Genomic DNA, 54,903 nt, shown 5'->3' on the forward strand with positions numbered 1-54,903 from the left:
CACCGGGAGATGCCGCGCATCGAGGATGGGAATCTGAAGGAGGGGTGGATCCACATCGACGCGCGCCATGTGACGGGCAACCACCCCGCCGGGCATGGCGACCTCTACGCGCCGGGGACCACGCGCCAGCAGATCACCAAGGCCGCCGAGGATGTCGTCAAGTACGGGACCCGCCAGTCGCAGCCCGGCAGGCAATTGCAGACCTTCGAGATGAAGACGAAGGTCAACGACCAGAAGGATCTCATCCGTGTCATCGTGGACTCGGCCGACGGCAACCGGGTCATCTCGGCGTTCCCGGTTCGGGGAACGACCAACCATGTTCCCACTCCCACCGGCACCCCGCCGGCCACCCCGTGAGGCCCTGACATGTTCCGACTGGAGTGTGAATGGCTCGACGCACATGACCCCGGCCGGACGGGCTTCGACCTGGGGCACATGACGTTCACGAGCGACGCGGGGACCTGCACCTCCAAGGGCAGGTCTCCGGATCAGGCCATGATGCTCGCCATCTCCTTCACGGGGCTGCTCGACGGACTCAAGTCGCTGGTGACGGGCGGCGCGACAGACCACGTCTTCGACGGTGTTGATTCGTCGTTCAGCCTGCACTTCAAGCGGGCGAGAAAGGGCCGCATCGCCATCCAGTGCGGCACTGCGTCGTTGGGCGAGGTGGAGTCCGACGAGCTCTGCCGTGCCGTCCTGGAGGGAGTGGAGTCCTTCATGGCCCGGCCCGAAAGCGCCCTCCCCCCTGGAGATGCGGCGCGAGGGGACCTGGAGGCAAGCCTGAGGGAGTTCCGAGCGGCCCTCCCGGGGAGGTGAGCCGGCCCCGTGGCGCGCATCAGCAGCTAACATGCCCGCACCCGAACACGCCCATGCTGGAAAGAGGGGCTGCGTGGCATCCGTTGAAGGCATCAACCCGAAGTTGCAGGCCCTGGAGCTCGAGGCTCCCCTGTCAGGCGTGTTGGATGCCCTGGCGGTGCTCCCGCCGACCCAGAAGGCCCGCCGCTTCCGGAGCCGCGTGGGGCACCGGCTGGGCTCGCTGGCGAGGATCGGCGTCTTCCTCCTGCTCCTGTGGGTGGCCGGTACCTTCGACGGCCCCCTGTCCATCGTGGCGGGAGTCCTGGCGTTCGGTCTGGGGGCGGTGCTGTGGTTTCGCAGCCTGCTTCCCAGACGCTTCCACGCGGAGGGCCATCCTGGCGATGCGCTGGACCGCCGGCCGGAGCTGGTCCGCCGGGTGCTCCTGCGCCTCAAAGAGGACCTCGCCCCCCACACGCCCGTGCGCCTGCGGCTTCGTCCCGACCCTCGTCCGGAGGGCCCCGGTTCCAGCTTCTATGACCTGAAGCTCCTTTCGAAGACATCGTCGGATGTGCTGGATCCGTGGCTCACGCTGGAGACGCGGCTGGCGGATGGCGCGCACCTGAAGCTGAGCGCGGTGGAGCGCCGCAGGAACAAGATCAGCGACCGCGGACCCAACGGACCCCGGCGTCGCAAGAAGGCCAAGGAGTACGACACCCTGTTCCTGGACGTCCGGCTGCGCGTGAAGGCGAAGCGGCACCCGGACCTCGCGGCGCTGGCATTGAAGCGGGCCGGGCATGCGGTGCGCCTTCCGCCCGGTGCGAAGCTTCAGCGGCTGCGCATCACCGGGGAGTGACTCCAGCTGCGAATCCGGCTGGAGGAGTCCTGGCTTCCCTTTGTCCCGAAGGACGCGCCGGCTGACACAGCCCCTGCTCCGGATGCGTCCCGCGCGGTGACGATGATGCTGCTGAGCCTCTACCAGATGCTCCACTTCGCCCGGACGACGGAGACCCCCAAGGCCGTCAAGCGCCGCCGCTCCTCCGGTTGACCCTGCCCTCAACGCGGGCCACTCCGCCCTGAGGGTGGACCAGGTGTCACCCCCACGGCCTTCGCTGGCCCACCGGGCCGTGTTGTTCCGGAGGGCCGCCATCCCCACGTTCGGAACCCCGGGTGGGGGGTCGCGAATGATGGTGTTCCTCATGGATGGGCAGTGCGCGACCGCGAGGGTGGTGCGCCACTCGACCGCGGCGCGCAGGCTGCGCCTGGAGGTCCCCGACCTGCGGGGCCATCCTCGACCGGCCTCCGGCGCCACCGGGGATGCCGCTGCTCACGAGAAGACGGGCGGTACGGCGGGTGGCGCGGGGCTGTTCCTACCGGCCCTGGTGGGCGCGACGCCCGCGGGGGGCGCTCGGGTGGTGCGACGAGCGCGGCGGGTCACAAACACAACCTCTTCCCTGGAGACACCTTCATGAAGTTCGACCTTCCCTCCTTTCTCATGGGCTACGGCGCGGGCGCGAGCACCGTGCTGATGACCAAGCATCTGCGGCCGCTCCTCGTGGAGGTGGCCACCTCGGCCTACCACTTCGTCGACCTGGTGCTCGCGCGCGTCGCGATGAAGCACGAGGACGTCGAGGACCTGATGGCGGAGGCGAAAGCGAGGGCTCGCGGAGGCGGCCGCACGCGGCCCACGGACGAGGCCAGGGCCTAGGGAGCGCACATGACGAAGAGCATCCACGTCATCCACACGTCACCGGGACGCACCCGCCTGCGGCTGCCGTGGTTGCGGCGCGACGGGAAGGAGGCTGCGTCGCTGGCGGACGACCTGCTGCGGGTGGAGGGCATCAACGAAGTGCAGGTGCGGCCCTTCACCGGCAGCGTGCTGTGCATGCACGACCCCGAGGAAATGGGCGTCGAGCGCCTGATAGAGGAGGTGTGCCGGAGCACCGGAGTGGACACGGTGGTGCGCCCTGGAGAGGAACTGCCCGACGGGGACGCCCTGCTGCGGTCCCTCGAGAAGGGCAGCGGCGTGGCGCGAGCGGCCACCTTGTTCATCAAGGGACTCAACGTGGAGGTGCTACGCGCCACCGAGGGCCACGTGGACCTGGGCGCGCTGGCGGCGCTGGGCTTCGCGGCGGCGGGCGCGGTGGATATCGCCGTCAAAGGGAAGCTCGACTCCCCTCCGTGGTTCAGTCTGGGCTGGTGGGCCTTCCGCACCTTCGCCACCATGGAGGAGTTGGCCATCCGGAACACCTCGGCCCACGTGCGCCACCACAACGGCGACGCGCCCCCGCCTGGCAAGGTCGCCCACTGATGTCGGTCCGCGGTGGCGGCCTTTTGCAAGGCACCAGACAGCGCGGCGGTTGAACCGGTGAGCCTTTGAGCCCCACGGCCATGTCCCCAACGTCCTGGGGACTGGAGGGGTTCATGACAGACACAGGTAGCAGCGCGAGGTTGAGGAAGAGGTGGTGCGGGCCCCTGCTCGCCCTGCTCCTGGGGACAACACCCCTGCTCGCGGGCGCACAGCAGGAGCAGGCAACCGCCGAGCGCACCGAGTCCGATGCCAGGATCGATCCCCAGGCCCAGCGCATCCTGCGCCAGATGAGCGACTTCCTGGCCGAGCAGCGCGAGTTCTCCGTCCGCACCGAGGGGACGCTCGATGAAGTGCTCGACTCGGGGCAGAAAGTCCAACTGCAGCGCGCGGGCGACGTGCGCCTGCAGCGGCCCAACCGGCTCCGCGTGGACCGCGCTGGAGACCTGGCCAGACTCCACCTCTTCTATGACGGCCAGCGGCTCACGGTTCAAGGCGAGCAGGCCAACGTCTATGCGACGACGCCCGCCCCTTCCACCCTGGATGCCACGTTGGACATGGCTTCGCAGAAGCTCGGGTTGGATGCGCCCGGGGGTGACCTGCTCGTCAGCAATCCCTACACCGCGCTCACCGAGGACGTGCGCTCGGGGAAATACCTCGGCTGCGCCAAGGTGAACGGCGTGCCCGTGCACCACCTGGCGTTCCGCAACCGCGACGGCGTGGACTGGGAACTGTGGGTCGAGGACGGCCCGCGGCCCCTGCCGCTCAAGTACGTCATCACCTCGCGGGACCTGCCGGGAGCACCGCAGTACTCGGTGACCCTGTCCGAGTGGAACCTGTCGCCCAAGCTCACCCCGGACCAGTTCCAGTTCACGCCCCCACGTGATGCCGCGCGCGTGTCGTTCCTCGCACCGGACTCGAAGGGCGGATCGCAGCAAGGAGGCTCGAAATGACGACGCACACGCGCAAGCCCCGCCAGCGGGCGGCGGCGATGTTGCTGGGGCTCTTCTTCCTGGGAGAGGTGCTCCCGGAGGTGGCCCTGGCCCAGAACTACGGCACGTCGCGCCGGGTGGCGCGGCGCACCTCGCGACGCACGGCCACCCGGCAGGACGCCTACTCCGGCAACAACACGGCCGTGGTGGCGGCACCGGTGGGCGCGCAAACCGTCACGTCGCTCCCCGCGGGCTGCGCGGCCTCGACGGTGGGCGGCGTCGCCTACCAGCAGTGCGGCGGCGTCCGCTACCGTCCCTTCTACCAGGGGGACACCCTCGTGTACGTCGCCGAGTAGTCCCTGTCTGGCTATGACAGGAGCTCGACGTAGCCGTCCGTCCCATGCACACGGATCCGCTGCCCGTCCCGGATGAGCCGGGTGGCCTGCTGCACGCCCACGACGGCTGGCAAGCCGTACTCCCGTGCGATCACCGCGCCGTGGGTCATCAGGCCGCCGACCTCCGTCACCAGGCCCTTGATGGACACGAACAAGGGCGTCCAGCTCGGGTCCGTGAAGGAGGTGACCAGGATGTCGCCCGCTTCGAGCCTGGCCTCCGCCATGTCCAGGATGACGCGGGCCCGCCCCTCGATGGTCCCGGCGGAAACCGCAAGGCCAACCAGCGCGCCGGCCGGCAGGTCGTCGCGGCGGTATGCCCCGGCGATGACCTCGCCCTCCGACGTGAGCACCCGGGGCGGTGTGAGTGATTGATACGACCTGAACGCGTCCTTGCGCTGACGGATGAGCAGCTCATCCGCCTGGCTCGTGCGCACGACGTCGTGGAGTTCCTGGAGCGTGAGGTAGAAGATGTCTTCCTTCTCGCGAAGCACCTGGGCCTTCACGAGGCGCTCGGCTTCTTCCAGCAGGGCCTGCTTGTAGACGAGGTATCGGTTGACGATGCCGTACTTCGGATACTCCCGGTACCCCATGAAGGTCCGGACCCGGTCGATCATCCGCTTTGTCTCTTCGGCCTTCCCCTCTCCGTCCGGCAAGGCCCGCAGGCGCTCCAGCACCTCCTGTTCCTTCTTCCAGGCCTGCTGACGTCCCTGCTCGAAGCGCCGCGCGCCGGCCCCCGGCTCGAAGTTCTGGATGTTGCCCAGGAGGATGAGCACGAGCGTGGAGGGCCGTTCGCTCCAGCGCGGCTTCGTGATGTCGATTTCGCCGGCGCAGCGCATGCCGTACTTGTCGAGCCAGGCGCGGATGGCGTCTCGCGCTTCCCGGCCGCCAGCGAGCGTGTCCATCGCGTCCAGGAATCCCTCGTCCTCGACCTGGCGCAGGAAGGCCACCACGTCCGGATGCGGGCGGATCACGTCCGCGACCTCCAGGAGCGCCAGCCCCATCTCCGACGTGACGTTGTTGGGGACGGACTGCGTGAGCGTGTCGGCGGCGTTCTTCTCGCCCAGCCACGCCTGCAGCTGATCGTTGAGCCACCAGGTGGCCTCCATCCCGGCCATGATGACCTGATGGCTTCGCGGCTCGAACAGGAGCCGCTTCAGCTCCTGGATGTCCGTCAGGATGAAGTCGATCAGCGCCGCCCCGGACTTCGTCTGGATGTCGCGCTTCAAGGCGGCGATGGAGGCCTGATTGCGGCCAATCAGTTCGTCGACGATGGCCGGGTCGGTTTCAATCGGGGCGGGTGCGCCGCCAGCAGGAGGCCTGACGGGACTCGCGTCCGGGAGCGGCCGGATGAAGTCGCTGCGTCCGAGGAGGGTCTGCAGCGCATCCCTGATCAGCGGATCGGATTTCCCCAGGCCCTCCACGAGGACCGCGCGGCCCGCTGGCGATGCCAGGAGCTGGGTGACGTCGACGAACAACCTCCCGCCGGCCTCGAACATCGGCCGCAAGGCCGTCAGCTGGAACAGGGAGAGCCCCAGGGGCTTCATGGCGTCGGTCATCATCTGCTGATGACCGACGGAGACGTAGACGTGGTTCTCCGGGTCGCTGGCCACGGGGATGGGGAACAGCGTGGTGATGGGCCGGCTCTGGACGAAGAAGAACGCGTCATCGACCCGGCACCATTCGATGTCCTGGGGGCGGCCGAAGTGCGCTTCGATCCGCCGGCCCAACTGGGCGAGCCGCACGACCTGCTCATCCGTCAGCGCGGGCTGCTGCTGCAGGTCCGGCGCGATCGCTTGTTCCTGAGTCCCGTCTGTCGGCAATGCGTGGATGGCCAGCTGCTTGGTGGCGACCGTCTTTGCGATGACCTCGCCGTCCCGCACCTTGTAGGAGTCCGCGTTCACCAGTCCGGAGACCAGGGCCTCGCCGAGGCCGAAGCTGGCCTCCACCGAGGCGACCTTCCGGTGGGAGGTGATGGGGTCGGCGGTGAACAGGATGCCAGCCGCCTGCGGGAAGACCATCTGTTGCACGACCACCGCCATGCGGACCTTGCGGTGGTCGAAGCCATTCCGCATGCGGTAGATGACAGCCCGCTCGGTGAAGAGCGAGGCCCAGCACCGGCTGACGTGCTGGAGGATCGCCGCCGTCCCCACGATGTTCAGGTACGTGTCCTGCTGGCCCGCGAAGGAAGCCGTGGGCAGGTCCTCCGCCGTCGCGCTCGAACGGACGGCGTAGGCGGCGTGCTCGCCGAGCCGGGCGAGCGCGTGGGTGATCGCCGCCGCCACATCGTCAGGGATGGCGGTCCCTTCGAGGGTCTGGCGGATCTCAGCGCTGAGTGCGCGGATCCGCTCGCGGTCGTCCGGCTTCAGGCGCGACAGCTGCTGGAGCTGCTCGTCGATGGACGGCGCTTCTGCCATGAGGCGCTGGAAGGCGTCCGTCGTCACGCAGAAGCCAGCCGGCACGCGGATGCCGTCGATCCGCGAAAGTTCTCCCAGATGCGCGCCCTTGCCGCCCACGACCGCGACCTGCGTCTGGTCAATCTCCTGGAGACCCAACACGTAGCAGCCCATGCGCTCCCCTCCCTCTCGCGAAAGGGCGGCACTGTACTCCTTGGGTGCCCCCTGGAGGCCCGACCGGCGGCGTGAAACTCTCTGGCGGAGGACACTGAGGTCGCAATCAGGGAGGCAGGAGAGATGGGTTTTGGAAGTCGGTCCGCGCTGGGTTCGGTGTTCATCATGCTCCTGGGCGCGAGCGTTCCGCGGGCGGTCAGCGCCGAGCCCGCGGCACAGGAGCTCAAGCGCTTCAAGGCGAGCGAGACGACCGGGGCGATGTTCGTGCTGCGCGCGACGGGCTGCCACAAGGCGGGCGACACCTGCCAGCTCGAGCTCGAGTTGAGTGACGCTGCTGGCGGGAAGCGAAAGGCGAAGCTGCCCGCCGGCATGGCGTACGGGATTCAAGCCGAGTCCTCCGCGAGCTGGACCTCCGGCGAGGAGGAACAGAACATCACGACCTCCGTCCAACCGGTACGACTGGAGGCCGGGCAGTGGGGACTCCTCGTCACCCAGCAGGGCGGGTTCGAACACGTCCATCGTCACCACCGTCTCTACGTGGTCAAGGACGGCGGGGTGGCGGAAGCCTGGAACGGAGATGAGAACTTCGCGGGTCCGGAAAGCTCGCACGTCGGCCCGTATCCGCTGACGCCGGGCTCACCGGTCGAGGGCTTCTACAGGGAGTATGCGTTTCTCTCCGCCGAGCCCGACGAGTGGAAGCTCGATGCCTACCGCTGGGATGTCGCTGGCCGCAAAGTGGTGAAGGAGCTCCGGAACCGGCCCGCGCGCTACGCGGCCATCATCGGAAGCTTCAAGACGGTCCAGGAAGCCATCGCATCCCGCGACAGCGCACAGCTGGAGCAAGCCTGCGCGAGCGGCTTCCTGGTCCTCGAAAGCACGCCGCACAAGCGCCTGACGCCGGGGCTGTTCGTCGTGACGAGCATCCACTCGGAGAAGAAAGCAGCTGAAGCCGCGCTGAAAAAGGTCGGAGCCTGCAATCCGAAGGTCTCCGGTTACGTCAAAGCGCTCTGAAAAGACTCATCGGAGGCCCTGCCTCACCCAACGCTCCAGGGCACTGCGCGACAAGACCCAATCCCTCTCCCCGGGTTCTTCGTTCGCATTGATGCGTCTTCATACAGTCCAAGCCCACACGCACCGCGACTTCAGGTCAGGGGTGGGAGATGGGCCAACCCACAGGAAGTTTCGAGGTCTCCGAAGAATTGCTTCGCTTGGGCTCTTCGGGGTCTGCGGTAGCAAACCTCCAGAATCATCTCCGGTTGGCTGGGCTCTATAAAAGGCCCATCGATGGTTGCTTTGGGACAGACACAGCCTATGCCGTCAGACAGTTCCAGTTCGACAGGAAGCTGAGCCCGGACGGGATCGTGGGCCCCTCGACCTGGGCGGCCCTGAGCACCCTCTCCACTCCTGCCTCAACAATTGGCAACGCCAACAGCCCCAAGGGCTTTCCGTTCGAGATGGGTATAGGGGTCTACAGTGTCGGCCTGGTGTCCAACAGCGCTGGCGTGAACCTTCGAGCCCAGCCCGATCCGACCGGCACGTTCAAGAAGAAACTCGCTTTCAACACACGCGTTTTCGTAAGCCGTGAGCTTGCGGGCGACTGGTACTTCGTGACGCTCGCGGATGGAAACTCTGGCTTCGTCTACAAGAAATACATCAGCATCAACCCACCCGACCCCGGCTCCGTCTTTTACAAGATCAAGAAGAGCGAAGGCGCGCTGGCAATCGTCAAGCAGCATTACAAGGGGTCCGCCATCCAATGGGGGCAGGACGAGCGCTACTATGCCAATGTCCTTGTCGAGGCGAATCGGGGCCAGGGGCTCCGCGGAATCTACAACCCGACCGAGGACGCGGCCTGGGACAAGACCCAGACGCGTGAAGGCTACCTCATCTGGATTCCGAGCATGGAGTTCGCCAAGAGCCTGCGAGGCAAGGTGGGCTCAGGCTCCATCTCGTATGAACTGTGGCAGGACGTCAAAGCTGTCGCCACGAACGTTGGGAACGCCTACCTGGGGAATCTGGCCTTTTCCGCGGGCCTGATTCACGGCGCGCTCGAATCCGTCTGGGATCTCCTCACAGGGCTCATTGATCTGCTGGAGTTGGTATGGAAGCTCGTCTACAGCTTGCTGAGCGGCGAGGTCCTATCGGACTTGAAGGGCCTGTGGGATCTGGCGGCATCGTTGAACCTGAAGACGCTGACCGAGGCAGGCATCCAGGCTCTCTCCAACCGCTGGAACGATCCAAATCTCCTTCGCCGTGAGCATTTCCGGGGCTGGCTGATCGGGTACGTCATCGTCGAGATCGTGTTGGCGGTTGCTACTGCGGGAGCCGCCATCGTGAAGTGGGCAGGCAAGGCGGGAAAGCTTGGCAAGCTCCTCTCGAAATTCCCCAAGTTCGTGAAGCTCGCGGAGAAGGCGAAAGACCTCACGAAGCCCCTGGTGGCGAGGCCGCGACCCGAGCGGGCCTCGGTTGGATTTGGGTTCCGTTTCACGGCGGAGCGGTCCCGGCCCCTGAGCGGACCCAGGAGCTCAGGCAGGTGTTGCGCCAACTGAGCGCCATCGTCGAGGGTGGCGGCAAGCTGGTCATCCACTGCTCGGCGGGGATTCACCGCACGGGCATGTTCGGCTACGCGCTCTTGCGACAGCTCGGACTGAGCGCCGACGCTGCGCGCGCCAGGCTCGCAGAGTTGCGTCAGGTCACCGCGGAGGGCGTAGGCCCAGACCGCCTGGCCTGGGGGGATGCGATGGTAGAGCCCTGGTCCTGCACTTCTGGGTGAGGCCAGACTCGAGGAGCTGGAGTAGCGCGGAGCCGGCCACATCAGGCTCACAGATGGGGGAAGGCAGCGACGCTGGTGCCGCCCAACAGCACGGGAAGCTTCAGGCTCAGGACGACGGCCCCTTCGAAGCCATACCGGGGCCGTTGGTCCTCCGTGGCGAAAAGCGGGATGCCCAGGCGCAGGCCCAACGAGCCGTAGATGAAGGAGAAGTAGGGCGCGATCTGGAGCCCCGTGGTGGCCACGTGCGTCCGGGACTCCGTTTCGTGCATCACGCCCAGCTCCAGCCCCAGCAACATGAAGTTGCCCTGGATGCCCGCGCTCAGCCGGGTATGTGAATCCTCGATCCGCTGCGCCTGACCGAACACGCCCAGGGCATGGATGTCGTCCGCGATGTTGAGGGACGCCTCCAGCCCCAGCCCCGACCCCCGCGCAGAGCTGCTGAACAGGGGGCCGATCATGAGCCACGTCTCGCCTTTGGGGAACGAGGGATCCGCCCGGGCCACGGACGCGGTGAGGACGCAGAGAAGAATGAGGAGGTGTTTGGACATACGGCACACGGTAGCAACCGCCATGCCCGAGGCCGCGTCCTCCGGGAACCATGCCGTTCCGTGTGCAGCGAGCTGCACGGTGTGCACCGCGATGCCGAGCCGTCAGCCACGCTTCGGTGTGTACCGCCGCGCGGCCTCGTCCTCGGTCCGTCGTATGGACGCAGGTAGGAAGCGGCTTCGTCCGGTGGCAACCAACGTTGCAGGGGGAGCATCTGACCGGCCCCCTGCCCCTTCAGCCACGCAATGGCAACCCGGCGGAGACCGTCTCCAATCGCAAGCGCCCTTCCCGGAACTCCGCCACTGCGTGGCCATCCGGTGCATCCGGAAGGTTGACGTGGAAGGTGCCCCGGTACCAACGCGCCCTCCCCTCGCCCACCGCTGGAGCCGGAAGCCGCTGCCTCAGCTCCTCCGGAAACGCGGACGCGGCGGCGGCGAGGCGGGCCTCCGCTTCGGCGGGCTCGCGTATCGCGAAGTCATCCCATACACAGCCATAGGGCGACCCCATATGCCCTGACACCGTGAGGTCCACATCCAGGGCCTCCGCGAGCAATGACACCAGCGGCGCCTTTCCTGGGCTCACGTGCGTCACGAGCACCCGGACCTCTCCAGGCACCCTCGGCCGCGCCGAGTCCAGCAGCGCAGAGAGGTCGCGAGCCGTCGCGTGAATCTTCCCGCGGCCTCCGTCGATGGGCGCGTCAGCTCCCAGCAGATTGGGAAGCAGGTTCCCCCCGAGTCCGAAGAAACGGAACGGGCCATGCGTCGCTGTTCCCAGCAGCGTCAGGTTGGGGACGTGCTCGCGCCCTGCCAGGAGCGAGGCCACGAATCTGCTGACGCGGCTCGATTCGGACGTGAAGCGCGGAGCGTGAGGAAGCCCTCCAGCTCGCGCAACGCGCCTGTGAGCATGCAGGAGATGGCGGCTATGTGCGTCTGCGGGTGATGGGCCTGCGGATGGTCGCACGCATCCAGGGCGCTCCGGGCCGGGAGCGCACGCTGGCCCGGGCCGCCGCCATCGCGAATCGGCTGGAGGACCCCGAGCTGCGCATCCGCATCGACCGCGCGCGGGAGCGGGGCTAGGGCTTGTAACCCTTGGGCCAGCGGGTCTTCTCGTCGTACTTCGACTCTTTCGCGTTGCCAGGCATCTTCGCGCCGGTCAGGTCCGCGCCCCGGAAGTCCACGAAGTTCATCTTGGCGCCCGAGAAGTCCACGTCTCGCAGGTCCGCGCCATCGAAGCGGTTCCACGTCACATCCGCGCCGTCGAAGCGGGCTCCACGGAGCTTCGCCCCGGAGAAGACAGCCCGGTAGCAGGAGGCCCAGGTGAAGTTCGCTTCGCGCAGGTCCGCGCCCCGGAAGACGGTGTCGGTGAGGTCCGCCTTCGTGAAGTCCACCCCCTGGAGGCGAGCCTCGGTGAAGTCCAACACCTGGAGCCGGTACGCGCCCAGCTTGAGCCCCGCCAGGTCCACGCCCTGCAACGGAACCGGGAACCGCTCCCCCTGGGCGTCCATGTAACGCTTGCGCCACGCATTCCAGCGCGCCTGACCGTCCTTCACCTCGTTCCGCAGCATCGCCAGTGCCTCTGCCGTGGTCGGCAGCAGCAGCTCCATGAAGTGTCTCTCGGAGAGCTCCGCGAACGTCGCGCCTTTGGCCTTCAGCCCCGAGGCGACGCTGGCGGCGGCACCGTTTCCCAGCACCAGGTGGGTGACTTGCGCATCGGGCCTGGCCGCGACCGAGGCGCCCAGTTCCTTCAGCAGACCTTCACGGAACGCGGGCGTCGCCTCCTTGAAGCGGCCCCCGAAGAGGAACCGGGCCCCTTCCAGGCGCTTCTCGAACAGGCCTTCGGGCTTCTGGGCCAGGGCGTTCCTGCCGCTCCTGGGCTTTGGCGCAGCATCCAGGAGGAACGGGGCCCCCTTGTCGCGCGGCCCGTCCTTCAGCGTCTCCACCACCACGCTGCCGTCCGGCCCCACATGGGCCACCGTGTCGCCGAGACGCGCGATGGGCCTCGCCTTCTTCACCAGCGAGGTGGCGCTGGCGTCCTCCGGGACGGGCTCCAGCCAGCGCGCGTTCGCCGGGTCCGTTGCGTCCACGTGGAGCAGCCGCCCCAGTGAATCCGCCACCACGACGCGCGTGTCGCCCGCGAAGAACACCTGCCCCAGGACCGCGTCGGGCCGTTCGAGCTTGCACAGCGTCTCGCCGCTTCGCGGATCCACGAGCAGCAACCAGCTGTCCGCGTCATCGCGGTCGATTTCGATCATGCTCACCGCGATCCATCCGCGGGGGGAGACCGCCAGCCCCTCGACCTGTCCGCCGCCATCCAGCGCGATGTCCCGGATGAGCTCCGGCTTCTTTCCCAGCCGCCACAGGTGCAGGGCGTCGTCCGCGGTGGCCAGCCACGCATCCTCGGGCCCGAAGGCGCAGGCCTGGACCCGTTCCTTGTGCATCAGGTCCGCCTGGAGCAGGGACCGCTTCAGCACCCAGACCTGGGCCCGCTCCTGCGCGGGCGCGGCGATGCGCGTCTCATCCCGGGAGAGGGCGAGTGGCCCCGAGGCGTAGCTGACCAGTTCGAAGGCCTCGGGGGAGCTCTCGCTGAGCGACTTCTCGACGTAGATGGACGAATGGTCGAGCCGCACCAGCGTCCCGGACGACAGGGCCTTCACGTCCGTGGGAGGGAAGTTGGCTTCAACCTCCTTGCGCGCGCCAGAGCCCAGTTCCCACGAGACAAAGGCTTTGTTCGACGCGGCGACGACGGTGTCTGGCGTCAGCGCCAGCCCCAGGATGGGCGACGGCGCGGCCGCACCGGCGATGGGCGCAAGGTCCTCCATGGACCACACGCTGAGGGCGCCCTGGGTGGAGCCGCTGGCGAGCCACCGCCCATCCGGAGACAGGACCGTCACCGGGCCCTGCATGTGGCGAGCGGGCACCTTGAGGGTCGGCCCATCGTCGCCGTCCGGCACGCTCCAGGTCCGCACCTGGCCCTCGTTGCCCAGCGAGTATGCGCGCGTGCCGTCGGCGGAGAAGCCCACCCACCGGCAGCCCGCGGGTCCGCGTCCCTTGCCGAACTCGTGCCGTCCCACGAAGTGCTTCACCGGCTTCAGCGTCGGCAGGTCCCAGAGCTCCACCTTGCCGTTGCCGTGGCCCACGAGCAGGTGCTCACCCGAGGGCGAGAAGGCCAGGGCCAGGACCCTAGTGCTCTTGCGCTTCGCCTGCGCCTTGCCGGTCCGCGCGTCGAACAAGCGGACCACGCCTTTCGACGACCCGGTCGCGAACCACGCGCCGTCCGCGCTGAAGGCGACGGCATACAGGTCTCCCTCCATCTCCTTGAGCTTATGGATGGCGGCGTGGCCCTCCACGTCACGGACGTGGGCCACGTTGTCTTCAATGGTGACGAACCGGGACCGGTCCGCGCTCATGCCGGCCAGGCGGAGGTGCTGCCCGTCCTCCAACGTCCAGACCACCGAGCCCTTCGCGGAGAGGCGGTGGATGATCCCCCACCCTCCCACGAGGACCTCTTTCCCTGGCAGCGCGTGCACCACCTGAAGGTGACCGTCTGCCTTGTGCTGTTTGACCGCGTTCCCGCTCGCCACGTCGAAAGACACCACGTGAGAGTGACCGTCATCCCCCGTGGAGAGGGCGGCCCACAGGTGCTTCGAGTCCGGCGAGAAGTCGATGCCGATGAACTCGCCGGGGACGTTGAAGGGGGCAGCGCCGTAAACGCGTCGAGCGGTCATGAGACAACTGCATACACAACAGGGACCCTCGCGGAAAGTGAACCCATGCTCACACCCGCGGCGTCCCTCGTCTCAGGTCGCGCCCGGCTTCCACGCGGACGCGGAGCGCAGCAGGCCCGCACCGCTCACGATGAGGATTCCGGTGAGGACCAGCACCGCGCCCACCGCGAAGGAGATGTCCGCCTGTTCTTTCAGCACGAGGATGCCCGCGCTGATGCCGAACAGGGGCGTCATGAATGAGAACACCGACAGGTTGGAGGCGAGGTAGTGGCGCAGGAGCCAGAACCACACGAGGTAGGTGGCGAAGCAGACGATGACGCACTGGAAGAACAGGCTCGCCCAGGCCACGGGGACCATCGTGATGGGGCCGGCCTGGCCCGTGAGAAAGGCCACGGGCAGCAGCAGCGCGGCGCCGCCCACCAGCTGATACAGCAGGGTCTGCGTGGGCGGTGCGTCGGACAGCGACGAGACGCGAATCACCACCGTGGTGGCGCCCCAGGACAGGCCCGCGAGCAGTCCCATCGCATCTCCGCGGAGCACGCCCGGGCTGAGTCCGCCTCGCAGCCAGCCGCCGCCAAAGGCCAGCGCGATGCCCGCGAAGGCCACGCCAATTCCCAGCCACTGCGTCCGCTTCAGCCGCTCGGAGGGCACGAACCAGTGCAGGCCCAGCGCGGAGAAGACGGGCGCGGTGTAGAGGAAGACGCCCATGTGCGAGGCGTTCGTGTGTCGCAGCCCCTCCGCCACGAAGAGGAACTCCAGGGAGAAGAGCACGCCCACGAGCATGCCGGCGCGCCACGGCCCGCGGCGCAGCAGCCCCCGCTCGCCCCGCACCCAGCACAGCAGCGCCACGAGCAGCGCGGCCACACCCGAGCGCAGCGCCATCTGCATGAGGTTGGGGACGTAGGGAGCGGCCATCTTGACGGCCACCTGCTGGAAGCCCCAGATGGCGCACAGCACGACCATGGTCGCGAGCGCGAAGCCATCCGCGGGTTTTCGTTGGGAGCTCATGACTTCATCCTGCGGCTGACGGGGCGGATGGATATAGCGAGATTCCGACAACCCATCCCGAGAAGCCGCCATGGCGAAGCAGCTGCAAGTTCCCTTCACCTCAAAGCTTCCACACCCCGTGTATTTCCGGGCGGCGAGCCTGCCCGCGGAGGCGGCCTATCCGCGGCACCGCCATCCCTGGGGTGAGTTCGTCTACGCGTACAGCGGGGTGATGGAGCTCAAGCTGGCGGGCAGCCACTACCTCGCCCCTCCGCAGTACGGCATCTGGCTGCCGCCCGACCTGGAGCACCGGGGCATGAACCGCTTCGAGGCGAGCCACTGTTCGCTCTACCTCGACCCCGCGTGGTGCCGGGGGTTGCCCAGGACAGCATGCGCGATGGCGGTCAGCCCGCTGATGAAGTCCTTGATGGAGCACCTGCGCACCCATGAGCTGGCGCAGCCACGCACCAGCGCCGAGCGCAGGTTGTTCCGGGTGCTCATCGACCAGCTGGCGCTGGCCCCCGCCCATGGCAGCTACCTGCCCATGTCCGATGATCCGCTCCTGCGGCCGGTCCTCACGGCGTTGGAGCAACACCCGGAGGATGAGCGCTCCCTGACGGAATGGGCCAAGGAACTGCACACCACCGAGCGCACGCTGGAGCGCCGCTGCCAGCAGCACCTGGGGTTGTCGTTCAGCGAATGGCGCCAGCGGCTGCGCGTGGTGAAGGCGCTCGCGATGCTGGAGCAGGGACACGCGGTGGAGGCCATCGCGCTGGACCTGGGCTACAGCAGCGCCTCCGCCTTCATCGCGATGTTCCGGCGGATGACGGGCACCACGCCGGACAAGGTCCGCGGCCACGGCTTCGTGGCCGCGTGACGGGCCTCCTCATCGCTCAGGGCGTGTACAGCTCCGCCGTTGACAGATACCCGAGGGAGCCCCCCCATCCTCCCGCGATGAGGACCTGCCCGTCGGGCAGCAGCGTCGCGGACTGGTCCGAGCGCGGTACGACCATGGTTCCGGCAGGGATCCAGGTGCTCGTGGCCGGGTCGTACAATTGCGGAAACCGGCCCCCGACGACGAGCACCCTGCCACCGGGCATCAGCGTCGCGGTGTGGAGGGCGCGACGTTCGAGCATGGGGGCAATGGGGCTCCAGGTGCCCGTGGCCGGGTCGTACAGCTCCGCCGTCGCGAGACTGGAATCAAACTCGTCCACGCCTCCCGTGACGAGCACCCTGCCATCGGGCAGCAACGTCGCCGTTTGGAGGGCGCGGGCTTCAGTCATGGAGCCGGTGTTGCTCCAGGTGCCCGTGGCCGGGTCATACAGCTCCGCCGTCCTGGTGCTGCCAATTGAAGTAGTGAATCCCCCAGCGACGAGCACCCTGCCATCAGGGAGCAGCGTCGCCGTGTGGTTCCGACGCCACTCCGCCATGGAGCCGGTGTAGCTCCACGTGCCCGTGGCCGGGTCGTACAGCTCCGCCGTCGGGGGCGCGCCGGGAACGTCACTGCCTCCCGCGACGAGCACCCTGCCATCAGGGAGCAGCGTCGCCGTCTGGCTGGAGCGAGGTTCGGCCATGGTGCCGGTGGGGCTCCAGGTGCCCGTGGCCGGGTCGTACAGCTCCGCCGTCGCGAGGAAGCCGCTGGAGTTGAGCCCCCCGACGGCGAGCACCCTGCCATCGGGCAGCAATGTCGCCGTGAACTGCCAACGCCCTTCCGCCATGGAGCCTGTGTTTCTCCAGGTCCCCAGGGCCGGGTCGTACAGCTCCGCCGTCGCGAGGTAGTCGACATCCGAGGCGAGCCCTCCCACGACGAGCACCTTGCCGTTGGGCAGCAGCGCTGCCCTTTGGTCGGCGCGAGGCCCCGCCAGGGAGTCCGTCAGGGCCCAACTCCCCGAACAGGCCGGCAGCCCCGTCGCGGTGAAGGTTTGGGTGTCGGTCAGGTTGAACGCATTGGTGACAGTCACGGTGATGGAAGGAGGAGCGCTGGCACAGGAAGGAGCCGTCCAGGTGACGCGGCTGCGGAAGGGGTCACTGAGCGGCAGTTCCAGCCAGCCGGCGGTGGCCTCCCAGGAGAAGGTGAGCGCGGAACCCTCCGGATCGATGGCATTCACCTCGTAGGCGAACTCCTGGCCCGAGGTGGCCGTGTCCGCGGAGCGGTAGGAGCGGATGATGACGGGGGGAAAGTGATTGGCCGGAGGCGTGTCGCGGACGCACAGCGCGACGGTGCCGGTGTTCTGTCCGCCGCGCCCATCCGTGACGGTGACGGTCAGACTGCAGTTGTTGCAGGCACCCGCGGGCAGGGCCGAAGGCGTGAATTGAGCAGAACTGGAGGAGGCCTGCGCCCAGGTCCCGGCACAGGAGGCGCTCCAGGCGTAGGAGAGGCTGTCACCGTCCGGGTCGGAAGCCGAGGCGGAGACAGACGTCGTCTCCCCGACGGCCAGGGACGTGGGGCTGGCACTGAGAGCGGTCACCCCGGGCGAACTGTTGAAGGAGAGGGACAGCTCCGCCTCCCCCTCCCCGTCCGCGGTGACGTTGACCGCCAGCGTGACGCTGGAAGCCAGGCCGCGCGAGTCCGTCACGGTCAGGATCAGGGTTGCAATGCCGGTAAAGGCAGGCGCGGTCCACGAAGTGGCTGCAGCCGAGGTATCGGAGAAAGAACCCGCGGTCGCATTCCAGGCGTAGGAGAGCGTATCGCCCGGATTGGGATCATGCGCGGTGGAGGTCAGAGCGATGGTGCCGCCCACCGCCACGGAGGTTGAGGAAGCCACCAGGGAGTCAATGACGGGCGCCTCATTGTCGAAGGGAGGCGGAGGGTCGAGCTGCTGAAGGGTGATGGCGACCAGGGTGCTCTGGTTCGCGTTGATGGTGACTCCCGTAACGACCCCTTCGAAGCTCAGGTCGCCGGAGAAGTTGAAGGCCTGGGCCACGAAGGTGCGATCAGCGCCTGCGGGGATGTTGCCAATGACTCCTCCCCACACGCCGTGGGTCGAAATCAGCTCCACGGTCACCGGCGGGATGTCCGGGCCGCTCGAGGTGACCAGGACGTAAAGGATGTCTGGGGCGAGCGCCTGGTTGGCGGAGACAGCGAAGCGGACCGAGCCGGTATCCTTCGAGGAATCCGAGCAGCTCGCCAGCAGTGACACTGCGAGCGCGAGCACCAACGGAGTGAATGCCTTCTTCATGCGACCGCCTCCCATTTGCCAATTCCTTGCAGTCAGCTGACTGGCTGACGTGGCGCGGAGTATTGGCAATGGGAGGCGGCGCTGGACATCACCCCGGTAGCGCACGCGCCATCGTTTGTCAGACGAATGCGGACGCCTGCTTGGGTGCCGTCAGGGGACGGCGCTCACGTCCACGTCGACGACGCGGGGCTCCTCGGTGCTCGTCGTGCTGGTGACCGAGGGCATCTTGGCGGCCACCTTGAGCGTCAGCGCCCATCCGCCCGTGGCGAGCTGGGTGGGCACGTACTTCCAGGAGAGGTGCACGGGCCCCGTGGTCTCGCCCTCGGCCTGAAGCGCCGTGCGCGCCCGCTCCTCGATCTGCGCCGTCGTCAGCCGCGTCCGGAGCAGGTGGCCCGAGCGACCCAGGGCCGGCCAGGCGATGAGCGCGCGCTGGAAGCTGCCGTCCGGCCCGTGGGAGACCACCGCGCGGTGGCCCTCCACGCGAATGCCATTGATGGCGCGCATCACGAACGTCTTGTGGCGGTGGAGGGCGGGCACTTCGAGGCCCGCGGGGTCCTCGCTCTGGGTGAACGACTTCACCTGCCGCACCGCCCCAATCTCAGACGTGGGGATGCCCCAGCGCTGCAGGCGGGCCAGGGCGGTGCGCTGCAGGATCGCGGGCTCCTGCGGTGTCTCCGGGCCACTGGCGACCTTGTTCAGCACCAGCACCTGGCCTTCGGACGGGTCGCGCTCCAGCTTCCAGGACTGGGACTCCAGATCCGCGCGGGAGCCCAGCGTGTCCGTCTGGGTGAAGGGCTCGGTCGTCCCCACCAGGGAACCCTGCAACGCGGCGTCACCAAACGCGGTGCTGGGAAGCAGCGCGGTGGGAATTCCTCCGGTGGGCGGCGTGGCGATCGCCGTGGAGTCGAAGATGAAGCCCACGGTCGCACGGGCGGACTGCGTGGTGACGGCGGCGGGATCCATGAAGGCACCGTCGTCGCAGCCAGACACGGCGGCGAGCGGCAGGACGGTCAGGAATCGGATGAGGAGATGGCTTTTCATGGCGGTTCGTTCTTTCTGTTCGAAGTCGAGGGGGGCGGTGATCACTCGGGCAGAATCTGCCCGCCGGAGGGGTCGCAGCCCCCCACGTAGAAGATGGTGGAGGCGACCTTGCGCCCGGTGGGCTTGCGGTCCCGCCAGCCGCCGGCCTCGAACATCGCCACGCGCTGCGCCTTGGTTTCACCGAAGACGATGGACACCGGGCAGTCGTCGTTGTCCGCGACGTTGTCCGAGCCGTCGTCCCAGTCGTAGGCCTCGTCGATCCAGTTCTCGCCCGCGCCATCGCCCCGCGAGTTCGCCACGTAGCGCTTCACGTAGTCCGTCACGAAGTTGCCGCACGACGAGTTGCCGTGAAAGGCATTCCACATGCTGAAGCCGCTCGTGGGCGTCACGAGCGACGTCCGGTACCCGCCCTGCTTCCAGACCTGGTAGTCGCCAGACTGGCAGGCCTTCACGACGGCGATGTTCAGCTTGCCGTTGCCCAAGCTCATGTGGGTGTCCGTGACGGCGGAGCACGCATCCGCGTTGGTCCCCATCACGAGCCAGCTGCGAAGGTTCGCCTCGCTGTGGCCGCCGTGGGTGTGCACGAAGAGGACGTCCGCGTCGTCCACGCCGGCATTGAGCTGGGTGTCCTTCGCGTCGGCCGCGGCCCCCTTCGAGGCATCGGTCCAGAGGTCCGTGCGCGCACTTGAGTTGTTGATCGTGCGGACGTCCGTCCAGAGCCCGGAGCTGATCAGCGTGTTGAAGTAGTTGGCGAACGCCGCCGCCGTCTTCGTATGCACGGAGTGCGAGTCGGCATTGCACTGCCCCGCACCGCCGAAGTTGGCGATGCCGTAGACATGGGTTTCGTTCGCCAGGGCCGCCGCGGGCAGGAGCAGCGCGAGCGCCGCGCCCGTCCACTGGTGGGTCTGCTTCCGGAGTCTCATGGTCCGTCTTTCTCCCCGTCTGGGGTGTCGGTGATGGCCCATCAACGAAATCCGGGCGGAATTTCCCTCACCCCCTTCACGAGAAAGTCGCGTGACTGAACGGAGGACCAGGGGGTGTTAGGGTGGAAGGTCCCGTGAACGAACTGCCCCTGCCCAAAGAGTCCCACCTCAAACCCTTTCCATTCGTCGCGCCGCACCGGGTCCTTGCGTGGGGGGTCTGGGTCGGCATCTTCCTCGTCGCCTACAACTATTTCAGCCGAGGCGATGGTGCGGCTCGGGAGGCCCTGGGGGAGCCGCGGTTCTTCATCCCGTTCGTCGTCACGGTCTTCCTGACGCTGTTCGCCTTCTTCTACTGGCGGATCCGTCGCTGGTTGGGGACCTACAACCAGGCGATCGCCTTCTACAGCGCAGGGGATGAGCAGGAAGCCTCCCGCCGCTTCGAGGAGGCCGCCCGCCGCGCAACGCAGGGAGCACAGCGGACGGTGTCGGTCGCCATGATGGGTCAGTGCGAGTTGGCACAGGGGAACACCGGGCGCGCGCTGGAGCTCTTCGGCTCGGCGGAGCGCTCCGGGAAGCTCCGGGGCTCCGTACCGGCGATGTACAAGTGGATGCCCAACCTGATCGCCATCGTGCGCTTCGCGGAAGGGGAGCTGGCCTCCGCGCGCGCCTGGCTGGAGGAGGGACGCAAGCGCAACAGCGACCTGCCCCCCATCTACGCGCTGCTGCCGGAGGTCGCGCTCCTCTGCCGCGAAGGCAACCCCGCCGCCGCCGTGTCCACGCTGGATGCACGGGCGGGCGAAGCGGATTCACTGGTGGGGCGGGACGCACGCCGGCTCAAGCTCCTCCGGGCCTTCGCCCTGGATGCCCTGGACCCGGTGAGCCACGCAACGGCCATCGACGCGAGCCTCGCGTCCATGCAGCCCGTGCGCCCCGGCGACTTCGAGCTCCTCTCCGCCCGGTGGCCCGAACTGCAAGCCTTCATCGAGCGGCGGGGACTCTCCCGCGCGGCGTAAGGAGGGAAGGATGCCACGCAACCAGCAGGAATACGGACTCAGTCACGCGGACCGCGTCGCTGAGATTGAGCGGAAGTTCGGACGCGACCAGGTGGAGCCCGTGCTCGCGCAGTTGAGCCGGGTCTCGAATCCCACCGACCGATTGCTGGGCGCCATTGTCTTCTGCGCCAGGGAGGGACATGTCGAGGAGATTGCCGGCCTGGTGTCGCTCGCCAACACGGATGCCACCAGGCTCTTGAACGCCGCGACGGTCAAGGATGAGCGCGGTTAGAGGTTCCGCGCCAGCCGCTCCCGCGCCTTCACGATGGCCGCGGTGCGCGTCGTCACCTCCAGCTTCGAGAACACGTTGCGCAGGTGCCACTTCGTCGTGGAGAGCGCCACGTTGGAGCGCTCGCTGATCTCCTGGTTGCTCAGCCCCTGGGCCAGGAGCTTGAGCATCTGGAGTTCCCGCTCGGTCAGCGGCTCCAGAGGCGCGCTCGGCAGGGGCGCGATTCCGGCCGGCCCGCTGGGGCCCAGGGACAACAGGTCCTGGTACCGCTCGGCGTAACGGGCCGGAAGCACGTGGCTCAGCTTCCGCTGCGTGGCCGCCGCGACGATGACCTCCTGCAACCCCGGCGTCTCGTCGAACACGCCCCGGCTGAAGCCGAACCGGGGCACCAGCGCGAACCCCCGGTTCACCGCGGCGAACGCCGCCGCAGGGTCCCCCGCTCGCCAGTGACACACCGCCAGCGCGGCCAGCAGCGCCGTCTCCCGAGCCACGCAGCCCGCGTCATGCGCGCTGGCCCGCAGCGTCTCCAACAGCCCGTGCGCCCGGTCATGCCGCCCTCGCGCCATCAACACCCACGCCTGCGCCACTCCCAGCTGCTCCCAGGTCTCGTCGTAGAAGCGCCGCTCGCTCCATTCGCCCCGGCGCATGCGCTCGCCCAGGTCGAACTCCCGCGCCACCGCCTTCATCCTCGCGGGGGATTGCTCCACCAGCGACAGGCGGATCTTCTCGCCGCAGACGTGGGCCAGGAAGCGCGTCTGGTGCCCGCATTCGAGCACACTGTGCAGGTAGTCCAGGAGCTGCCAGGCCTCCGCGTACTTGCCTCGAATCGCCTTGATGCGGGCCAGCACCAGGTAGGCCACCGCGAAGGTCTCGAACACCGCCGCCTGTGACATGAGCGGGAGGACTTCGATGCAGAGCGCCTCGGCCTCGTCCAGCCGGTTCTGGTCGTAGCGGGTGTTCGCCAGCGCCGTCGCCGCGTTCACCCACACCGGGTTGCGCCGTCCCCTGCTCGCGCGCTCGAACGCCGCCTCGCACCGGTCCGACGCGTCCTTCATGTGCCCCTGCGCCCGGTCCGCCAGCACGATGAGGACGTCCGTGTAGCCCACCATGTAGGGGTTGTTCAGTCCCTGCAGCGTCTCTCGTGCGACGGACGCGAGCCGGCGCATCGCATCGAACCGGTTCTGCCGGAGCGCCTGGTAGGCCTTCGCCGCGAGCACCGCGCCCGCCATGAAGACGTCCGGGTCCTCGTCCCCCGGTGTTGCCTCCAGCTCGATGCCAGACGCCGGGGCCGAGTCCGACAGGACGGCGTGCAGCAGCGCGAGCCTGGAGAGTTGTCGCGACAGCCGCTCGCGCTCCGGGTCCGCCGCGGCCGTCTGGAGCCGGCGCTGCGCGTCCTGCAGGGCCAGGGAGGCGGGCGCGAAGCCTCGGGACAGGATGAGGCACGCGATGCGCGCCACGCAGATGGCCGGCGCGTGGAAGGTCTCCTCCGCCGTCAGCTTCGCCGTCCAATGGAGCACGGAGGCAATCTCTCCCTCGCGCATCCACTCCTCCGCGCACCGGGCCGTGAGCTCCAGGCACCAGCCCCGGTCCCCCGAGGCGAACGCGTGCGTCAGCGCTTCGTCCGGCAGCGCATGCTCAGCGAACCACGCGCTCGCCTCGCGGTGCAGCCGGGGGATGCGGTCGCCATACGTGCACGCGAGCTGCGTGCGCAGGAAGTCGAGGAACAGGGGGTGGTACCGGTACCACTGCTGCTGCGTGTCGAGCGACTGGATGAACAGCTGCGCCCGCTCCAGTTCCGCCAGCAGCGCCGGCCCCTGGGTGATGCCCAGGAGCGCGTTGCACAGCTCCCCGTTGAGCCGGTCCACCACCGAGCTCAACACCAGGAACGCGTGCACCTCCTCCGTCTGCTCCCGCAGCACCACGTCCGCCAGGTACCTCGCCACGTCGTGATTGGAGCCGACGGCCTTGCGGAGCGCATCGCTCACGCTGGCGTGCTCGCCCGCCGTCAGAAGTGCCAGCTTCACGCCGGCCACCCAGCCCTCGGTGCGCGCGCGCAGGTACTCCACGTCCTCCGGATTGAGCGCGGCGCCGCACAGGCGCTGACCCAGCTCGTGGATGGCCTCCCCGTCCAGGCCCAGGTCGCGGCCGTCGAGCGTCACCAGCTGCTCGGTGAGCTTCAGCTTCGCCAGGTCCAGCTCCGGCGGGCTGCGCGACGAGACGATCCAGTGGACGTGCGGCGGAGCGTGGTCCAGCAGGTACGAGAAGGCCCGCACCAGCGAGCGCTCCCGCAGCACGTGGAAGTCGTCAATCACCACGACGAGCTCGCGCCCCAGGTTCCACAGGCTCCGCAGCACCACCGTCGTCGCATGGTCGAGCGGGGGCGCCACCTGCGCGTCCAGCTGGCTCGCGATGTACGCGTCGAACTCCGGGGCCGCGCGGCGGATGGCGCCGACGAGATAGGAGAAGAAGCGCTCGGGCGCGTTGTCCCGCTCGTCGAGCGACAGCCACGCGAGCAACCGCGATCCGCCCACCTCGCGGTACCACTGCGTCAGCAACGTCGTCTTGCCCGAGCCCAGCGGCGCGGTCACCAGCACGAGCGTGCCGCCAACACCCCGTTCAATCTTCCGGAGCGCCGCGCTCCGCGACACGAGCACCGACGCCGTCCGCGGCGGCGTGAGCTTCGTCGGCAGCAGGTGCGAGAGCGGATCGCCCATGGGCACGTTCCCCCTGTGACCGATTGATTGCCCAAGTAGACCACGCGCCACTCGGGCGGGGACCGGGGCCGGGACGCCTCCAACGTCAACCAGCGAACACCGAAGTGCGTCTCATCCCCACACTCCCCATGCGTGCATTGCCCTCCCCCACCCCCTCCCTTCGGAGGGGGCGATGTCGCGGGCCTCACTGGTAATCCCGAGTGCGCAGCTCTTACACGCTCACCCAGGAGATCCCCATGGTCCGTACCCCGCAAGTGGGCCCGAGCAAGAACCGGTGGCGCACCCGAGCCGGTCTGCTGTGCGCCGCTGCATCGCTGTTCGCCGCATCCCCCGCCGCAGCCCAGGCGCCCTCGTTCATCGAGTTCGAGAGCGCGCACGTGCGTCCGTTGGCCCTCTCTCCGGACGGGACGAAGCTGTTCGCCGTCAACACGCCGGACAACCGCCTGGAGGTCTTCAATGTCACCAGCGCGGGCCTGTCGCTCGCGGCGGAAGTGCCGGTGGGCCTGGAGCCCGTGTCCGTCGCCGTGCGCAACAACACCGAGGTCTGGGTGGTCAACCACCTGTCCGACAGCATCAGCGTGGTGAGCGTGAGCGGCACGCCGCACGTGGTGCGCACGCTGCTCGTGGGTGACGAGCCGCGCGACATCGTGTTCGCCGGCGCCAACGGCAATGCGTTCATCACCACCGCGCACCGGGGCCAGCAGCGCACGGATCCATCCATCGCCTCCGTGCCCGGCGCGGGGGACCCGCAGCTCACCACGCCGGGCGTGGGCCGCGCGGACATCTGGGTCTTCAACCCCGCGTCCCTGGGGGCGACGCTGGGAGGCACGCCCGTCCGCATCCTGACGCTCTTCGGCGACACGCCGCGAGGCCTCGCCGTCAGCCCGGACAAGAAGACGGTCTATGCGGCCATCGCGCAGTCCGGCAACCGGACGACGACCATCAACATGGACAGCGTGTGCAACGGCTTTGGCAGCGCGGGCGTGTGCCTGGTCCAGCCGGACTCGTTCCCGTGGGGCAACAACCTCTTCCTGGGCGGCCTGCCCGGCCCTTCCACGAACGCCCAGGGTGCGAAGGCGCCGGAGACGGGCCTCATCGTCAAATGGAACAGCGCCCTCAGCCGCTGGGAGGACACGCTCGGCCGCAACTGGAACAACGGCGTGCGCTTCAACCTGCCGGACAAGGACGTCTTCGCCATCGACGCGGACGGCCTGCAGCAGAAGGCGTTCTACACGGGCGTGGGCACCACCGTCTTCAACCTGGCCACCAACCCGCGGACGGGCGCGCTGTACGCGACCAACAGCGACGCCAACAACCACACCCGCTTCGAGGGCCCCGGCACCTTCGGCGGCAGCACGGTGCAGGGCAACATCGCGAAGATGCGCATCACCGTCATCAAGGGGACGACGGTGTCTCCGCGCCACCTGAACAAGCACATCGACTATTCGAAGCTGGCCGGCGCCCCCGGCTTTGACTCCACGGCGAAGAATCACAGCCTCTCCACGCCCACGGAGATGGCCATCTCCAGCGACGGCGCGAAGCTGTACGTGGCTGCGTTCAGCTCCAGCAAGGTCGGCGTGTTCGACACCGCGGCGCTGGAGGCGGACACCTTCAATCCCCGGACCGCGAGCGCCAACTACATCCCCGTGAGCGGCGGCGGCCCCAGCGGCCTGGTGCTGGACGAGGCGCGCAACCGCCTCTACGTGATGACCCGCTTCGACAACGCGGTGAAGGTCATCGACCTGGCCACGAAGAGCCAGGTGGCCTCGGCGGCCCTCTTCAACCCCGAGCCCGCCTCCGTCGTGCAAGGCCGCCCGTTCCTCTACGACGCGAACTTCTCCTCGGCGAACGGAGAGGCCTCCTGCGCCAGTTGCCACATCTTTGGCGACAAGGACGAGCTCGCCTGGGACCTGGGCAACCCGGATGACGCGGTGACGACCAACGCCATCGACAAGCGGCTCGCGAGCAGCCTGGAGATTGGCGCGTTCCGCCTGCTCACCGGCCACCCGAGCTCGGACGTCAACGGCACCGGCAACCAGAACTCCTTCCACCCGATGAAGGGGCCCATGACGACGCAGACCCTGCGCGGCATGTCCACCTCCGGCGCCATGCACTGGCGCGGGGACCGGTCGACGGGCTTCTTCGGCTCGGGTTCGTATGACGAAGCCCTGTCGTTCAAGAACTTCGTCGTCGCCTTCCCGGGGTTGCTCGGCCGCGTGGATCAGCCCACCGAGGCGGAGATGAACCAGTTCACGAACTACCAGCTCCAGGTGCAGCTGCCGCCCAACCCCATCCGCAAGCTGGACAACTCGCTCACGTCCACCCAGGCATCCGGCCGCGACTTCTACTTCGGCAGCCGCCGCGTGGACGGCCTGGCGATTGGCACCAACACCGGCTTCAACTGCAATGGCTGTCACACCATCGACGCCGCACAGGGCCACTTCGGCACCGACGGTCAGGCCAGCTTCGAGGGAATCAGCCAGATCATGAAGATTCCCCACGTGCGCAACATGTACACGAAGGTCGGCATGTTCGGCTTCCCGGACAGCAGCTTCTTCCAGCACTCGGAGACCGGGCCCACGGGCGACCAGATCCGCGGCTTCGGCTACACGCACGACGGCGCGGTGGACACGCTGTTCCGCTTCTTCAGCGCCATCGTCTTCTCCAACACCAGCATCGGCGGGCCGCTGGTGGGCTTCCGCGGCGACACCGACCGCCGCGAGGTGGAGGCCTACATGATGGCGGTGGACTCCGACCTGGCGCCCATCGTTGGACAGCAGGTGACGCTCACGTCGACGAACGCCTCCGCGGTGGGAGCGCGCATCGACCTGCTCATCGCCCGCGCCAAGGCTCCATTCGTGTCGAAGATCCTCGGCGGCTCCACGTATGAGGCCGACCTGGTGGCGAAGGCCGCCATCGGCACCCGCGTGAAGGGCTTCCTCTTCGACCGCGGGGCCGGCACGTGGAAGCCGGACGACGGCACCGCCAACCTCACCACCACGGCCCTGCGCGCGCTGGCGAACACGCTGGGCCAGGAGGTGACCTTCACCGCGGTGCCTCCAGGCTCCGGCACGCGCATCGCGCTCGACCGGAACCTGGACGGCAGACTCGACGGTCAGTGATGGACTGAGGTGGATGGCCCCCTGCCCCGCCTCTCCGGTGCCACCCGGGGAGGTGGGGCTTTTTCGTGTCCGCTCTCAAATAACTGAGATGCCTGTCGGCACGGCTGCGAGTGCAGTTTAGGGAAAACGATGGGATGCCCATGGCCTGGCGGCTGCATCAGCGCCGGGACTCAATCCCAGGAGGATGCAGATGCGACTCACAGTTCCGTTGATGGTCCTCACCACGCTGCTGATGGCTTGTGGGGAGGTCCAGGTCTCTCTCGCCACGGACGCCACTGCGTATCGGCCCGGCGACACCGTCCAGCTCGAGCTGCGCAACGAGGGCACTCGCGAGGTGGGCTACAACCTCTGCACCGTGCGGCTCGAGCGCAGGGAGGACAGCGGGTGGGGCGCCACTCCGCACCTGAACGAGACCGAGGCATGTCAGCTCATGCTGCACACGCTGAAGGCCGGTGCCCGGGCCCATGGCACGCTGAGGCTCCCCGCGGAGTTGCCTGCCGGCGAGTACCGCATCGCGCACAACGTGGACACCCTCCGAACCGACTCCGACGGACGAACCGTCCAGGAGCAGGTGTTCAGCAATCCCTTCCGCATCGAGCCGTGATGATGCGGGCGGGTCGGCTCAGCGCGCCTGCGTGTTCAATTGCTCGACCATCAGGTCGATGAAGCGCCGCACCTTCGCCGGCAGGTGACGTCTGCTCGGGTAGAGCGCCATGATCGGGACGTGCTCTGTTTCACAGGACGGAAGCAGCGCCTTGAGCCGTCCGCTCGCCAGGTCTTCGTTGACCAGGAAGCCGGGAAGATAGGCGATGCCCAGCCCCGCGACGGCTGCGTCCCGGATCGCCTCGCCACTGTCGAGCCGCAGGCGGCTTCGTCCTTCCACCTTCACCGTGGCGCCGTCCTTCTGGCGCAGGTGCCAATGCTGCCGTCGCGTCCGGCTGCTGAAGACCAGACACTCATGCTCCGCCAGATCCTCCGGCGTGCCAGGTTCGCCGCGCGCCTCCAGGTAGGCGGGCGCCGCGCAGACGAACACCGGGGATCGGGCCACGGTCCGCGAAACCAGGCGCGTATCGGTGCTGGAGGCATTGATGCGCACTGCCAGGTCGTAGCCCTCCTCGATGATGTCCGAGACGCGGTCGGAGAAGCTCACCTCCGCCTGCACCTCGGGCCAGGTCCGCAGATAGTCCCGCAGCAAGGGAAGGACATGCAGTCTGCCGAACGCGGCGGGCAGCGTGAGCCGCAGCAACCCTCGGGGAGTCCCCGTGCGCTGCCCGACACTCGCTTCCGCGTCGTCCAGGGCCGCGAGGACCTGCAGGCAGTGCTCATGAAAGACACGGCCCTCGTCGGTGAGGCTCAGCTGGCGTGTGGTGCGATTGAGCAGGCGCACCCCCAGGCGGGACTCCAACCGGGCCAAGGCCTTGCCCGCCGCCGAGCGCGTCAGGCCGAGCGCCTCTCCGCCGCCCACGAAGCTGCCCGCGTCCACGACGGACATGAAGGCGAAGATCTCATCCAGGTGGGCGCGTTTCATCGAGGGCGCTCGATTGTAGCGACCGCGTCGCGGCAGAGGGGAACGCTGTTCGTCAATGGGCCCGGTATACGAGTCCGGCACTCACCTCTCCCTGGAGATCACCCATGCCCGTGACCCTGCTCAACCCCGACGGAATCATGAAGCCCGACGTGTACCGGCAGGTGGCCATCGCCACCGGCACCCGGCAGGTGCACATCGCGGGACAGGTCGCGTACGACGCAGAGGGCCAGTTGGTCGCTCGCGGCGACCTGGCCGGACAGGTGGCGCAAGCCTACCGCAACGTCGCCATCGCCCTCGCGGCCGCCGGGGCGACGTTCGACGACGTCGTCCGGCTGACGTTCTACGTGGTCGACTGGAAGCGCGAAGCGATGCCTGACTTCATCGCCGGCATCGAGCAGGCCGCCAGGGAGCTGCGGATCTCGCCAGCGCCGGCCTCGCTGATCGGGGTCTCGGCGCTTTACGAGCCGGGCGTCCTTGTGGAGATCGAAGCCACGGCCATCGTGGGCTGAGCCGCTTCCCGCTTCAGGGGTCACCCGGACCGGCGGCGCCGCGACCTGGAGCGCGGGTGTGGCGGCTTCTCGCGCGGCGGCTTGACGACCTTGGGGGCCACGGGCGTGCGGGCGAGGTGGAGCATCTGGTAGAGGCTCAGCAGCATCATCGTCACCGCGCGGGATGCATCCGGGGTGGAGGACTTCTCCTCCCCCGTGTCCTTCGGGACAAAGGGACGCCAGGTCTCCTCCAGCTGGATCCGGAGCCGCAGGTGCTCTCCGGTGATGCGCAGCCGCTGGAGCTTCGCGCCGGGAGGAAGGCGCACGGCCGCCCGGGCCCGGTCGAGTGACAGCGCCGCGAGCCGCGGGTGCCGCTTCTCCTTCACTCGCAGCCGGGCCTCCAGGAACAGCGCATCGTTTTCCTTGATCCGCGTGCGCCGCCGGGGCCCGTTGGGTCCACGGTCGCTGACCCGGACCCGGCGTCGCTCCACCGCGCTCAGCCGCAGGTGCGAGCCATCCGCCAGCCGCGTTTCCAACGTGAGCCACGGGTCCAACACATCCGGCGGAGCCGTCTTGATGCGCTTGAGGACATACAGGCTCGAACCAGGCCCCTGGGGACGGGGGTCGGGACGAAGCCGCAGGCGCACAGGCGTATCCGGCGCGAGGTCCGCCTTGAGGCGCTGAAGCACCCGGACCACCAGCTCCGGCCGGCGGCCCGGATCGTCGCCAGCGTGCCCGGGCACGCGAAAGCGGGTGGAGAACATCCCGCGAATCCCCAATGCGGCCGCCAGCCCGAGCCCCAGGACTCCCGCCACGACGGACAGCGGGCCTTCGACAGTGCCAGCAATCCCGATGCACAGGACGACGCCCCCCAGCGGCGCCAGGGACCGCGCCCCGGACATCAGGCGGTGCTTGAAGCGACGGGCCTGCTGGGCCGCGGGGAGCGCGCGCAGGGCACTCTCCACGCCTGACAGGGGGCCTTCTACCGCCAGGGCATCCAGCGCCGGGTCGATGCCATCCGAAGTCGCCAAGGGGCCCCTCCTTCCAACATGGACACGTTCGGGAGCAGCCATGCTAGCCGATATGCTGGGGGCCCATGAGCCCCTCCAACCCACAGGATGAAGCTGGAGCCCACCGCGACGGCTACGCCCGGCGCGTCGGATTGTTCTCGGGGGTGATGCTCGTCATTGGCGGCATCATCGGGTCGGGCATCTTCCTCAACCCGGCCATCGTCGCGCAGCGCGTGCACACACCCGCGCTCACCCTGGCCGTGTGGCTGCTCGGCGGAGTCGTGGCGCTCATTGGCGCCTTCATCTACGGGGAATTGGGTCAGCGCATCCCCAGGGCGGGCGGCAGCTATGTCTACCTGCGGGATGCCTTTGGTCCCCTGCCCGCGTTCCTCAATGCGTGGGGATTGATGCTGATGATCGCCACCGGGGCCATCGCCGCGGTGGCCGTCACCTTCGCCAACTACACGCTCGCGCTCACCGGCCTGGGGCCCGGCTTCCGCTTCCCCCTCGCCGTCGGCGCCATCCTCCTGCTCTCCGGGGTGAACTACTTCGGCGTGCGGTCCGGGACGCTCACGCAGAACGTCTTCACCGTGCTCAAGCTGCTGGCGCTCGCGGTGCTCGTGGGAGCAGGGCTCCTGCTCGAAAGCGCCCATCCCGCCGCGGTGGAGGTCGTGGCCGCTCCGGTGGCGCCCGACTCCCTCGTGCTCGCGCTGGGGGCGGCGCTCGTCCCGGTGCTGTTCAGCTACGGCGGCTGGCAGCAGACGAACTTCGTGGCCGAGGAGATGGTCGACCCCGAGCGCAACCTGCCGCGCGCCCTGCTGCTCGGCGTCATCGGCGTGGTGACGGTGTACCTGCTCGCGAACCTCACCTACCTGCGCACGCTCGGCGCGGTGGGGCTCGCGGCGAGCAGCGCTCCGGCGGCGGACGCGCTCGGCCAGCTCATCGGGCCCGCGGGCCGCACGTTCATCACCCTGGGCGTCGCCCTCTCCACCTTCGGGTTCCTCAACCTCGTCATCCTGGTATCTCCGCGCGTCTACCAGGCCATGGCGGCGGATGGACTGTTCTTCCCGTGGATGGCCCGGCTGCACCCGCGCTACCGCACGCCCTCCAACGCCATCCTCTTCCAGGCGGCCTGGGCCATCCTCCTCACGGGCACGGGCACGTACGGCGAGCTGCTCGATTACGTCGTCTTCGCCGACTGGCTCATCTTCGGCGCCACGGCCGCGACGCTGTTCGTCTACCGAGCGCGCGAACGCCAGGGGCTGGTGCCTCGCGCCGCGTACCGGGTGCCCGGCTATCCCATCACCCCGCTCCTCTTCATCGCGGCGGCGCTGTACGTCCTGCTGGGCTCCACGGCCTCCAACCCGCTCAACGCGCTCAAGGGCACGTTGCTGTTTGGCGCGGGCGTGCCCGTGTTCCTGTTCTGGCGCCGGCGCACCCGGCGGACAGAGACCCCGCCGGCCCTGGGCGCGCCTTGATGGGAGGCCCGGCGATCCATCGCGATCGCCAGGCGCCCCGGTTCACGCTCGCGACTCAGCTCTCGACGGCGGCGGACTGCTCAGCGGCCGGGTTCTGCTCGCTGCACACCTGCGCGGAGGCATCGGCCTGCTGGACCGCTTCCGGGGTCGCCGGGGCGGAGGAGTCGCTGGAGCCGCCAATGCCATCCACGCAGCCCCAGAACATCGCGTTCTCGGCGCACGTGGTCGTGCGTCCCCAGACATCACAGACCATGCTGCAGGGCCTTTCATAACAGATGTCTTCACACTGGGGCTTCGCGGCCAGGGCCGCCGCGGGCGAAAGGGAAACAACAGCCAGGGCAGCCAGGAGGGACTTCTGCAGCGTGCGCATGTGTGCTCCGTCTGAGAAGAACTGCCCCATCAATGTATGATGCTATTTGACTACGAATACAACACGTATTTGTTTGCTCTCAGTCGCTCAACGACATCGGGGAGCTGACGGAAGCCTGCGGCTGATTGTGCCCATTGCGGCGCCCCTCGCTCGCCTGCCTACCCGGCGAGCGGGGGCACGCCGAACCCAGGTGGCGTGTATGGGCAGACCCGTGGAAAACCCCTAGCCGGGCCTCCAACGCAATGTGCAACACCATCCGGACGCAATCGTCCGCGCCCACAGGAATCACCTGATTTGCTCGTTCTGATTTGCAGTTAAATCAAGACCAGTGGTAGGAAGTCCTCGGCTTCGGCCAACCCCACACAATCAATTCAGGAGTAGTCCATGACGAGGAACGTGAAGCGTTTCCTGGCCGCCTCCCTGTTGTCCCTCGCGCCGTCGGTTGCCTTTGCCGCTCCGGCCGACCTCGGGTTCCCCGACTACCTGTCCCAGCGCGACGAGTACGTCAGCGTTCGCGAGGGCGCGGTTGAAATTGCCCAGGTGAAGGGCGGCGCCTCCATTGGCCCGGCCCTGGAGAACTTCTTCGTCTCCAACCAGAGCGGCGCCACCATCTCCCTGGGCCTCCAGACCGTGACCGGCACGTTCAACGGCGTGTTCTCGCCCTATCCCGTGCCCACCGCCACCCTGGGCGGGTTCCAGATCAACGCCCCCGCGCCGGCCCCGTCGTTCTCCCAGCAGTACTACTGGACGGTCAACCCGTCGGCCCCGTCCACCTCGAAGACCTGTGTCTGGCGCGTGGACATCGCCGACAACGCCGGGACCTGCACCGCGACGGTCTATTACGGCACCTATGGCGGCGCCATCTGCGCCGTCGACACCATCAACTCCATCATCGACGTGAACACCTGCCAGGCGCAGATCGTCACCATCATGCAGTGACGTGAGCGTCACTCCGCCCGGGGCCGTTGCAGGAGGCCTCGGGCGGTGCAGGGTCAATCGCGACATCCTGGAGCGCAATGACAGCTCTGGAGATGATCCAGCCGGCCGTGGCAAGATTCGCTGGGTCCTCGCCCCAGAGAAGACATGCGCCGAGCTGACATAGCCCTGCTGCCGTTGCTGTGTGCCGTCCCGTCGTTCCAGCAGGCCCAAGCGAAAGAAATACCGGCCCGCGTCCGCGACCTGACTCCCGGAACGCTGTCGGGTTCTCCCTCGACGTTCACGTCCATGGGGAACGCCCGGTTCTTCTTCGCGAACACCCACGGCCGCATCGACGTCTGGAGGTCGGATGGCACGACCCTGGGCACGGTGAGCGTGTCCAATCCACAGTCAGCCAACACGGGCCAGGAGCCCGGATGTCTCCCACTGGGCCCCGCCGTGGGTGGACGCGCCCGACCACTTCACCGGTCTGGGCAACACCGCCTGCTTCGGCGCCAGCAGCGTGCGAAGCGACGCGGGGGACCATCCTGTCCGGTGTGCCCAACGGCCCCCTGCTCTTCGCGGAGGAGGCTCCCGGAGGCCACGGTGGGGCGGCGCCTGCCCGAACCGAAGGGGCCGGGCAATACCTCTTGAGGGTGAGGGACAGGTTTTCAGCACATCGCTATGGATGAGCGGTCGCGACGTACAAACCCGCAGGGTTGCCCCAGGAGGGTGGATGTTCAGTCCCATGAATCGCACTGCCGACGGGATCAAGGACCGGGCCCTCTTGGCCCTCAACAGCACGCTGCTCCTCCCCCAGGCCCTCGATGCCGTACGCGCCCCCTTCCTCGAGCTCGTCCAGGCCGACGCCATGGCGCTGTGCCTCATGCACGTCGCGCCCAACGCGGACTTCCGGTGGTTCGTTCCGGGCCACCCGCTCCGCATCCTCGATGAGTATGCCAGCCTGATTGACCATGACTTCCTCCGGGCCCCCATCTTCGCCCGGCCCAACGTGCCCGTCCGCGACACGCAGCTCCTCACCCGCGGAGAGTATGAGCGAACGCTCATCTACCAACGCAGCCGGGAGCTGGATCCATGCCTGGAGCACATCATGGCCATGCTCCTCCCCGTCCGCCCCGGTCTCGTCGCCGCCCTCGCGCTCTACCGGAACCGGCAACGCGCCTTCACCACCCACAACTCCGCCGTCCTCTCCAACTTCGCCCCGCACCTCGTGAACGCCGTGCGCAACTGCGGTGACTTCCAGACCCTCATGACCGGTGCCAGCCTCCTCGATGAGCTCTACCGCCGCACCGACTCCGCCTTCCTGATCGTGGAGTCTTCCTTCGAGGAGGCGCTCCGCTCCGACTCCGCCGTCGCCCTCCTGGATCGGTGGTTCGCCCGCTCGGACCTCCACTCCTCCGGGCTCCCGCTCGTCCTCAAGGAGCGGTTGGACGCCTTGATTCGCATGGACGCGGACGCGCGGCTCGGCAAGAGCCAATGGGTCCTCAACCATGACGATGGCAACCGCACGTGCCGGTTCGTTGAGCTGCCCACCGCTGACGGCCCCCGGCGATGGGCCCTCCTGCTGAACGAGACGCCCCACTCCATCCCGCTTCCCGCGGAGATGAAGAGCAAGCTCACGCCCCAGCAGGTCACCATCGCGACGTTCCTGCTCCGCAACTGGACCAACGAGCAGATCGCCAGTGAGATTGGCCGAACCCATCTGACCGTGAAGACCCACGTGCGGAACATCTTCGACAGGCTGGGCATCGACAGTCGCGCGGACCTCATCTACCAGGCCGCGCGCCTCAACAAGCCTGTCTGAGAAATTCGAACGCAAGGAAAGACGCCTCCCGTAGGGCCAGGGCTCGAACGGGAGGCTCTCCCAGCTTGCGTGTGTTTGTCTCTACCTCGTGTGGGGGTGGCCGGCGGTGGCGGCCTCGCGGAAGATGCGCGGGTAGACGCTCCGGGCGACCCGGGCGGAGAAGAGGATGGCCTCCTGGTCCTCCGGGTCCGTCAGCGGCGTCAGGATCTTCTGCATCTCCGCCACGTGGCCCCCGTCCAGCGCGCCGTGGCTGCGCAGGAACGTGACGGACTTGCGGATGTTGGGGATGGTGGACACCTCCAGCAGCCGCTCCGCCCACACGCCCGCCCGCGTCTGCGACAGGTACTCCAGCGCGTACGCGGTCCCCAGCACCGCCGTCGGCACGCCCGAGAGCGACGTGAAGAAGTTCCACCCCGTGTAGGCATCCACCGCGGGGTTGTGCGCCGCCGCCTCCACCTGCGCCTCCGGGACGCCCAGGTTCTTCAGGTCCGTCAGCAACCAGATGTCGTGTCCCCGCTCCTCCTCCCCCTTCTGGATCAACAGCTTCGCCAGCTCCGGGTGCCGGCCCAGCCGGTTCAGCCGGTGGCCCGCCTCGGCGAGGATGGGGGTGCTCCAGCGGGCGTAGTGATACGTCTGGACGAGGTAGTGGATGTAGCCCTCCACGTCGAGGGTGCCGTCGAGGAGGCCGCGGGCGTCCGGGTGCGCATCCACCGCCGCCACCAGCCCCCGCGCCTCTTCGTCCAGCGCCGCCAGCCAATTCGTTGCCGTCTGCTGCTCCGTCTGGGTTTGCACGTACGTCTCCTGTCCGGGGCCTTTCGGGCTCCCGGTTGTTGCGTGTGGAAGGTGAAGGGAAGAAAGGAACGGCCCCGGCCTAGGCGGCGGGGCTCACACCGAACTCCAGCGAGTGGAAGCGCGCCAGGCTGTCCGCGGGGATTTCATCCAGCGCCATGACGAGCGGCAGCGTGAACCACTGGAAGTACGCGTCGTAGAGCGGCTCCGAGATGAAGCGAGCCCCCATCGTGCTGGCGAAGAGCGAGGGCGACCGGGGCAGCCGCAGTCCGTCCAGCTGCCCCTGCTCCGCCCTGGCCCGCTCCTCGGGCGTATAGAAGCGGTTGCGGGGATGCACCGGCGCCTGCCACGGGTCGGGCACGTCCACCCGCCAGCGAGGGCTGAGCCATCCGCGGCTGGCCGCCACCTGCCACGACAGGAGCGCGTCCTCGGGCGAGTCCGTCTCCAGGTTCGCGGACGCAATCCAGTGCGTCACCCCGCGCCGCCGGCTCTCCGTGTACATGGCCGTCTGCAGCCACGTGACGGCCTCCGTGCGGCGCCACTTCGGCAGCACGCAGAAGCGCGAGGGCTCCGCGAACGACATGCCCGGCTGGATGACCCTGGAGAGGTCCACCCGCTGCGCCATCTCCAGCCCCACCGTCCCGCCCAGGTTCGCCGCCACCTCCGCGTTGGGCAGCGCCACCCGCATGGTCGCCACGGCCTCCGAGCCGGCATGGACGAGCAGGTGCACCGTGGTGTCGAGCGTGTCGATGCAGGTCATCTCCCGCCGCGACACCGACCACTGCGCGTGCAGCAATCCCATCTCTCCGCCAAAGACGGCCCAGCGGATGCGAGCCACGTCATCGAGATCCCGCTGTGTGGTGGCAACACGCCAGCGCCAGTGAATGCAGCTCATGGGTCCTCTCCCGGTAGGGAAACGGGCCGGTGTCTCACCGCCCTCACACGTTATTTCGTCGCGGGTGACCCGAGTTCGAGCGCGGATTCGACTACGCTGAAACATGCGGCCGGGAGCATGGGGCCCTGACCGCGACGGATGGGGGCATCGAGGATGAGCGCGGTCGCAGCGGGAGTGTGTCTGCTGGTGGAGCTGGGGCTGGGCGTGGCGCTGCTGGTCGGCACCTTCTTCACCCTCGCCTTCAGCAGCGAGTCGTACCGGCACTCCGCCACGCCGCTGCATCAGGCGTTGAACGGGCTGGCCTTCGTGCTCGCGGTGCTCCCCCTGCTCCTCACCCTCTGGGTCGGCTGGCGGCGCTTCCTGTCGGACCGCCCGTTCGACTCGCTCCCGCTGGGGATGGGCCTGCCCATGGTGGCGCTGGTCGCGTGCGCCGTCACCGCCGCCCTGGCCATCATGGGGGGCGAGTGGTCGACGTCGCGTCACCGCGCACGGCAGGAGCTGGAGGCGCGGCTCGCACTGCGCGCGGCGGTCGAAGGAGGCGCGTCGGACAAGGCGTGCGACCTGGTGGCCGCGGATCCGCGCGCTTCGGCCGAGGACATGCGCCGGTGCCGCGAGTTCATCGAGTCCCGCCCCGACGCCGAGGCCCGCTGGACGGAGCTCGCGAAGTTCGCCGACTCGCGGGGCGGCTTCAATACCTGGCACCTGGGGCAGACGGGGCTCGCGCCGGACTGGGAATGGGGCAGGACGGTGCCGGTCATCCGGTATGACCAGGAGTGGTTCCTCCGCACGTTCTATGAAACGTGGCTGGCCCGGAGACAGGACCTGCCGACCCTGGAGGACCTGGGCGGGTTGCAGCTGGCGCTCCAGAGCAGCACCCGCTACCTGGGCTGGGATGCCCGGGCCGTGGAGACCCTCCGCACCCAGGTGCTCCCCACGCTGAGCGCGCGGCTGGAGGCCCAGGAGCCCCGCCTGCGCGCCCTGCCGGGCATGGACCCCTGGGTGCTGGACGCGATTCGAGACCGCATCCAGAGCCTCCAGACGAAGCCTGACGACGGCGTGGAGCCGCTGCCCCCGTTGCCGGGAACGCCGTCGCCGGGAGACGTCGGCGTGGCGCGGATGGACGACACGGGCGCGCTGGACCTGTGGCTGCGCGCCACGCCCACCTCGGGGAACTTCGGAGACGTCTACGTGCGCCGGGCGTCGTACGACAGCGAGTACGAGAAGTGGCTGAAGTACCTGGGGCCCATGCGGCCCGGAGAGCTCCGGTTCATCCCCGCGCCCTGAGCCTCAGCGCAGCTTGCCGGCGAGCAGCTCGCGCATGCTCACCGGCTCACGCCCGAGCAGCTGCCGCAGCGTGGGGTCGACCGCCGCGAACTCGCCGTCGCGGCTCGCGCGGTAGAGGCCGAGCGAGATGCCGACCACGGGCGCGGGCATGCCGCTCGCCACGAGCTTCGCGCGCATCTCGTCCTCCGACACGGTGCTTCGACGGATGGGACGTCCGAGGATGCCGGACGCGATGTCGCACAGCTCCCCGAAGTCGAGCGCCTGCGACGCGGTGAGCGGCGGCGTCGGCCCATCGAACCGCCCCTCGTTCGTGAGGATGACCGCCGCCGCCTCCGCGAGGTCCGCGTGCGTGGTCCAGGAGACCTTTCCGTCCGCGGGGGCCTCGAACACACCCGATGACAGGGCCCGCTCCAGCAGGAACGCCGCGCTCGAGGCGTAGAAGCCATTCCGAAGCGAGGTCCACGCCACACCGGACTCCGCAAGCATCTGCTCCGTCGCCGCGTGGTCGAGCATCGGTGGAAACGCCGATGTACGGCTCGCTCCCATGTGGCTCGTGTAGACGATGCGCCGCGCGCCGGCGGACCGCGCGGCGTCGATGGCGGAGCGATGCTGGGCCAGGGGATCGCCCCCATGCGCGGCCGCGTTCGACGAGACCATCAGCACCTGGGTCGCGCCCTCGAAGGCATGCGCGAGGCTCTTCGGCTCCGCGAAGTCCCCGCTCCGCACCCGGACGCCGCGTGCCGCCAGGTCCCGGGCCTTCTGGACGTCCCGGACGCTGACGGCGACCCGGTCCACCGGGACGCGGGCGATGAGCTTTTCCACGATGAGGCGGCCAAGCTGCCCCGTTGCTCCGGTCACGACGATCATCGGGCGTCCCTCTTCCGTATCGACGGAAACGAATTCTAGATACCTTCGATAACGTAGCGGCCGCTATCGACGTTATCAAGTGTTCGTTACCATCGCCACGGAAGCCGCGTGTTAAGTGAGGCGCATGAAGGACCGGGAGAAGGTCACCACCGAAGACGCCGAGGGCCCCGACACGCGTGCGCGCATCCTGGCGGCCGCCGCGGAGCTCATCGCGTCTGGAGGACCCGACGCAGCGACCACACGTGCCGTCGCCGCCGCGGCGGGCGTGCAGGCACCCACGCTCTACCGGCTCTTCGGCGACAAGCACGGCCTCCTGTCGGCCGTCGTCGAGCACGAGCTGACGAGCTACGTGGCGAAGAAGGCCGCGCGCAAGCCGCACCCGGATCCGCTTCAGGACCTGCGGATGGGCTGGGACATGCACGTCGCGTTCGGACTCAGCCATCCAGGGCTGTTCGCGCTCATGTGCAGCGACCTGGAGCCAGCACCGCAATCCTCCGTGGTCAGCACCGGCAACGACGTCCTGCGGCGCCGCATCCGGAACATCGCGCTCGCGGGCCGCCTGCGGGTCAGTGAAGAGCGGGCGCTCGGCCTCGTGTCGTCCATGTGCAACGGCGCCGTGCTCACGCTCCTGCGCCAGCCCGAAGGGCAACGCGACCTCGGCCTGTCCGAGGCCGCGAGAGAGACGGTCATGGCCGCCATCTCCAGCGAGACGGCGCCTCCGGCGAATACGGAGGTCCGTTCAGCGGCCACCACGCTGCGAGCCTCCCTGGACCGGCTCACCGTCCTGACCCCAGGCGAAAGCGCGCTGTTGAGCGAACTGCTGGCGCGCATCACGGACGCTGGGTGATAGGTCGCGCCGTCAGGTAGGGGCCGGAAGCCGCCGATCCCCCACCTGGAAGGATTCGCTACGGCATGGGCCGCGAACCGGAGGACGGAGCTTCCGGAACCGCGGGCCAGCCGTTGGGCCACGTGATGGCATCCACGAGCATCACCCGGGCCGTGTGGGCGCTGTTCCACGCGTGGTAGACCATGACCGTGTCCCCACCGGGTCCGGTGACCACCGAGTTGTGGCCGGGCCCCACCCAACCGCCGCCCGTCTTGAGAATGGGATTGCCCAGCTTCGTGTAGGGCCCCAGCGGACTCGTGGCCCGGGCCACGCCCACGGCGTAGGTGCTGTTGGCGTACGAGTTGCCGCTGTAGAAGAGGTAGTAGTAACCGCCCCGCGCGACGACCCACGGCGCCTCGACGACGCCGCCCTCCCAGCCAAGCGTGTTGCTCATCAGCGTGCGGCGCGTGCCGGTGAGCGACAGCCCATCCGCCGACAGCGTCTGGCCATAGATGGGCGTGGGCTGCCCCACCGCGTTCCCATCCGCCTTCCACACCAGGTACGGCACGCCCGCGGTGTCGTAGAAGAACGTGGCGTCAATCATCCCCATGCCCGCGTCATGCACCAGGGGATGGCCCAGGTCCGTGAAGGGCCCCAGCGCGCTGGTGGCCGTCGCGGCGCCGATGGACAGCTTCCCGTCCTGGTGGCGCGCGGTGAAGTACGCGATGTACCGCGTGCCCACCTTGTGGAGCTCCGGCGCCCAGTAGTCTCCCGTGGCCCACGTCGGCCGGCGCGCGGAGGGGAAGATGTTGCCCGCGGCCGTCCAGGTGACCAGGTCCTTGGACGTACGCAGCGGGAACGCATTGGCCGCGCCCCCGGACGTGCAGGCCGCGACGTACTGCGTGCCGTCATGGATGACGCCCGGGTCCGCGCAGTCCACGGGCACCACGGGGTTCTGGTAGAGCCCTCCACAGCCCGTGTAGCGCAGCGAGATGCCGCACGCGTTGGTACCGCTGAAGTACGGCGACCAGTCGTTCGACAGCATCGTGTACGAGTTGGGAGAGGCATTGGTGCAGCCCCGGTCCCACGTCACGCGGCCGCCCACGTCGTCGTACTGGGCCGGGTGTCCCGCGGGGTGCAACCACGCCGGACCGTAGGTGACGCGCGTCGCGCAGGTCGTGGCGCCGGAACAGTCCGTGTCGAGCGCCAGCACACAGGCGTTGGGCCCGGTGAAGTACGGCTTCCAGCCGTTCGACAACACGGCGTAGGAGTTGCTGCCCTCGTTGACGCAGCTGCCGTCCCAGGTCACCAGACCGCTCGCGGTGTCGTGCTGCTCCGGGTGCCCGGGGTGGATCCACCGGTCCCCGTAGGTGATGCGCGTGGTGCACGCGAGCGCCCCGCTGGACGTGCCCACCGGGGCCTCGTCCACGAGGGGGGCGTCGGAACGCTCTTCACCACAACCCGCCGCGAGCGCGGCGAGGACGACGGCGGAAAACAACGAGGGGTTCTTCATCGATGGACCTCCGAGTTTGCGAAGACTCGGAAGTCCTATTTATCAGCTTTTACAAGTTGTCGAGATTCCGTCCCGTCCCGGGCATGGGAAGGGTCGGTCAGCGAACCTCGAGTTCGTAGATGCGCGTCGCCGGATCGCCGTTCTGGCTGGGGGTGGTGATGTTGAGCCGGACGTAGCGCGCGGACGTGGCGCTGATGGCGTGGGTGGAGGTGTTGGCGGTGTTGTTGGTCACCGTCACCGGAGTGCTCCAGCTGGTGCCGTTGGTGGAGGTCTGGAGGGTGAAGGCCCGGGTGTTCCAGGTGCTCGCTTCGCCGCCCGCGCCGGCATGCTGGACCGTGAAGCTGCTGACCGTCTGCGCCGAGCCGAGATCCACCTGCATCCAGGCGCCCGACACCAACGAGCAGAACTTGTCGGTGGTGCCACCGGAGACGCTCCCGTTGACCGCCTTGGCGGGCGTTTCGCTGCTGTTACAGGCGGTGGAGCCGGTCGCCGGTTTGTTGAGCGCCAGGTTGGCGTAGCCCGAGCCGACCGAGACGGCCTGGGTCTTGGTATTGCTGGCGCCGCCGTTGTCCGTCACGGTCAGGCTGACGTTGTAATTGCCAGCGCTGGCATAGACACGGCTGGGATTCGTCGCGGTCGAGCCGCTGCCGTCGCCAAAGCTCCAGTTGCGTGAGGTGATGGTGCCGTCGCTGTCGCTGGAGGCGTCACTGAAGGTCGCGGTGAGTCCGCTCACGGTGACGCCGAAGTTGGCCACGGGAGGGGTGTTGCCGCTGACCGCCGAGTTGATGGCCGCCGCGTACTGCGCGCTCGTGCCCTGCGCCACGCACTTCTGGATGTCGTCATACAGCCACATGAAGCCGCCGTTGATGCCGGCGCTGCTCTTCCAGGTGCTCATCCGGCTCTGCACCGAGGCCGGACTGTCGCCGCTGGCGCAGTTGGTGCCGTGGCGAGACCACAGGCCCGGGTCGACGGTCATGCCCATCGCGGTGTTCCAGCTCGCGGGGTTGTTGCCAGCGCCGCCGTCGTAGACCTGCAGGTAGATGCCGTCGACCGCGGCGCCGAGGTTGTCCTTGAGGTTCCGCCAGAAGGTCTGCTGGGTGTAGGGCGCGAAGGTGATCTTGAAGCCCTGGCCAATGAGCATCTGCCCGAACTGCGTGGTGGGAGCGAGGTCGTAGGCGCTCTCGTCGTCGAAGTTGACCGCGTTGGCGCCGGTGGCGGCCTTCAGCGCCTGGAAGTTGCGGTACAGGATGCTGTTGGTGCCGGTGCCGCAGACGAGCGTGCTGCCGCAGCCGGCGGCGGTGCCGTTGACCAGCCGGGCCATGCGCTCGAAGTCGGGGACGCTCCAGGCGCCAATGGACACCTCGATGCGATTGACCGAGGTCGGCGCCGTCTTGAGCGTGGCCAGCCGCGTGGGCCAGGCCGGGTCGCCGATATAGGCGCCGTTCCGGACGACCGGGATGTCGTTGTAGACGAGGTCGCCGTTGTCCTCGATGTGGAAGCTCCAGAGGATCACGGTGGTGAAGCCCGAGCCGCGCAGGTCGTTCATCACCGCGGTGCCGCCGGAATAGAACGGGCCGCCGCCGTAGATCGCGGAGTCGGCAAGGGCCACTGGCGAGACCGTGGCCAGCGCGAGGGCAAGGCAGGACGCGAGTTGCTTCGACTTCGGCATGGTGTGCTCCCCCGTCGCCATCATTGGCGACGGGGAGACATTGCGAGCACGCAAACCAGCAAGTCAATTCTATTCAGACAAACTGGAATATACTGAAAGCATCACTCGGCGCGGAAGTGCGACTCCGCGATGGAGGCACCCCAGCAGCAGGCGGCCTCGCCCTCCTCGCCGGTGGGCAGCGTCGTGTGGAGCGGAGCGCCCGCCTTCACATCCTCGAAGTAGAAGAGGTTCTTCGGGAGGAGGACGAGCGCGCGGTCCGCCTTGCGCGTGCGCAGGGTGAGTTGCGCCAACGCCGGGTCGGCCACGTCCGCGGGTCCCTTCGGGAAGAAGGCCTCCCGCTTCGACGGAGCGCGGTCACCCTCCGGGATGCAGCCGCCATCCTCCGTGGAGACCTCCACCTCGCGCACGCGGCAGCCCTTGCCTTCCGCGAAGTGGAACACCGCCCGCACCTTCGTGAAGTAGCAGTCGGGGGTGCCGCAGTCCGCGCTGTGGACGTCCGCCACCGCCGTCAGGCGCACCTTGTTTCCAGGCAGGGACTCCACCATGCCGTTGCGCGCGTAGCGCTGGAACAGGGGTGCCTGGGCGCAGCTGGAGGGCACCGGAGCCGCCGCCCGGGGTGCGTCGCCAGGCACGGACAGCAGGAGCGCGACGAGGGGCGCGGCGTGCTTCAAGGACATGGCTGAAGTCATATCAGGCGCGGGTCCAGTCCATCGACCGTTTGACGGGCTCCGCGCTTGGGAGCACGGTTCGGATCAGCGAGGTGAACAACATGAAACGGGTCACTCTGATTCTCTCCCTGGCCACCGCGGGCTGCGCGTCCAGCCAGCGTCCGGCTCCCACGGATCGCTATCTCCTCACGGGCACGCGGCTCTATGTCGCTCCGGACGCGCCCCCGTTGGACAACGCCTGGGTGGTCGTGAGCGGCGGGAAAATCGAAGCCATGGGTTCCGCGCCGGTTGCTCCGCCTCCCGGAGTGCGGCTCGAGGATGCATGCAGCGGTGGGGTGATCACCGCGGGGTTCCAGAACAGCCACGTCCACTTCACGGATGCCGCGTTCGCCGGAGCCGTCAGCCGTCCGCGCGACGAGCTTCAGCCACCGCTCAGCGGGATGACCACGCGCTTTGGCTTCACGACGGTCGTCGACACCGGCTCCGACCCCACGAACACCGAGGCCCTTCGCCAGCGCATCGAGCGAGGCGAGCTGCAGGGGCCGGCGATCCTCACCGTTGGGTCCCCGCTGTATCCGCGGAACGGCATTCCCTTCTACCTGCGGGACCTGCCGCCCGAGCTGCTGGCGCAGCTTCCGCAACCCGCGTCGGCGGAGGAGGCCCGCGCCGTCGTCCGCACGAATGCCGAGGGCGGCGCGAAGGGGACCAAGCTGTTCGTCGCCACGCCCCAGGGAGGGGGGGAGATCCGGCGCATGGCGGAGGACGTCGCTCGCGCCGCGGCGGATGAAACCCACCAGCGAGGGGGTCTGGTCATGGTGCATCCCACCGACCCCGAAGGCGTGAGCGCGGCCGTGCAGGCTGGCGTCGACGTCGTCGTGCATACGACCATCGATTCACCGAAGACCGGGTGGAGCGAGGAACTCGTCGGCCAGATGGTCGCGCGCCACGTCTCCCTGGTGCCGACATTGCAGCTCTGGGGGTACGAGCTCGCCAAGGCGGACGTGCCCACGGACGTGCGCGACCGCCTCGTGGGGGGTGCCGAACGGCAGCTCGCGGCGTTCTCCAGCGCGGGTGGCCAGGTCCTGTTCGGCACCGACGTCGGTTACATGACGGACCTGGATCCGACGCAGGAGTACGTCCTCATGGCCCACGCGGGGCTGACCCCGATGCAGATCCTCGCATCGTTGACCTCCGCCCCCGCTGCGCGCTGGAGCGCCACCGAGCGCAGGGGCCGCGTCAAGCCGGGCTTCGACGCCGACCTCGTGGTGCTCAACGGAGATCCCTCCACGGATGTCCGGCGGTTCGCGGACGTGAAGTGCACGATTCGAACGGGCAAGGCGCTCTTCGTCCGCGCTTCCGCCGAGTAGCGGATTGCCACGATTCCCCACGCGGCATGTCCGGGGCGAGCATCCACACTCCCCCTTCTCCCCCGGAGCTCCGCATGCGCATCCCCGCCCCGTTCGCCGCTGCCCTCCTCCTGCTCACCTCCGCGACGGCCCTCGCCGCGGAGACCCCGTGCAGCATCGTCTGCGCGCAGAGGTTCCCGCTCTGCGAGACCGCCTGCAGCGTCAACGGCGAGGACACGAACTGCGGTGCGGCGAACTACCGCTGCGTCGAAACGGTCGGCGTGAACTCCGAGCCCACGACCTCGGTGATGTCCACCGAAGAAGCCCCCCAGGTGTGTCGCGACGAGCGCCTGGACGGCGAGCAGCCCCAGACCGCCGAGGGTTGAGCGTCCGGAAGCGCGCCAGCTGATGCAGGGCACGGAGGTGCCCTGCATCCCGAGGCTTCAGTCGCGGACCACGGCCACGTCGTCCACCTGCAGCCAGGTGTCGCCCGCGTTCGCCCAGGTTCCGGCGTACACCTCCACGCTGTGGTTGGCGCCGGAGTTGAAGGTGACGGACTGGAGCGTGTAGCCGCCCAACGGCTGCGTCAGGTGCACCTCGTTGAGGACGGGACCGCCGTTGAGCATGCGCGCGCCGAAGTAGCCGTCATTCTGGTTGGAGGACGTCTTCACCCAACCGGTCAGCGTGTAGACGGTGTTGGGCGTCACCGCGACCTCCTGCTTGAGGGCGTTCCAGCCGGTGTTGTTGCGCACGAAGCCGTTGTTGGCGCCGGTGCGCGCGAAGCCCAATCCCCGGTCGACGCCGCCATTGCCCTGCACGTACCAGGGCGAGGTCGCGGTGGTGGACAACTGCTGTTCGAAGCCACCCTGAGCCACCAGGTTCGCGCCCCGCGTAAGGCTCACGTCGTCCAGCTGCGCCCAGGTGTCGCCCGCGTCCGCCCACACGCCGCTGTACACCTCCACGACGGTGTTCGCGCCGGAGTTGAACGTGACGGTGCGCTCCGCCCACGACGGCAGCGAGCCGTACTGCGTCTCCCCCAGGACGGGGCCATTGCCCGCGGCGCGAGCACCGAAGTAGCCCCGGGTGGTGTTGGACGAGGAGCGCAGCCAGCCCTTGAGGGTGTAGTCCGTGTACGGCTGCACCACGACGCTCTGCTTGAGCGCGTTCCAGCCGCTGGACGCGCGCACGTAGCCGTTGTCCTGGCCGGAGCGCGCGTTGCCCATCGCCCGGTCGATGCCACCCGCGCCAGCCAGGTACCAGGGCGCCATCGTCGGCGTCGCGGCCTGCGTCTCGAAGCCCGGCTCGGACAGCAGGTTGTTGCCTTCCGCGTCGGCCGTGAGCGTCGCGCGCAGCAGGAACGTGTTGTAGGGCGTCCACTGCGAGGTGATGAAGTACAGCTCGCTGGCGCTGTTGCCCCACGGGTGGATGAAGCCGTTGTAGACACCGGGGAAGGCGGCGCCGGTGGCCAGCAGCTTCTCCCCGCTCCACGGCCCGGTGGGTGTGCCCGCGTCGCGCATCACCACGGCCTGCCGGTGCTCGTTGAGATACGTCATCAGGAAGCGGCCCAGCGCGGCGTTGTAGGCGACGGACAACTCCCCCGCGATGCCGATGACCACCGGGCGCGCCGCCGCCTGGGACGCGGACCAGCCGTTCCCGTCCCAATACCGATACGCGTTGATGTCCAGCAGCGCGCCCTCCGGCACGCGAGCCAGGTGCACGTTGCCAAAGCGTCCGTTGGGCGTGGCGTACAGGTAGACGAAGCCGCCGTTCTTCACGAAGGCGCCCATCTGGAAGGGGTTCGTGAAGGACGCGTTGTTCACCCAGCGCGCCGACGGGTGCTTCACCCAGTTCTGTCCGTTGTCATCCGAGTACGCGATGCCCGAGTAACTGGTGGTCCACTGCCCCGGGTCACCCCAGTGCTTCACGGACATGTAGTGGATGAAGTGGCGCGTCCCCACGCTGACGCCCGCGGTGGGGATGACGGTCATCTCGTCGTTGTCCACCTTCCGGGACGCCAGCACCTCCTTCGCGTGGCGGGTGCGGTCCTGGATCATCGTGGTGAAGGACAGGCCGTTGGACAGCGTGGTGTCCGCCGAGCGCGCCAGCACGTTGCTGCGCCAGCCGCCGCCACACCCGCCGTTGCCGCACCAGCCCGCGCCGAAGGTGTCCCCGAACAGGACGAACACCTCACCGCCGCCCTTGTCCCAGACGATGCCCAGGTCCGTGCCATACACCTCGTAGTTCGTGTGCGTCTGGTTCGGGTTGGGCAACGTCTCACCCGCTGGCGTGGCGCCCGTCACCCGCGCCACCTTCGTCACGTTCGTGGGCGTCACCGCCCCGGCCGTCCCCGCGCCTCCCAACAGACACACCGCCTGAAACACCACCGCACGCCTCATCATCTGGACCCCTCCGGCAAGGAATTTGCACTAACAGCAAAAGCTCCAAATCAAGAAATACCCAACCTTGATTTGAGGACTCCAGTGTCCGGTGGATCAGCTGTAGCTTGGGGGTGCCCAAGGAGAACCGGATGCTCGCCTGCGTGGACGTGGACTACCGCCCCGACGTCACCGTGGCCGCGTGCGTCCTCTTCCGCGGGTGGACGGACGCGAAGGAGGCCGGGCACCTGGTGGACCGGGGCCCCATCGCGGCCCCCTACGAGCCCGGTCAGTTCTACCGCCGCGAGCTGCCGCACCTGCTGCGGGTGCTCGCCGACGTGCAGGAGCCGCTGGAGGCCATCGTCGTGGACGGCTACGTGTGGCTGGGGGAGAACGTACCCGGACTGGGAGCGCGCCTGTACGAGGCGCTCTGTCGCACGGTGCCCGTCATCGGCGTGGCCAAGACGCCCTATGTCACCACCGGGCCCGCGCTGCCCATCGTGCGGGGAGGGAGCCTGCGGCCCCTGCTCGTCACGGCCATTGGAATGGAGACCGCGACCGCCGCGGAGCACATCCGGCGGATGCACGGGAGTTCGCGCCTGCCGACGATGCTGAAGTTCGTGGACCGGCTGTGCCGTGAGTCCTGACCGTGCTACCCCAGGGGCATGGATCGCCCCCGCCGCCCCACCGCCTCGCCTTTCGAGTTTCCGCCCGAAGCCGCGTTCACCTGGCATTCGGAGAGTGACGAACCCGCGCCCACTCGCCTGTCGCCCGTGGACGACGGCCTCAGCGCCGACACAGCGCTCAAGCGCGTCCGCCGGGGCGAGTTCCTGCGCTACTCCGGCGACTTCCACAACGCGAAGCAGCTGCTGGGCGCGTTGGGCCGGCGGCTCGAACGGCCCTGGCAGGCCCGCTCACCGCTGGAGGCATTCCGGGCCGAACGCCGCGCGCGGCAGCTGGAGCATGCGACGCTGTCGCGCATCGTCGTCGCGCTGGACCGAGGCTACCGCCTGGACCTCGCGCGCGCGCCGGACGTCGCGGAGGCGTGCCGGCAGGTCTGGGGCGAGCCCACGGAGGACTTCACCGTCGTCCCGCTCAAGCAGCTGCTCGGCATGCTCGGGGCCGCGGAGTGGCGGCGCAAGGGCCTGGAGGTCCCGGGGCTGAAGGGGTTGCTCCATCCGCATTACGGCGTCTACCTGCCCACACGCACGGACTACGTGGAGCTGCTGGCGGCCGTGTCGGACGTGAAGGGCAAGCGCGTGTTCGACGTGGGCACCGGCACCGGCGTGCTGTCCTTCCTGCTGCTGCAGCGCGGAGCGGCGTTCGCGCAGGCCACGGACTGCGACTCCCGCGCGGTGGCGTGCGCACGGGAGAACGCGGAGCGGCTTGGCCTCTCGCAGCGCTTCCAGGTGACGGAGGCGGACCTGTTCCCGGAAGGAAAGGCGGACCTTGTCGTCTGCAACCCGCCGTGGATTCCCGAGCCTCCCAAGAACCGGGTGGACCGCGCGGTGTTCGACGAGGACAGCCAGTTCCTGCGCCGCTTCCTCGAAGGGCTCCCCTCCGCGCTGAACCCAGGGGGAGAGGGATTGCTGATCCTCTCGGACCTGGCGGTGCTGCTGGGCCTGCGGCCGGCCGGGTGGATCGAGGAGCAGTTCGAGCGCTGCGGCCTGACGGTGGCATGGCGGAAGTCCACCCCGGCACGGCACTCCAAGGCGAAGGACAAGGCGGACCCCCTGCACGCCGCGCGCTCCCAGGAGGTCACCACCCTCTACGGCCTCGTGCCCACCGCCAGATAGACGCCGCATCATCCCGCGCGAGTGGCCACCGCCAGGGCCGCCGGAATCCTCTCCCGCATCCACTCCACGAACCTGCGCAGCCTCGCCGGATGGAAGCGCGCGGCGGGATAGAGCAGGTACATGGGCAGGGGCGCCGCCTGCCATCGCGGCACCAGGTGCACGAGCCGGCCGCGCTGGAGGTCCTCCCGGAGCACCCAGGACGAGCCCACGCAGACGCCCAGGCCTTTCACCGCGGCGCTGCGCATGGCGTAGAGGCTGTCCGTGCTCACGCGTGGCTGGAAGACGATGGGCTGGACCTCACCGGTGGCCACATGGGTGAGTGAGATTTCGTTGCGATAGAACGTGCGCAGGGACAGCCAGGGCAGCCTCGCGAGCTCGTCGGGATGCACCGGTACGCGTCCCCCTGTCAGCACCGAGGGCGCGGCCACGACGATGCGAGGCACCTCCGCCACGCGGATCGCCACCACGCTGGGGTCCTTCACCTCGCCGACGTGGAGCGCGCAATCGATGCCGTCCGCGATGAATTCCACGGCCCGGTCATGCAGCAGCCATTCGACGGAGACCCGCGGGTAGCGGCCCAGGTATTCCGTCAGCGGGTCCACCAGCAGTTCCTGACCGAAGGCGTGAGGCACCACGACGCGCAGGGTGCCCTCGGGTTCGTCGCTCGCGCCGCGCAGGTCGGACTCGAACATGTCCCAGCTGGCCAGCAGCTCCTTCGCCCGTTCGTAGCAGCGCGTCCCATCCTCGGTGAGCTTCATCGCGTGGGTGGAGCGCTGGAGCAGCCGCAGCCCCAGTGAACGCTCCAGCGCCTGGAGCCGGCGGCTCACCGTCGGCTGCGTGGTGCCCAGCTGCGCGGCGGCGGAGGACAGGCTCCCGGCGTCCACGATGCGGATGAACGTCTGCATCAGCTCCAGCCGGTCGGCGCTGGCGGACGTGGGAATCTTCGGCGGCGACCCGCGCCGACGGGCAGGCTTCGAGAGGTTGGGCATGGTGATACGCAACGCGTATAACCGCTGTACGGAGCAGGCGTCTACCGTCCCCTCCCGCTCTGGCGCACTGTCACCTCATCGCGCATCACCCGAGGTGACCCTCATGTCCTTCATTCGCGCCGTACATGGAACCGCCGGAAACGGCTCCCTCCCCTCACCGGCTCCCGCCGCCAGCAACTCCCTGTCGCACGGTCTGCGCCTGCTGCTGGCCGCGAGCGCCGGCCTGTCGGTGGCGGCGATCTATTACAGCCAGCCAATGCTGGGGGTGATGGGGGCCACGCTCGGCGCCTCCGACACCGCGGTGGGTCTGGTGCCCATGCTCACGCAGCTGGGCTACGCGCTGGGCATCCTGCTGCTGACGCCGCTGGGTGACCGCTTCGACCGGCGCCGCATCATCCTCATCAAGGCCGCGCTGCTGAGCGTGGCCCTGCTGCTGGGCGGACTGGCTCCGGACATCCAGCTGCTGCTGGTGGTCAGCTTCACCGTGGGCCTGACGGCGACCGTGGCGCAGGACATCGTGCCGGCCGCCGCGACCCTCGCCTCCGAGCATGAGCGCGGCAAGGTGGTGGGCACGGTGATGACGGGCCTGCTGCTCGGCATCCTCCTGTCCCGCGTCATCAGCGGCGTGGTGGCCGAGCGCTTCGGCTGGCGCGCTATGTTCATGGTCGCCGCCGCCAGCGTGGCCTTCGTCGGCGTGGCGGCCTGGCGCGGCCTGCCCCGCTTCCATCCGACCAACACGCTCTCCTACGGCGCCCTGCTCGGCTCCCTGGCCGGCCTGTGGCACAAGCATGGCGCCCTGCGCCGGGCGGCGCTGGCCCAGGGACTCATCTCCATTGGCTTCAGCGCGTTCTGGTCCACCCTCGCCGTGATGCTGCATGGCGCCCCGTTCCACCTGGGGAGCGCGGCCGCGGGTGCCTTCGGTCTAGCGGGCGCGGCGGGGGCGTTGGGCGCTCCGGTGGCGGGCCGCATCGCGGATCGCTACGGGCCGGAGGTCGTCACGCGCCTGGGCGCCGGACTGACCGTCCTCTCCTTCGCCACGATGTTCGCGGCGCCGTGGCTCGAGCCCCATCACCGGCTGTGGCTGATTGGCGCCAGCGCGATTGGCTTCGACCTGGGTGCGCAGGTGACGCTCGTGGCGCACCAGACGCTCGTCTTCGGCATCGAGCCCGCCGCACGCAGCCGCCTCAACGCCCTGCTGTTCGCCGGCGTGTTCATCGGCATGTCCGTGGGCGCGGCGAGCGGCAGCCTGGTGCTGGCCCACTGGGGCTGGGTGGGCGTGACGCTGCTGGCGACGGCTTCCGCGCTGGCGGCCCTGCTGGTCCGCATGTTCCCGGCGGCCCCCACGGTCCGCTGACGGTGCCGAAACCGCGCCCCGTCCTCTGTCCGAGGACGGGGCCCCCCTCCCCCACCTACTGCAAAGCCTGTTCGGACAGCATCCGCACGTTGAGCGCGCCGTTGGCGAAGAACTGACTGTTCTGGCCCACGCGGTGCTGCTCCAGCCGGCGCTGGAGGTTGACGTCGTAACGGCCCAGCTTCATCAGCCCGTCGTTGAACCAGCCATCCCCCGGCCCGGTGCCGTCCACGAACTCCGCATACACCTTGGGCGAGGGCCAGATGACGGTGTTGAGCGTCGCGACGAACCTGCGGATGTCCGCGTCCGTCCACTCCATGCCCGCGTCGTGGGCCTCGACGATGAAGGCCAGCACGTTGTTCGCGTGCGCCACGTCCTGGCCGGGCTGGGCGTTGGTGTCCCACTTGTCGTTCCAGAACCAGGCCGCCGGGTGGTCGGGGTTGGGCGCGATCTTGTCGCGCAGCGAGGACGGGAAGTTCGGCATGCCGTGGTTGATGTTGCTGAAGACCTCCAGGTAGCGGGCCTTCCGCTCCGGGTCGGTGGTCATCCGCGACAGGTCCATGGCGATGAAGGCCCAGTGCGCGGCCATGTGCGTGCGGTTGCGGTAGACGAAGTCGTTCGCCCCGCGCAGGAACCACTTGTCGAAGATGTTCCGCTCCGTGAACGCCAGCAGCCGGTCGTACTGCCTGCGGTAGTTGCTGGAGCCGTAGAGGTCCGGAGTCTCGCGGATGATGCGCAGCATGCGCGTCACGTAGCGCCAGCAATAGCTCTCATAGAGCGGCACCTCCTGCCCGGCGGGGGACGTCAGGGTCGAGGACCAGCCCAGGTATCCGTCCTTGAACTGGCTTTGGGGAAGCGCCGAGGAGACGCGGGCGGAGGCCACCAGGTTGTTGACGTAGAGCAGGGCCCGGTCCAGGTACGCCCGCTTCCCGGTGGCCCGGTACATCGCGGTGTTGGCGTCCAGGCCGTAGGCGAGGTTGTAGAAGTCCCAGCTGTCGCGTGAGTTGCTCCAGGGCAGGAAGGTCTGCATGTGCTCGCGGCCCCACTCCTCCACGAACATCCCCTCCCAGACCGCGACGGGCCGGAGCCCCGCGGGAGTCGGAGGCAGCGTGGGGGGCGTCGCGGGGAGCGCATCTTCTTCGGGGGCAGAAGCAGGCTCCATGGGAAGCGCCTGCACTTCAGGGGACTCGATCCGGCCCACGGCCTCACATGCACTGCACAGCAGCAGCGAAAGCACCAAGACCGGGAGACGGATCCAACGAGAGCGGCACGAGCAGCGGGGGTTTGACATCGGGGGTCCTCGCTTCAGGTCGATGTGGCCTGAAAGGGTATGGGCGCAAGCGGACCCTCCCAATGCCCCCACGGGAATGGCCGCCCATCCAGGACCGGACTTCCACGTGCCCTGGCTGCTTGCCTCCTCACATCGTGATGTCTGGGGTTGGACAGACTCCATGTCCAGGACCGGCCGCTCTCGACGGACGCGGTTCGAAAGTCCAGACATGCCCCTTGCTGGCGGTGGGTGCGGGCTGCCTCATTTTCAGCCAACAGCACGAACAAGAAGACCTACGAGGGGCAGGCCACGACGGTGAGGCCGTGGGCCATCTCTTCATCTGCGTGGTGCCGGCCGACTCCTCGGCGCCGTGCCCCGCCCACCGCTCCGCGCCTAGAGGCAGCCCAGCTCCATGGCGCGGAGCACGGCGCGGGTGCGGTCCCTCACGCCCAGCTTGGAGAGGATGCTGGAGGTCTGGTTCTTCACCGTCCCCTCCGCGGTCCCCAGCGCGTCGGCGATCTCCCGGTTGCTCAGCCCCCGCGCGATGAGGCGCAGCACCTCCACCTCGCGGCGGGTGAGCCCCTCTGGCAGGTCCGCGTGGGGGAAGTCGCGAGGCAGCTCCGCCATGCCGCGCGCCACGCGCTCCGCGACTCCTGGCGGCAGCAGCGTCTGACCGGAGGCGACGCGCCGGATGGCCTCCGCCAGCTCCTCCAGGGACACGTCCTTGAGGAGGAAGCCCTGCACGCCCAGGCGGAGGGCCTCGATGAGGACGGCGTCCTCGTCGAAGGTCGTGAGCAGCACCACGCGCCGGTCCGCGTCCGTGAGGCGCAGCGCACGCAGGGCCTCCAGTCCCGTCATGCGTGGCATGCGTACGTCCAGGAGCACCACGTCCGGGTTCAGCTCCGCGACCTTGAGCAGCGCCTCCTCGCCGTCCGAGGCCTCACCCACCACCCGCAGGTCGGGCGTGAGATCCAGCAGGCTGCGCAAGCCCTGGCGCACCAGGGCGTGATCATCCGCGAGCACCAGGCGGACCGTGTTCATGTCCCCACCCCACGCTCCTGCGTGGCCGGCAGCCACGCCTCCAACTCCAGCCCCTGCCCCGTCGTCGCGCGCCACTCCACGCGCCCGCCCAGCCGGGTGAACCGCTCCCGCATGCCGGTGAGCCCCGCGCCGGGCGTCACCCCCGCCGCGCCACTTCCGTCATCCCGCGCATGCACCCGCACCCCGCCGTCCTCCGTGGGCGCAATGACAATCCACAGGTTGCGGGCCCCGGCGTGGCGCAGCGTATTGGTGAGGACCTCCTGCACGCAGCGGAACAGCGAGTGCGCCGCTTCGGTGGACTCCAGAGCCAGCTCGCCGGGGACGTCCAGGTGGACGGAGAGTCCAGGGGCTCCCTCCGCGAGCGCGCGCAGCGAAGGCAGGAGCGGCATGGGCGCCTCGCGCAGCTCCGTCACCGTGCGCCGCACCTCGGACAGGAGCGTGCGGGCGGTCTCGCGCGCGCGGCGCAGGTGTTCGGCGGCGGCCGTATCCTTCGCGGTGTACGCGGCGGCCTCCAGGTTGAGGCTGAGCGCGGTGAGGTGGTGCCCCACGGAGTCGTGAAGCTCGCGGGCGATGCGCAGCCGCTCGCCCTCGCGCTCACGCGTGGCGAGCAGCACCTGGGTGGCCTGGAGCTCCGCGTGGACCCGGGCCAGCTCGCGGCGGGCCTCGGCCTCCCGGACCATCACCAGCGAGGTGCCGAACGTGAAGCCCTGGAAGCCGGTGTAGAGGAGCGTCTGCACCAGGGCCTGGACCAGCGGGTGCTGGACCGCGAACACGACGAGCATGCCCAGGACCTGGGGCCCCACCCATGTCAGCGCCCTGCGCTGGGAGAGGATCTCCGGCACCTGCCCGGCGGTGATGGCGAGCAGCGCGCCGTCCAGCCCGCTCTCCCCCGTGGCGAGACAGACGAGCGCCGCGAGCGTCTGCGCGACGAGCAGCGGCAGCTCTCCCCGGCCCTGCACCCGCGTCTGGAACCAGAAGGTCCCACCGAAGGTGAGGAGCGCGAGGCCCCACAGCAGCGTGTCCGGAGCCATCCATCGCGCGGGCTCACGCGCCAGGTCCTCGAGGTGCGCGAAGCCGACCACGGCCCAGGTCAGCATCCCGGCGACGAGCAGCATGCGATGGGTGGTGGCGGGCTTCGTCACGGCAGACCGCGCGGGCATGGCGGAGGACCCTAGGACGTGTCCGCAAATAGTTCGAGGGGAGCCGGGTGTTAGGAGGGCATGAGCCGAGGAGAGCTGACGGACGCCCAATGGGAGCGGCTGGCAGGACTGCTGCCGCCCCAGAAACCCGCGCGGGGCCGACCGAACAAGGACCACCGCGAAGTGC

General features: G+C 68.7%; 51 protein-coding genes and 1 pseudogene. 29 read left to right on the plus strand and 23 right to left on the minus strand.

Annotation, left to right across the window (positions count from 1 at the left end; translation table 11 throughout):
• From D7V77_RS06075 to D7V77_RS06110, 8 genes are all read left to right on the plus strand, one after another.
• Nucleotides 1-357 (plus strand): hypothetical protein (locus tag D7V77_RS06075; protein ID WP_199733743.1); only part of this gene is annotated, 357 nt, incomplete at its 5' end.
• 9 nt (nt 358-366) lie between these two features.
• Nucleotides 367-816, plus strand: a complete 450-nt coding sequence (locus tag D7V77_RS06080; RefSeq protein WP_120575321.1) for a hypothetical protein — start codon at nt 367-369, stop codon at nt 814-816.
• A 73-nt stretch (nt 817-889) separates the two neighbouring features.
• Complete coding sequence (locus D7V77_RS06085; protein ID WP_120575322.1) at nt 890-1,648, plus strand: hypothetical protein; 759 nt, start codon at nt 890-892, stop codon at nt 1,646-1,648.
• 328 nt (nt 1,649-1,976) lie between these two features.
• Nucleotides 1,977-2,264 carry a hypothetical protein gene (locus D7V77_RS06090; RefSeq protein WP_120575323.1) on the plus strand — a complete coding sequence of 96 codons (288 nt, stop codon included), beginning with the start codon at nt 1,977-1,979 and terminating at the stop codon, nt 2,262-2,264.
• On the plus strand, nt 2,261-2,500 hold the full coding sequence (locus D7V77_RS06095) for a hypothetical protein (RefSeq protein WP_120575324.1): 240 nt from the start codon (nt 2,261-2,263) through the stop codon (nt 2,498-2,500). Before D7V77_RS06090 ends, D7V77_RS06095 begins: the two co-directional genes overlap by 4 nt.
• A gap of 9 nt (nt 2,501-2,509) precedes the next feature.
• Nucleotides 2,510-3,103, plus strand: coding sequence for an HMA2 domain-containing protein (locus D7V77_RS06100; RefSeq protein ID WP_120575325.1), 594 nt, complete (start codon nt 2,510-2,512; stop codon nt 3,101-3,103).
• A 113-nt stretch (nt 3,104-3,216) separates the two neighbouring features.
• A complete protein-coding gene (locus D7V77_RS06105; RefSeq protein ID WP_158624343.1) occupies nt 3,217-4,053 on the plus strand; it encodes a DUF2092 domain-containing protein in 837 nt (278 codons plus the stop codon).
• Complete coding sequence (locus D7V77_RS06110) at nt 4,050-4,388, plus strand: hypothetical protein (protein WP_120575327.1); 339 nt, start codon at nt 4,050-4,052, stop codon at nt 4,386-4,388. Before D7V77_RS06105 ends, D7V77_RS06110 begins: the two co-directional genes overlap by 4 nt.
• An 11-nt stretch (nt 4,389-4,399) precedes the next feature.
• Here D7V77_RS06110 and rph read toward each other — a convergent pair whose 3' ends face one another.
• Nucleotides 4,400-6,994: a rifamycin-inactivating phosphotransferase gene (gene rph, locus D7V77_RS06115; RefSeq protein WP_120575328.1), complete on the minus strand. Its 2,595-nt coding sequence runs from the start codon at nt 6,992-6,994 to the stop codon at nt 4,400-4,402.
• A gap of 156 nt (nt 6,995-7,150) precedes the next feature.
• Here rph and D7V77_RS06120 point away from each other — a divergent pair, with 156 nt between their 5' ends.
• From D7V77_RS06120 to D7V77_RS45925, 3 genes are all read left to right on the plus strand, one after another.
• The gene (locus tag D7V77_RS06120) at nt 7,151-8,005 is read left to right on the plus strand and encodes a hypothetical protein (protein ID WP_120575329.1); all 855 of its coding nucleotides are present in this window, start codon (nt 7,151-7,153) and stop codon (nt 8,003-8,005) included.
• A gap of 149 nt (nt 8,006-8,154) precedes the next feature.
• Nucleotides 8,155-9,543, plus strand: a complete 1,389-nt coding sequence (locus D7V77_RS06125) for a peptidoglycan-binding protein (protein ID WP_120575330.1) — start codon at nt 8,155-8,157, stop codon at nt 9,541-9,543.
• Entirely contained in the window at nt 9,528-9,767 is a 240-nt protein-coding gene (locus D7V77_RS45925) for a tyrosine-protein phosphatase (RefSeq protein ID WP_158624345.1), read from the plus strand. Before D7V77_RS06125 ends, D7V77_RS45925 begins: the two co-directional genes overlap by 16 nt.
• A gap of 47 nt (nt 9,768-9,814) precedes the next feature.
• Here D7V77_RS45925 and D7V77_RS06135 read toward each other — a convergent pair whose 3' ends face one another.
• On the minus strand, nt 9,815-10,225 hold the full coding sequence (locus D7V77_RS06135) for a hypothetical protein (RefSeq protein ID WP_233596720.1): 411 nt from the start codon (nt 10,223-10,225) through the stop codon (nt 9,815-9,817).
• 322 nt (nt 10,226-10,547) lie between these two features.
• Complete coding sequence (locus D7V77_RS06140; protein WP_120575332.1) at nt 10,548-11,135, minus strand: hypothetical protein; 588 nt, start codon at nt 11,133-11,135, stop codon at nt 10,548-10,550.
• Nucleotides 11,136-11,236: 101 nt separating this feature from the next.
• On the opposite strand from D7V77_RS06140, the gene D7V77_RS43620 reads away from it, so the two are divergent.
• The gene (locus D7V77_RS43620) at nt 11,237-11,389 is read left to right on the plus strand and encodes a hypothetical protein (protein WP_158624346.1); all 153 of its coding nucleotides are present in this window, start codon (nt 11,237-11,239) and stop codon (nt 11,387-11,389) included.
• Here the strand turns inward: D7V77_RS43620 and D7V77_RS06145 are convergent.
• Nucleotides 11,386-14,037 carry a pentapeptide repeat-containing protein gene (locus D7V77_RS06145; RefSeq protein WP_120575333.1) on the minus strand — a complete coding sequence of 884 codons (2,652 nt, stop codon included), beginning with the start codon at nt 14,035-14,037 and terminating at the stop codon, nt 11,386-11,388. The two genes, D7V77_RS43620 and D7V77_RS06145, sit on opposite strands and share 4 nt — an antisense overlap.
• Nucleotides 14,038-14,109: 72 nt before the next feature.
• Complete coding sequence (locus D7V77_RS06150; RefSeq protein ID WP_120575334.1) at nt 14,110-15,045, minus strand: DMT family transporter; 936 nt, start codon at nt 15,043-15,045, stop codon at nt 14,110-14,112.
• A 70-nt stretch (nt 15,046-15,115) separates the two neighbouring features.
• On the opposite strand from D7V77_RS06150, the gene D7V77_RS06155 reads away from it, so the two are divergent.
• Nucleotides 15,116-15,901, plus strand: a complete 786-nt coding sequence (locus D7V77_RS06155; protein WP_120575335.1) for a helix-turn-helix transcriptional regulator — start codon at nt 15,116-15,118, stop codon at nt 15,899-15,901.
• Between the two features lie 16 nt (nt 15,902-15,917).
• Here the strand turns inward: D7V77_RS06155 and D7V77_RS06160 are convergent, their stop codons facing one another.
• The 3 genes from D7V77_RS06160 to D7V77_RS06170 form a co-directional block, all read right to left on the minus strand.
• The gene (locus D7V77_RS06160) at nt 15,918-18,203 is read right to left on the minus strand and encodes a kelch repeat-containing protein (protein ID WP_120575368.1); all 2,286 of its coding nucleotides are present in this window, start codon (nt 18,201-18,203) and stop codon (nt 15,918-15,920) included.
• Between the two features lie 150 nt (nt 18,204-18,353).
• Entirely contained in the window at nt 18,354-19,244 is an 891-nt protein-coding gene (locus tag D7V77_RS06165) for a hypothetical protein (RefSeq protein WP_121751492.1), read from the minus strand.
• Nucleotides 19,245-19,285: 41 nt separating this feature from the next.
• The gene (locus D7V77_RS06170) at nt 19,286-20,167 is read right to left on the minus strand and encodes a hypothetical protein (protein ID WP_120575337.1); all 882 of its coding nucleotides are present in this window, start codon (nt 20,165-20,167) and stop codon (nt 19,286-19,288) included.
• Between the two features lie 134 nt (nt 20,168-20,301).
• On the opposite strand from D7V77_RS06170, the gene D7V77_RS06175 reads away from it, so the two are divergent.
• Both D7V77_RS06175 and D7V77_RS06180 read left to right on the plus strand, forming a co-directional pair.
• The gene (locus D7V77_RS06175; RefSeq protein WP_120575338.1) at nt 20,302-21,180 is read left to right on the plus strand and encodes a hypothetical protein; all 879 of its coding nucleotides are present in this window, start codon (nt 20,302-20,304) and stop codon (nt 21,178-21,180) included.
• A gap of 10 nt (nt 21,181-21,190) precedes the next feature.
• On the plus strand, nt 21,191-21,451 hold the full coding sequence (locus D7V77_RS06180; protein ID WP_120575339.1) for a hypothetical protein: 261 nt from the start codon (nt 21,191-21,193) through the stop codon (nt 21,449-21,451).
• Here D7V77_RS06180 and D7V77_RS06185 read toward each other — a convergent pair.
• Nucleotides 21,448-24,162 (minus strand): LuxR C-terminal-related transcriptional regulator, encoded by a 2,715-nt coding sequence (locus tag D7V77_RS06185; RefSeq protein ID WP_120575340.1) that lies wholly within the window; start codon nt 24,160-24,162, stop codon nt 21,448-21,450. The genes D7V77_RS06180 and D7V77_RS06185 overlap by 4 nt on opposite strands.
• Nucleotides 24,163-24,398: 236 nt before the next feature.
• On the opposite strand from D7V77_RS06185, the gene D7V77_RS06190 reads away from it, so the two are divergent.
• Together D7V77_RS06190 and D7V77_RS06195 are read left to right on the plus strand one after the other, a co-directional pair.
• Nucleotides 24,399-27,284: a YncE family protein gene (locus D7V77_RS06190; protein WP_120575369.1), complete on the plus strand. Its 2,886-nt coding sequence runs from the start codon at nt 24,399-24,401 to the stop codon at nt 27,282-27,284.
• 190 nt (nt 27,285-27,474) lie between these two features.
• The gene (locus D7V77_RS06195; RefSeq protein ID WP_147451995.1) at nt 27,475-27,888 is read left to right on the plus strand and encodes an immunoglobulin-like domain-containing protein; all 414 of its coding nucleotides are present in this window, start codon (nt 27,475-27,477) and stop codon (nt 27,886-27,888) included.
• 18 nt (nt 27,889-27,906) lie between these two features.
• Here D7V77_RS06195 and D7V77_RS06200 read toward each other — a convergent pair whose 3' ends face one another.
• Nucleotides 27,907-28,812, minus strand: coding sequence for a LysR family transcriptional regulator (locus tag D7V77_RS06200; protein ID WP_120575342.1), 906 nt, complete (start codon nt 28,810-28,812; stop codon nt 27,907-27,909).
• A gap of 104 nt (nt 28,813-28,916) precedes the next feature.
• Between D7V77_RS06200 and D7V77_RS06205 the strand changes: the two genes are divergently transcribed.
• Entirely contained in the window at nt 28,917-29,321 is a 405-nt protein-coding gene (locus tag D7V77_RS06205; RefSeq protein WP_120575343.1) for a RidA family protein, read from the plus strand.
• A 20-nt stretch (nt 29,322-29,341) separates the two neighbouring features.
• On the opposite strand, the gene D7V77_RS06210 is transcribed toward D7V77_RS06205, so the two are convergent.
• The gene (locus tag D7V77_RS06210) at nt 29,342-30,331 is read right to left on the minus strand and encodes a hypothetical protein (RefSeq protein WP_120575344.1); all 990 of its coding nucleotides are present in this window, start codon (nt 30,329-30,331) and stop codon (nt 29,342-29,344) included.
• A gap of 65 nt (nt 30,332-30,396) precedes the next feature.
• On the opposite strand from D7V77_RS06210, the gene D7V77_RS06215 reads away from it, so the two are divergent.
• Complete coding sequence (locus tag D7V77_RS06215) at nt 30,397-31,788, plus strand: APC family permease (protein ID WP_120575345.1); 1,392 nt, start codon at nt 30,397-30,399, stop codon at nt 31,786-31,788.
• A gap of 55 nt (nt 31,789-31,843) precedes the next feature.
• On the opposite strand, the gene D7V77_RS06220 is transcribed toward D7V77_RS06215, so the two are convergent.
• Nucleotides 31,844-32,158 carry a hypothetical protein gene (locus D7V77_RS06220; protein ID WP_120575346.1) on the minus strand — a complete coding sequence of 105 codons (315 nt, stop codon included), beginning with the start codon at nt 32,156-32,158 and terminating at the stop codon, nt 31,844-31,846.
• A gap of 384 nt (nt 32,159-32,542) precedes the next feature.
• Here D7V77_RS06220 and D7V77_RS06225 point away from each other — a divergent pair, with 384 nt between their 5' ends.
• Together D7V77_RS06225 and D7V77_RS06230 are read left to right on the plus strand one after the other, a co-directional pair.
• Nucleotides 32,543-33,097, plus strand: a complete 555-nt coding sequence (locus tag D7V77_RS06225; protein ID WP_120575347.1) for a hypothetical protein — start codon at nt 32,543-32,545, stop codon at nt 33,095-33,097.
• A 724-nt stretch (nt 33,098-33,821) separates the two neighbouring features.
• Nucleotides 33,822-34,898: a LuxR C-terminal-related transcriptional regulator gene (locus D7V77_RS06230; protein WP_233596721.1), complete on the plus strand. Its 1,077-nt coding sequence runs from the start codon at nt 33,822-33,824 to the stop codon at nt 34,896-34,898.
• A gap of 81 nt (nt 34,899-34,979) precedes the next feature.
• Here D7V77_RS06230 and D7V77_RS06235 read toward each other — a convergent pair whose 3' ends face one another.
• Nucleotides 34,980-35,690, minus strand: a complete 711-nt coding sequence (locus tag D7V77_RS06235) for an iron-containing redox enzyme family protein (RefSeq protein WP_120575349.1) — start codon at nt 35,688-35,690, stop codon at nt 34,980-34,982.
• A 79-nt stretch (nt 35,691-35,769) separates the two neighbouring features.
• On the minus strand, nt 35,770-36,582 hold the full coding sequence (locus tag D7V77_RS06240) for a GNAT family N-acyltransferase (RefSeq protein WP_120575350.1): 813 nt from the start codon (nt 36,580-36,582) through the stop codon (nt 35,770-35,772).
• Between the two features lie 153 nt (nt 36,583-36,735).
• Between D7V77_RS06240 and D7V77_RS06245 the strand changes: the two genes are divergently transcribed.
• A complete protein-coding gene (locus tag D7V77_RS06245) occupies nt 36,736-37,866 on the plus strand; it encodes a hypothetical protein (RefSeq protein WP_147451996.1) in 1,131 nt (376 codons plus the stop codon).
• Between the two features lie 3 nt (nt 37,867-37,869).
• On the opposite strand, the gene D7V77_RS06250 is transcribed toward D7V77_RS06245, so the two are convergent.
• Complete coding sequence (locus D7V77_RS06250; RefSeq protein ID WP_120575352.1) at nt 37,870-38,733, minus strand: SDR family oxidoreductase; 864 nt, start codon at nt 38,731-38,733, stop codon at nt 37,870-37,872.
• Nucleotides 38,734-38,857: 124 nt separating this feature from the next.
• Between D7V77_RS06250 and D7V77_RS06255 the strand changes: the two genes are divergently transcribed.
• The gene (locus D7V77_RS06255) at nt 38,858-39,580 is read left to right on the plus strand and encodes a TetR/AcrR family transcriptional regulator (RefSeq protein WP_120575353.1); all 723 of its coding nucleotides are present in this window, start codon (nt 38,858-38,860) and stop codon (nt 39,578-39,580) included.
• A 58-nt stretch (nt 39,581-39,638) separates the two neighbouring features.
• Here the strand turns inward: D7V77_RS06255 and D7V77_RS06260 are convergent, their stop codons facing one another.
• The 3 genes from D7V77_RS06260 to D7V77_RS06270 all read right to left on the minus strand — a co-directional run bounded on the left by D7V77_RS06260 (nt 39,639) and on the right by D7V77_RS06270 (nt 43,418).
• Nucleotides 39,639-41,072, minus strand: coding sequence for a glycoside hydrolase family 43 protein (locus tag D7V77_RS06260; protein WP_120575354.1), 1,434 nt, complete (start codon nt 41,070-41,072; stop codon nt 39,639-39,641).
• A 97-nt stretch (nt 41,073-41,169) separates the two neighbouring features.
• Entirely contained in the window at nt 41,170-42,741 is a 1,572-nt protein-coding gene (locus D7V77_RS06265) for a PKD domain-containing protein (RefSeq protein WP_120575355.1), read from the minus strand.
• A gap of 101 nt (nt 42,742-42,842) precedes the next feature.
• Complete coding sequence (locus tag D7V77_RS06270; RefSeq protein ID WP_120575356.1) at nt 42,843-43,418, minus strand: hypothetical protein; 576 nt, start codon at nt 43,416-43,418, stop codon at nt 42,843-42,845.
• Between the two features lie 92 nt (nt 43,419-43,510).
• Between D7V77_RS06270 and D7V77_RS06275 the strand changes: the two genes are divergently transcribed.
• Complete coding sequence (locus D7V77_RS06275) at nt 43,511-44,776, plus strand: amidohydrolase family protein (protein WP_147451997.1); 1,266 nt, start codon at nt 43,511-43,513, stop codon at nt 44,774-44,776.
• Between the two features lie 74 nt (nt 44,777-44,850).
• The gene (locus D7V77_RS06280) at nt 44,851-45,141 is read left to right on the plus strand and encodes a hypothetical protein (protein WP_120575358.1); all 291 of its coding nucleotides are present in this window, start codon (nt 44,851-44,853) and stop codon (nt 45,139-45,141) included.
• 57 nt (nt 45,142-45,198) lie between these two features.
• Here the strand turns inward: D7V77_RS06280 and D7V77_RS06285 are convergent, their stop codons facing one another.
• Entirely contained in the window at nt 45,199-47,154 is a 1,956-nt protein-coding gene (locus D7V77_RS06285) for a DUF4185 domain-containing protein (protein ID WP_120575359.1), read from the minus strand.
• A 110-nt stretch (nt 47,155-47,264) separates the two neighbouring features.
• On the opposite strand from D7V77_RS06285, the gene D7V77_RS06290 reads away from it, so the two are divergent.
• Entirely contained in the window at nt 47,265-47,777 is a 513-nt protein-coding gene (locus tag D7V77_RS06290) for an endonuclease V (protein ID WP_233596722.1), read from the plus strand.
• A gap of 18 nt (nt 47,778-47,795) precedes the next feature.
• A complete protein-coding gene (locus D7V77_RS06295) occupies nt 47,796-48,926 on the plus strand; it encodes a class I SAM-dependent methyltransferase (RefSeq protein ID WP_120575361.1) in 1,131 nt (376 codons plus the stop codon).
• An 8-nt stretch (nt 48,927-48,934) separates the two neighbouring features.
• Here D7V77_RS06295 and D7V77_RS06300 read toward each other — a convergent pair whose 3' ends face one another.
• Nucleotides 48,935-49,915: a LysR family transcriptional regulator gene (locus D7V77_RS06300; RefSeq protein WP_233596723.1), complete on the minus strand. Its 981-nt coding sequence runs from the start codon at nt 49,913-49,915 to the stop codon at nt 48,935-48,937.
• 103 nt (nt 49,916-50,018) lie between these two features.
• On the opposite strand from D7V77_RS06300, the gene D7V77_RS06305 reads away from it, so the two are divergent.
• Nucleotides 50,019-51,269 carry an MFS transporter gene (locus D7V77_RS06305; protein WP_120575362.1) on the plus strand — a complete coding sequence of 417 codons (1,251 nt, stop codon included), beginning with the start codon at nt 50,019-50,021 and terminating at the stop codon, nt 51,267-51,269.
• A 55-nt stretch (nt 51,270-51,324) separates the two neighbouring features.
• Here D7V77_RS06305 and D7V77_RS06310 read toward each other — a convergent pair whose 3' ends face one another.
• From D7V77_RS06310 to D7V77_RS45660, 3 genes are all read right to left on the minus strand, one after another.
• On the minus strand, nt 51,325-52,428 hold the full coding sequence (locus D7V77_RS06310) for a hypothetical protein (protein WP_233596724.1): 1,104 nt from the start codon (nt 52,426-52,428) through the stop codon (nt 51,325-51,327).
• A 501-nt stretch (nt 52,429-52,929) separates the two neighbouring features.
• Nucleotides 52,930-53,577, minus strand: a complete 648-nt coding sequence (locus D7V77_RS06315) for a response regulator transcription factor (protein ID WP_120575364.1) — start codon at nt 53,575-53,577, stop codon at nt 52,930-52,932.
• On the minus strand, nt 53,574-54,737 hold the full coding sequence (locus D7V77_RS45660; RefSeq protein ID WP_120575365.1) for a sensor histidine kinase: 1,164 nt from the start codon (nt 54,735-54,737) through the stop codon (nt 53,574-53,576). The genes D7V77_RS06315 and D7V77_RS45660 overlap by 4 nt, the downstream gene beginning before the upstream one ends.
• Nucleotides 54,738-54,797: 60 nt before the next feature.
• Here D7V77_RS45660 and D7V77_RS06325 point away from each other — a divergent pair.
• Nucleotides 54,798-54,903 (plus strand): annotated as a pseudogene (locus D7V77_RS06325) (IS5/IS1182 family transposase); the annotation flags it as partial.

This window comes from Corallococcus sp. CA041A, from assembly GCF_003612075.1.
GTDB classification, from domain to species: Bacteria; Myxococcota; Myxococcia; order Myxococcales; family Myxococcaceae; genus Corallococcus; species Corallococcus exiguus.

Excerpts from the sequence above, each read along its gene's own strand:
- D7V77_RS06110 (WP_120575327.1), top strand. The coding sequence starts at position 4,050 with ATGACGACGCACACGCGCAAGCCCCGCCAGCGGGCGGCGGCGATGTTG.
- D7V77_RS06135 (WP_233596720.1), bottom strand. The coding sequence starts at position 10,225 with ATGATCGGCCCCCTGTTCAGCAGCTCTGCGCGGGGGTCGGGGCTGGGG.
- D7V77_RS06220 (WP_120575346.1), bottom strand. The coding sequence starts at position 32,158 with ATGCGCACGCTGCAGAAGTCCCTCCTGGCTGCCCTGGCTGTTGTTTCC.
- D7V77_RS06160 (WP_120575368.1), bottom strand. The coding sequence starts at position 18,203 with ATGAAGAAGGCATTCACTCCGTTGGTGCTCGCGCTCGCAGTGTCACTG.
- D7V77_RS06300 (WP_233596723.1), bottom strand. The coding sequence starts at position 49,915 with ATGCCCAACCTCTCGAAGCCTGCCCGTCGGCGCGGGTCGCCGCCGAAG.
- D7V77_RS06150 (WP_120575334.1), bottom strand. The coding sequence starts at position 15,045 with ATGAGCTCCCAACGAAAACCCGCGGATGGCTTCGCGCTCGCGACCATG.
- D7V77_RS06105 (WP_158624343.1), top strand. The coding sequence starts at position 3,217 with ATGACAGACACAGGTAGCAGCGCGAGGTTGAGGAAGAGGTGGTGCGGG.
- D7V77_RS06185 (WP_120575340.1), bottom strand. The coding sequence starts at position 24,162 with ATGGGCGATCCGCTCTCGCACCTGCTGCCGACGAAGCTCACGCCGCCG.
- D7V77_RS06200 (WP_120575342.1), bottom strand. The coding sequence starts at position 28,812 with ATGAAACGCGCCCACCTGGATGAGATCTTCGCCTTCATGTCCGTCGTG.
- D7V77_RS06195 (WP_147451995.1), top strand. The coding sequence starts at position 27,475 with ATGCGACTCACAGTTCCGTTGATGGTCCTCACCACGCTGCTGATGGCT.
- D7V77_RS06190 (WP_120575369.1), top strand. The coding sequence starts at position 24,399 with ATGGTCCGTACCCCGCAAGTGGGCCCGAGCAAGAACCGGTGGCGCACC.
- D7V77_RS06125 (WP_120575330.1), top strand. The coding sequence starts at position 8,155 with ATGGGCCAACCCACAGGAAGTTTCGAGGTCTCCGAAGAATTGCTTCGC.
- D7V77_RS06180 (WP_120575339.1), top strand. The coding sequence starts at position 21,191 with ATGCCACGCAACCAGCAGGAATACGGACTCAGTCACGCGGACCGCGTC.
- D7V77_RS06080 (WP_120575321.1), top strand. The coding sequence starts at position 367 with ATGTTCCGACTGGAGTGTGAATGGCTCGACGCACATGACCCCGGCCGG.
- D7V77_RS06155 (WP_120575335.1), top strand. The coding sequence starts at position 15,116 with ATGGCGAAGCAGCTGCAAGTTCCCTTCACCTCAAAGCTTCCACACCCC.
- D7V77_RS06310 (WP_233596724.1), bottom strand. The coding sequence starts at position 52,428 with ATGGAGCCTGCTTCTGCCCCCGAAGAAGATGCGCTCCCCGCGACGCCC.
- D7V77_RS06260 (WP_120575354.1), bottom strand. The coding sequence starts at position 41,072 with ATGAAGAACCCCTCGTTGTTTTCCGCCGTCGTCCTCGCCGCGCTCGCG.
- D7V77_RS06270 (WP_120575356.1), bottom strand. The coding sequence starts at position 43,418 with ATGTCCTTGAAGCACGCCGCGCCCCTCGTCGCGCTCCTGCTGTCCGTG.
- D7V77_RS06225 (WP_120575347.1), top strand. The coding sequence starts at position 32,543 with ATGACGAGGAACGTGAAGCGTTTCCTGGCCGCCTCCCTGTTGTCCCTC.
- D7V77_RS06305 (WP_120575362.1), top strand. The coding sequence starts at position 50,019 with ATGTCCTTCATTCGCGCCGTACATGGAACCGCCGGAAACGGCTCCCTC.
- rph (WP_120575328.1), bottom strand. The coding sequence starts at position 6,994 with ATGGGCTGCTACGTGTTGGGTCTCCAGGAGATTGACCAGACGCAGGTC.
- D7V77_RS06165 (WP_121751492.1), bottom strand. The coding sequence starts at position 19,244 with ATGAAAAGCCATCTCCTCATCCGATTCCTGACCGTCCTGCCGCTCGCC.
- D7V77_RS06280 (WP_120575358.1), top strand. The coding sequence starts at position 44,851 with ATGCGCATCCCCGCCCCGTTCGCCGCTGCCCTCCTCCTGCTCACCTCC.
- D7V77_RS06265 (WP_120575355.1), bottom strand. The coding sequence starts at position 42,741 with ATGCCGAAGTCGAAGCAACTCGCGTCCTGCCTTGCCCTCGCGCTGGCC.
- D7V77_RS06215 (WP_120575345.1), top strand. The coding sequence starts at position 30,397 with ATGAGCCCCTCCAACCCACAGGATGAAGCTGGAGCCCACCGCGACGGC.
- D7V77_RS06315 (WP_120575364.1), bottom strand. The coding sequence starts at position 53,577 with ATGAACACGGTCCGCCTGGTGCTCGCGGATGATCACGCCCTGGTGCGC.
- D7V77_RS06170 (WP_120575337.1), bottom strand. The coding sequence starts at position 20,167 with ATGAGACTCCGGAAGCAGACCCACCAGTGGACGGGCGCGGCGCTCGCG.
- D7V77_RS45660 (WP_120575365.1), bottom strand. The coding sequence starts at position 54,737 with ATGCCCGCGCGGTCTGCCGTGACGAAGCCCGCCACCACCCATCGCATG.
- D7V77_RS06285 (WP_120575359.1), bottom strand. The coding sequence starts at position 47,154 with ATGATGAGGCGTGCGGTGGTGTTTCAGGCGGTGTGTCTGTTGGGAGGC.
- D7V77_RS06230 (WP_233596721.1), top strand. The coding sequence starts at position 33,822 with ATGAATCGCACTGCCGACGGGATCAAGGACCGGGCCCTCTTGGCCCTC.
- D7V77_RS06255 (WP_120575353.1), top strand. The coding sequence starts at position 38,858 with ATGAAGGACCGGGAGAAGGTCACCACCGAAGACGCCGAGGGCCCCGAC.
- D7V77_RS06100 (WP_120575325.1), top strand. The coding sequence starts at position 2,510 with ATGACGAAGAGCATCCACGTCATCCACACGTCACCGGGACGCACCCGC.
- D7V77_RS06245 (WP_147451996.1), top strand. The coding sequence starts at position 36,736 with ATGAGCGCGGTCGCAGCGGGAGTGTGTCTGCTGGTGGAGCTGGGGCTG.
- D7V77_RS06090 (WP_120575323.1), top strand. The coding sequence starts at position 1,977 with ATGATGGTGTTCCTCATGGATGGGCAGTGCGCGACCGCGAGGGTGGTG.
- D7V77_RS06095 (WP_120575324.1), top strand. The coding sequence starts at position 2,261 with ATGAAGTTCGACCTTCCCTCCTTTCTCATGGGCTACGGCGCGGGCGCG.
- D7V77_RS06205 (WP_120575343.1), top strand. The coding sequence starts at position 28,917 with ATGCCCGTGACCCTGCTCAACCCCGACGGAATCATGAAGCCCGACGTG.
- D7V77_RS06295 (WP_120575361.1), top strand. The coding sequence starts at position 47,796 with ATGGATCGCCCCCGCCGCCCCACCGCCTCGCCTTTCGAGTTTCCGCCC.
- D7V77_RS06145 (WP_120575333.1), bottom strand. The coding sequence starts at position 14,037 with ATGACCGCTCGACGCGTTTACGGCGCTGCCCCCTTCAACGTCCCCGGC.
- D7V77_RS06250 (WP_120575352.1), bottom strand. The coding sequence starts at position 38,733 with ATGATCGTCGTGACCGGAGCAACGGGGCAGCTTGGCCGCCTCATCGTG.
- D7V77_RS06275 (WP_147451997.1), top strand. The coding sequence starts at position 43,511 with ATGAAACGGGTCACTCTGATTCTCTCCCTGGCCACCGCGGGCTGCGCG.
- D7V77_RS06240 (WP_120575350.1), bottom strand. The coding sequence starts at position 36,582 with ATGAGCTGCATTCACTGGCGCTGGCGTGTTGCCACCACACAGCGGGAT.